General features: G+C 36.4%; 41 protein-coding genes and 1 pseudogene. 16 read left to right on the forward strand and 26 right to left on the reverse strand.

The window, feature by feature from the left end; genetic code table 11:
• The 3 genes and pseudogenes from CG11_RS02395 to gcvH all read right to left on the reverse strand — a co-directional run.
• Positions 1–405, reverse strand: a pseudogene (locus tag CG11_RS02395) (hypothetical protein); the annotation flags it as partial.
• Between the two features lie 152 nt (positions 406–557).
• Positions 558–950 (reverse strand): VanZ family protein, encoded by a 393-nt coding sequence (locus tag CG11_RS02400; protein ID WP_052592746.1) that lies wholly within the window; start codon positions 948–950, stop codon positions 558–560.
• Complete coding sequence (gene gcvH / locus CG11_RS02405) at positions 943–1,323, reverse strand: glycine cleavage system protein GcvH (RefSeq protein ID WP_052592748.1); 381 nt, start codon at positions 1,321–1,323, stop codon at positions 943–945. Before gcvH ends, CG11_RS02400 begins: the two co-directional genes overlap by 8 nt.
• A gap of 255 nt (positions 1,324–1,578) precedes the next feature.
• Between gcvH and CG11_RS02415 the strand changes: the two genes are divergently transcribed.
• The 3 genes from CG11_RS02415 to CG11_RS02425 all read left to right on the forward strand — a co-directional run bounded on the left by CG11_RS02415 (position 1,579) and on the right by CG11_RS02425 (position 6,850).
• On the forward strand, positions 1,579–1,974 hold the full coding sequence (locus CG11_RS02415; protein ID WP_052592752.1) for a hypothetical protein: 396 nt from the start codon (positions 1,579–1,581) through the stop codon (positions 1,972–1,974).
• Between the two features lie 935 nt (positions 1,975–2,909).
• Positions 2,910–5,243 carry a TonB-dependent receptor gene (locus CG11_RS02420; RefSeq protein ID WP_076784485.1) on the forward strand — a complete coding sequence of 778 codons (2,334 nt, stop codon included), beginning with the start codon at positions 2,910–2,912 and terminating at the stop codon, positions 5,241–5,243.
• A 194-nt stretch (positions 5,244–5,437) separates the two neighbouring features.
• Positions 5,438–6,850 (forward strand): PepSY domain-containing protein, encoded by a 1,413-nt coding sequence (locus tag CG11_RS02425; protein ID WP_052592754.1) that lies wholly within the window; start codon positions 5,438–5,440, stop codon positions 6,848–6,850.
• A gap of 245 nt (positions 6,851–7,095) precedes the next feature.
• On the opposite strand, the gene CG11_RS02430 is transcribed toward CG11_RS02425, so the two are convergent.
• Positions 7,096–10,872, reverse strand: a complete 3,777-nt coding sequence (locus CG11_RS02430; RefSeq protein ID WP_052592756.1) for a TonB-dependent receptor — start codon at positions 10,870–10,872, stop codon at positions 7,096–7,098.
• A gap of 451 nt (positions 10,873–11,323) precedes the next feature.
• Here CG11_RS02430 and CG11_RS02435 point away from each other — a divergent pair, with 451 nt between their 5' ends.
• The 5 genes from CG11_RS02435 to CG11_RS02455 all read left to right on the forward strand — a co-directional run bounded on the left by CG11_RS02435 (position 11,324) and on the right by CG11_RS02455 (position 19,810).
• Positions 11,324–13,732 (forward strand): TonB-dependent receptor, encoded by a 2,409-nt coding sequence (locus CG11_RS02435; RefSeq protein ID WP_052592758.1) that lies wholly within the window; start codon positions 11,324–11,326, stop codon positions 13,730–13,732.
• 385 nt (positions 13,733–14,117) lie between these two features.
• Positions 14,118–16,508, forward strand: coding sequence for a carboxypeptidase-like regulatory domain-containing protein (locus CG11_RS02440; protein WP_197043765.1), 2,391 nt, complete (start codon positions 14,118–14,120; stop codon positions 16,506–16,508).
• 326 nt (positions 16,509–16,834) lie between these two features.
• A complete protein-coding gene (gene elbB / locus CG11_RS02445) occupies positions 16,835–17,539 on the forward strand; it encodes an isoprenoid biosynthesis glyoxalase ElbB (RefSeq protein ID WP_052592761.1) in 705 nt (234 codons plus the stop codon).
• A 100-nt stretch (positions 17,540–17,639) separates the two neighbouring features.
• Positions 17,640–18,887 carry a DUF445 domain-containing protein gene (locus CG11_RS02450; RefSeq protein ID WP_052592763.1) on the forward strand — a complete coding sequence of 416 codons (1,248 nt, stop codon included), beginning with the start codon at positions 17,640–17,642 and terminating at the stop codon, positions 18,885–18,887.
• A 239-nt stretch (positions 18,888–19,126) separates the two neighbouring features.
• Positions 19,127–19,810, forward strand: a complete 684-nt coding sequence (locus CG11_RS02455; RefSeq protein ID WP_052592765.1) for a hypothetical protein — start codon at positions 19,127–19,129, stop codon at positions 19,808–19,810.
• Positions 19,811–20,013: 203 nt separating this feature from the next.
• Here CG11_RS02455 and CG11_RS02460 read toward each other — a convergent pair whose 3' ends face one another.
• The 9 genes from CG11_RS02460 to CG11_RS02500 all read right to left on the reverse strand — a co-directional run bounded on the left by CG11_RS02460 (position 20,014) and on the right by CG11_RS02500 (position 30,467).
• Positions 20,014–20,343, reverse strand: coding sequence for a low molecular weight protein tyrosine phosphatase family protein (locus CG11_RS02460; RefSeq protein ID WP_052592767.1), 330 nt, complete (start codon positions 20,341–20,343; stop codon positions 20,014–20,016).
• Positions 20,336–20,632 (reverse strand): hypothetical protein, encoded by a 297-nt coding sequence (locus CG11_RS02465; RefSeq protein WP_052592769.1) that lies wholly within the window; start codon positions 20,630–20,632, stop codon positions 20,336–20,338. Before CG11_RS02465 ends, CG11_RS02460 begins: the two co-directional genes overlap by 8 nt.
• Positions 20,633–20,816: 184 nt before the next feature.
• On the reverse strand, positions 20,817–21,779 hold the full coding sequence (locus CG11_RS02470; protein WP_052592771.1) for a hypothetical protein: 963 nt from the start codon (positions 21,777–21,779) through the stop codon (positions 20,817–20,819).
• A gap of 143 nt (positions 21,780–21,922) precedes the next feature.
• Entirely contained in the window at positions 21,923–22,774 is an 852-nt protein-coding gene (locus tag CG11_RS02475; protein WP_197043766.1) for an HTH domain-containing protein, read from the reverse strand.
• 368 nt (positions 22,775–23,142) lie between these two features.
• The gene (locus CG11_RS02480) at positions 23,143–24,996 is read right to left on the reverse strand and encodes a histidine kinase dimerization/phosphoacceptor domain -containing protein (protein ID WP_052592774.1); all 1,854 of its coding nucleotides are present in this window, start codon (positions 24,994–24,996) and stop codon (positions 23,143–23,145) included.
• 342 nt (positions 24,997–25,338) lie between these two features.
• Positions 25,339–25,785 carry a hypothetical protein gene (locus CG11_RS02485; protein ID WP_052592776.1) on the reverse strand — a complete coding sequence of 149 codons (447 nt, stop codon included), beginning with the start codon at positions 25,783–25,785 and terminating at the stop codon, positions 25,339–25,341.
• Positions 25,786–25,870: 85 nt separating this feature from the next.
• Positions 25,871–27,481: a M14 family metallopeptidase gene (locus tag CG11_RS02490; RefSeq protein WP_052592778.1), complete on the reverse strand. Its 1,611-nt coding sequence runs from the start codon at positions 27,479–27,481 to the stop codon at positions 25,871–25,873.
• Positions 27,482–27,484: 3 nt separating this feature from the next.
• Positions 27,485–28,237, reverse strand: a complete 753-nt coding sequence (gene murI / locus CG11_RS02495) for a glutamate racemase (protein ID WP_052592780.1) — start codon at positions 28,235–28,237, stop codon at positions 27,485–27,487.
• Between the two features lie 130 nt (positions 28,238–28,367).
• Positions 28,368–30,467, reverse strand: coding sequence for a T9SS type A sorting domain-containing protein (locus CG11_RS02500; RefSeq protein ID WP_052592782.1), 2,100 nt, complete (start codon positions 30,465–30,467; stop codon positions 28,368–28,370).
• Positions 30,468–30,702: 235 nt separating this feature from the next.
• On the opposite strand from CG11_RS02500, the gene CG11_RS02505 reads away from it, so the two are divergent.
• Both CG11_RS02505 and CG11_RS02510 read left to right on the forward strand, forming a co-directional pair.
• Positions 30,703–32,241, forward strand: a complete 1,539-nt coding sequence (locus CG11_RS02505; RefSeq protein ID WP_052592785.1) for a hypothetical protein — start codon at positions 30,703–30,705, stop codon at positions 32,239–32,241.
• Positions 32,242–32,554: 313 nt separating this feature from the next.
• The gene (locus tag CG11_RS02510) at positions 32,555–32,776 is read left to right on the forward strand and encodes an alkylphosphonate utilization protein (RefSeq protein ID WP_072010986.1); all 222 of its coding nucleotides are present in this window, start codon (positions 32,555–32,557) and stop codon (positions 32,774–32,776) included.
• Between the two features lie 78 nt (positions 32,777–32,854).
• Here the strand turns inward: CG11_RS02510 and CG11_RS02515 are convergent, their stop codons facing one another.
• Both CG11_RS02515 and CG11_RS02520 read right to left on the reverse strand, forming a co-directional pair.
• On the reverse strand, positions 32,855–33,658 hold the full coding sequence (locus CG11_RS02515) for an alpha/beta hydrolase (RefSeq protein ID WP_052593014.1): 804 nt from the start codon (positions 33,656–33,658) through the stop codon (positions 32,855–32,857).
• A 58-nt stretch (positions 33,659–33,716) separates the two neighbouring features.
• Positions 33,717–34,502 (reverse strand): hypothetical protein, encoded by a 786-nt coding sequence (locus tag CG11_RS02520; RefSeq protein ID WP_052592789.1) that lies wholly within the window; start codon positions 34,500–34,502, stop codon positions 33,717–33,719.
• A 174-nt stretch (positions 34,503–34,676) separates the two neighbouring features.
• On the opposite strand from CG11_RS02520, the gene CG11_RS02525 reads away from it, so the two are divergent.
• The 6 genes from CG11_RS02525 to CG11_RS02550 all read left to right on the forward strand — a co-directional run bounded on the left by CG11_RS02525 (position 34,677) and on the right by CG11_RS02550 (position 41,126).
• On the forward strand, positions 34,677–35,219 hold the full coding sequence (locus CG11_RS02525; protein WP_052592791.1) for a DUF4178 domain-containing protein: 543 nt from the start codon (positions 34,677–34,679) through the stop codon (positions 35,217–35,219).
• Positions 35,220–35,237: 18 nt separating this feature from the next.
• A complete protein-coding gene (locus CG11_RS02530; RefSeq protein ID WP_156039634.1) occupies positions 35,238–35,936 on the forward strand; it encodes a hypothetical protein in 699 nt (232 codons plus the stop codon).
• A 138-nt stretch (positions 35,937–36,074) separates the two neighbouring features.
• Positions 36,075–36,935 carry a DUF350 domain-containing protein gene (locus CG11_RS02535; protein WP_052592794.1) on the forward strand — a complete coding sequence of 287 codons (861 nt, stop codon included), beginning with the start codon at positions 36,075–36,077 and terminating at the stop codon, positions 36,933–36,935.
• Between the two features lie 21 nt (positions 36,936–36,956).
• Positions 36,957–38,513 (forward strand): polyamine aminopropyltransferase, encoded by a 1,557-nt coding sequence (locus tag CG11_RS02540; protein ID WP_052592796.1) that lies wholly within the window; start codon positions 36,957–36,959, stop codon positions 38,511–38,513.
• 2 nt (positions 38,514–38,515) lie between these two features.
• The gene (locus CG11_RS02545; RefSeq protein ID WP_052592798.1) at positions 38,516–39,601 is read left to right on the forward strand and encodes a hypothetical protein; all 1,086 of its coding nucleotides are present in this window, start codon (positions 38,516–38,518) and stop codon (positions 39,599–39,601) included.
• A complete protein-coding gene (locus CG11_RS02550) occupies positions 39,567–41,126 on the forward strand; it encodes an FAD-dependent oxidoreductase (RefSeq protein ID WP_197043767.1) in 1,560 nt (519 codons plus the stop codon). Before CG11_RS02545 ends, CG11_RS02550 begins: the two co-directional genes overlap by 35 nt.
• A 19-nt stretch (positions 41,127–41,145) precedes the next feature.
• Here CG11_RS02550 and CG11_RS02555 read toward each other — a convergent pair whose 3' ends face one another.
• The 11 genes from CG11_RS02555 to CG11_RS02605 form a co-directional block, all read right to left on the reverse strand.
• Positions 41,146–42,612 carry a hypothetical protein gene (locus CG11_RS02555; protein WP_052592803.1) on the reverse strand — a complete coding sequence of 489 codons (1,467 nt, stop codon included), beginning with the start codon at positions 42,610–42,612 and terminating at the stop codon, positions 41,146–41,148.
• A 157-nt stretch (positions 42,613–42,769) separates the two neighbouring features.
• Positions 42,770–46,801: a LamG-like jellyroll fold domain-containing protein gene (locus CG11_RS02560; RefSeq protein ID WP_052592804.1), complete on the reverse strand. Its 4,032-nt coding sequence runs from the start codon at positions 46,799–46,801 to the stop codon at positions 42,770–42,772.
• A gap of 160 nt (positions 46,802–46,961) precedes the next feature.
• Positions 46,962–47,867 carry a class A beta-lactamase, subclass A2 gene (gene bla, locus CG11_RS02565; protein ID WP_052592806.1) on the reverse strand — a complete coding sequence of 302 codons (906 nt, stop codon included), beginning with the start codon at positions 47,865–47,867 and terminating at the stop codon, positions 46,962–46,964.
• A gap of 137 nt (positions 47,868–48,004) precedes the next feature.
• Positions 48,005–48,466, reverse strand: a complete 462-nt coding sequence (locus CG11_RS02570; RefSeq protein ID WP_052592808.1) for an RNA methyltransferase — start codon at positions 48,464–48,466, stop codon at positions 48,005–48,007.
• Positions 48,467–48,482: 16 nt separating this feature from the next.
• Positions 48,483–49,394, reverse strand: coding sequence for a PASTA domain-containing protein (locus CG11_RS02575; protein ID WP_052592810.1), 912 nt, complete (start codon positions 49,392–49,394; stop codon positions 48,483–48,485).
• A 19-nt stretch (positions 49,395–49,413) separates the two neighbouring features.
• Entirely contained in the window at positions 49,414–52,110 is a 2,697-nt protein-coding gene (locus tag CG11_RS02580) for a D-alanine--D-alanine ligase (protein ID WP_052592813.1), read from the reverse strand.
• A 245-nt stretch (positions 52,111–52,355) separates the two neighbouring features.
• Positions 52,356–52,805, reverse strand: a complete 450-nt coding sequence (locus CG11_RS02585) for a hypothetical protein (RefSeq protein ID WP_052592815.1) — start codon at positions 52,803–52,805, stop codon at positions 52,356–52,358.
• Positions 52,806–53,077: 272 nt separating this feature from the next.
• A complete protein-coding gene (gene hscB / locus CG11_RS02590; protein WP_052592817.1) occupies positions 53,078–53,596 on the reverse strand; it encodes a Fe-S protein assembly co-chaperone HscB in 519 nt (172 codons plus the stop codon).
• A gap of 216 nt (positions 53,597–53,812) precedes the next feature.
• Complete coding sequence (locus CG11_RS02595; protein WP_052592818.1) at positions 53,813–54,823, reverse strand: NAD(P)/FAD-dependent oxidoreductase; 1,011 nt, start codon at positions 54,821–54,823, stop codon at positions 53,813–53,815.
• A 144-nt stretch (positions 54,824–54,967) separates the two neighbouring features.
• Complete coding sequence (locus CG11_RS02600; RefSeq protein WP_052592820.1) at positions 54,968–55,486, reverse strand: flavodoxin; 519 nt, start codon at positions 55,484–55,486, stop codon at positions 54,968–54,970.
• 269 nt (positions 55,487–55,755) lie between these two features.
• Entirely contained in the window at positions 55,756–57,492 is a 1,737-nt protein-coding gene (locus CG11_RS02605; protein ID WP_052592822.1) for a T9SS type A sorting domain-containing protein, read from the reverse strand.
• Positions 57,493–57,671: the final 179 nt, after the last annotated feature.

The raw sequence follows: 57,671 nt of genomic DNA on the forward strand, positions 1-57,671 counted from the left end.
TGGTGGTGGTGGTTGAGGTGGTGTATTTGGTGGTTCCGTCATAATCTCTTCGATGTCAGGAATATCATCAAAAGTCAACAACTGAGTAATGGTAACATTTGTCCAGTTGATGATTAGATAAATTGCCAACAAAGCAATAACACGGCTACCATAGGTAATCGTACGTGTTTGCTTGAAAACATCTACCTCTTGATATTTCCGAACCAAAGCAGATTTGCTTTCAGGGCTATCACTGTTTTTGCTTAAAAGTTCCTGAGATTTTTTATTCAGGTAGAATTTGTAGCCGAGAATCATACCATATACTAATACGGCAATACCTATCAAGCTCAAAGCCAATTGACCACCTGTTATCTCTGGACCTGCGTACAGCAAAACACCACCTAATTGCAGTCCGTTGATTAACATAAAATATGCGTTTTAATTAAAAAATAAATTTCTAAAAAATTTAGTGTATAAACCTTCAGACAAATATAACTAAAATCTTTGCCCGAACGAATGTTCTAAAAAATTAATTTCTGTTATCAAACCATTATTAGTAATAATAGTTGTACAGCAAGTTATATTTTAAAGTATTTATTGTATGCACTTTTATAATAAACAAAAGCACCTACCAATGTTCCAACAAAATTGGCAAGCATATCAGCATAGTCAAAAGAACGACCTGGAATAGTTGCTTGCACAAATTCTAAGCTAATCCCATATGTTCCTGCAAGGATCATGCAAAATACAATCCAAGATTTTGCTCCTTTTCGCTTCCAAGAAAGGCTGCGAGCTACTCCGAAAATTAATAGAAGCGTTAAGATGGCATAAAAGATCAAATGCCCCACTTTATCTGGAGACAAAAAATTCCAAGGAATGTGTGGTAGATTAGAAGTCGTTGACAACGACCATATCAAGACAGCCCAAGCAATTGCTGGTATAAAATACTTAATGTTTGTCCAATTAGGCACTAACACTATCTTTGTAAGCTGCAGCATCCATCAACTCATCCAATTGAGCAGGGTCTGAGAGCTTAATTTTTATCATCCAACCTTCACCATAAGGATCTGAATTGACTAATTCTGATTCATCTTCTAGTTGTGTATTGAACTCTAAGATGGTACCAGATACTGGCATGAATAAATCAGAAACAGTTTTTACAGCTTCTACACTACCAAAAACCTCTTCTTGATCTAGGGTTTCTCCCTCACTATCGATGTCAATGTAAACAATATCACCCAATTCACCTTGAGCAAAATCAGTAATACCAATATAAGCTTCATCTCCTTCTACACGAACCCATTCGTGGTCTTTTGTGTATTTTAAATTTTCTGGAAAGTTCATAGAACAAAATCTATTGATTGAATTAATAAAAATTGTAGAAATATTATTGGTTCCAAAGTTAATTTTTTTTTCGAACCTAATAGCATAAACTTCCTAAAAAACATTTTTGCATCAGAACTTTTTCTTTTGTACAGAACACCTCTTATTGTAGCAGATGTTGCAAATGTTATTTTTGGTGTGTTGAGCAATAAAAAAAGTTTAAGAAGGGCTCTAATCACAAATATTTTCTATATTTGCCTTATAATCATTTCTACCATGTTAAGAGCATTAGCCATATTGTGGGTTTTATTAATCAGTATTCAATCTTTCTATCAAGGATTGATTTATACTTATTATGTCCTTAACAAAGATTATATTGCTGTTCAGCTTTGTGAAAATCGGGCAAAACCAGAATTAGAGTGTGATGGTAAATGTCATCTTAAGAAAGTTTTGAGAATTTCTAAAGAGCGAAAAACACAAGAACCTCAGCCATTTTTACCTAGCTTAGAAGAGATTAAACCACCTGTGTTATTTTATGAGCAGGTTACCTTTCATTGTTTAAAACCAATCCTTAGCAGGCAATTCTTCTTTGATAAAAGAGCTCTTTTTGAGTATGCTTTTAACTACCATTATATGCCTGTATTTGCTGATTTTGAGCCTCCTAGGGCTTAACTACTATTGCTTTATGTGATGGTTGCTATTCAACTTATATTGATCTAGTTGATGAATAAAGGGCTCAATTGTTATATGTCCTAATGTCAATATTCAATGGATTGCGAATGTCTATACAGATCGTCTTTGAACTATTAATAGATTGTTATTAAGTGAGTTGTCATGCCGTATCGTAAGAATAGGTCTTTTGTACGGAAACTTTTGAGACAATTACGTAAGTCTATTTCTATTTTTGAATCTAATATTATTAGGTTAAGGGGACACCCTTGCCTAGTGTAAGTGGTTGCTTAATAGTTTGTTTAAGAGATTTGTATCGTTGTTAGTAAAACCAAGAGGTATAAGTATGAGGTGTCATTAGTTTGGGTGAACAATACCAATGAACTCATGATGTCTTCCTTTCCAATAGAATCAGCACTAAATTTAATATTAAAAATAAGATAGGTCTATGTACTAGATCTCTAGACTAAATGCTAATCAATTAATGGTAGCATTATATCCAGCTTAAATGTCATATTTTGATATGCATATAGGCTAAGGTTTTTATTGTCTAAGCTCAACCTAATGCAAATTAAGCAAGTCAAGCCATGGGCATGATGATAGGAGAGTACTAGAGCTTTTGGGTATACGAAATTCAGAATGTTTACTCAGTTGATCTAAACGACACAAAATGCACTTAGTCCTGTGTTCTTTGAGCGCTCAAAGGATACTTTATCACTAGAATAAGTAAAAGGTCAGAAAAAATAAGAACAAAAAATGGGATTATTTTTTTGTTAATCAAAGAAGAAAAAGGAAGGCTGTTTTAGCTACGCTGCTACTGCGTGGTGCTTGTTATTTTTTTTGAACGATTACTTAGCTACTTAGTATTTAACGAAATATCTAAGTACAGGATTCTTATGTCCTTTTATACCTAAAAATTTTTCTATAAAAATTGTATTATGAAAAAAGCAACTATTATTTGTCTAATGGCTTTTATGGCCATTATAACCCCTCAGTTAATTATCGCTCAAACTACAACTGTTACAGGAAAAGTTGTAGATGGACAAACCCAAGAACCTTTGGTTGGAGTGAATTTGTGGATTGAATCAAAAACGACAGGTTCTATAACCAATACAAATGGAGAATTTGCGCTAACGGCAACGGCTTCTGATATAGTAAAGATTTCCTTTATTGGTTACGAAATACAAGAATTAACAATAAGCGAATTGCCACCTATAATACGATTAGAACCAAGCATAGCCGAGTTAAGTAAGGTTGTTGTTTCTGCTAGTCGAAATCAACAAGATCGGGCAGAAGCCCCCGCAGCGATTGCGGCTGTAACGGCAACGACGATTGATGACACTAGAGCTACTTCTTTGGATCAACTACTCAACAAAACACCTGGTGTTTTTATGGTAGATTTGGGAAATGAGCAACACAGTATGTCCATTCGCCAACCGTTGTCTTACAAAAGCTTGTTTTTGTATTTAGAGGATGGCTTACCCATTCGCCCAACAGGTGTTTTTAATCATAATGCCTTGTTAGAAATGAACCAAGCCAACATCCGACAAATAGAAGTCATTAGGGGACCTTCTTCTTCTTTGTATGGAAGTGAGGCAATAGGAGGAGCCGTTAATTTTATTACTTTACGCCCAACTTCTATTCCTACAGCAAGTATCCGATTGCAAGGAAACACCTTAGGATACAAACGAGTAGACTTGAAGACCGCTACTACTATTGGTAAATTGGGGCTTGCTTTTTCTGGATATTACGCCAATCGAAGAAACGGATTTAGAGCGCACAGTGATTTAGATAAACTGGGAATGACTTTTAAAGGGACGTATAAGGTTTCTGAAAAAGATTTTTTATCGGCTGATGTCACTATGATTGACTATAAATCGGATATGACAGGCAGCTTGGATAGTGCACGTTTTTATAGTCGAGAATACAGTTCGCTTCATACTTTTACCAATCGTGCTGTTTGGGCATTGCGTTCCAAAGTTCAATACAAACGTTATTGGACAGATCAAGCCAAGACGAGTGCGACTATCTTTTTTAGAGACAATTCCATTCGACAAATCCCCTCGTATCGGGTTAAAGACGATTGGTCGCCTTGGGGAAATCCAACAGGAAATAAAAATTTGGCACATGGAGAAAGCAATAACAATAGCTATAAAAGTTTTGGAGCGTTGGTACAACATCGTCAAGAGTTTGATTTTTGGCAAACAGCACTGACCGTAGGTGCTTCTATAGATGTAAGTCCCAATACTTACCAAGCAAATTATATTTCTATTGTTAAAAATGATGAAGGGGTTTATACCGATTATGTTAATGAAGTAGATTCTATGCTGACCAATTATGAAGTGGGATTGGTAAATCCTGCAGGTTACGTTCAATTAGAAATGACACCTTTTAGAAATTTTAAATTAGTAGCTGCTGCTCGTTACGATGCTTTTATTTATAATTATAATAATCATCTTCCTACTACGGCATTTTCAGGTGCTCCAGATAATGTAGATCAATTCTGGGCATTAACCCCAAAAGTTGGCGTTACCTATAAAATTGCCAAAACATCTGGTGTATATGCTAATTTTAGTCAAGGTTTTGTACCGCCTCAAATTGGAGAGTTGTACAGAGGAGTAAGTGTTCCTGTTTTAAAACCTGCTACTTATAATAATTTTGAATTGGGAAGTTGGATCAATTTGCTAAAAGGAAAACTACATTTGGATTTGAGCCTCTATTTGATGGATGGATTTAATGAAATTATCTCTGTTCGTCAAGACAATGGTGCGTCTATTAATCAAAATGCAGGACAAACTAGGCATATGGGGGTAGAGTATGGAGTTTATTTTAGTCCTATCAAAGATCTTTCGATTCGAGTGACTGGATCTAATGCTGCTCATGTTTTTATAGATTATAAAGAAAGTGGAAACGACTATACTGGAAATAGAATGGCACAAGCGCCTACTTGGCTATTGAATGCAGAAATAACTTACAAACCACGATTTATCAAAGGGTTCCGTATTAGCCTCGAAATGATGCACATGAACCAATATTATATGGACGCTGCGAATACTAAAACTTACCCTGGATTTTTAGTTTTTAATGGTCGTGTAGGCTATACGATCAAAGGATTTGAACTATGGTGCAACGTAATGAATTTTACCAATCAACTGTATTCCCCCAATGCTAGTTTGTCTAGGTGGGGAGAAAGACTAACGGTAGGAAACCCTATCCATCTGAATGTGGGGGTTGGATATAACTTTGTTGCGGGTATGTATAAGAAGCAATAATTTGAAGTTGGGACTGTTCTGTTGTGTCTTTATGTTTGTTATTCAGGTTACTGTTTATACAAAATAACCTACAACAGGCAGTCCATTTTTTGTGAACTAGTGGCTTTTTGAAAGCCTATTTAAAAGCAATCGTCTGTCTTAGATTAGAATGTCTTAAAGGTTGAGGAAAGACGGATGATTATACGATCAAAATCATGTTTAAAAAAATATATCAATGGCATCATCGTATTGGGTTGCTTGTTTCTATACCTGTATTGGGATGGTGCATTAGTGGTTTGACGCATCCAATGATGGCGCATTTATTTAAAATAAAACCTGCTCAACGCTTTGTTGTGCCCCAACCAGTTGCTTTGGACACAACTAGCATTGCTTTGGGAGAAGCTTTGGAGCAACATGGTATCACATCATTTAGTAATTTTAGATTGGTGCACTTTGAGAAAGAAACCTATTATCAAATTATCAGAGAGGGAAAAGAAACAGAGTATATTAATGTTAAGAATAACACATTGTTAAACAATGGAGACCAACGTTATGCGGAATATCTAGCGCGTTACTTTTTAGGCGATGAGCAGCATCCAATTGCCAGCTTAACAAAGCTAAACCAGTTTACCTTCGAGTATAAATTTATCAATCGACTATTGCCAGTTTATAAGGTTTCTTTTGATCGTTCGGATGGTATGGATGTTTATGTAGAAACGAATAGTTCTAGGCTGGGAACAATGAACAACCGAACAAGAAAAATTTGCATTGCTATTTTTAGTTATCTCCACAATTGGAATTTTTTGCAAGGGATGCCAAAACTAAAGCTTTTCTTAATGCTTTTATTTATGATCATGGCTTTTGGGGTGGCTTTTAGTGGTTTGGTCATCTATGGTTTTTTATGGAAACGAGTATTTCCTACTCATGCTGTCGAAGCTAAGAACCGAAAATGGCACCGTCGCATTGGTTTAATGGTGGCTATTTCAACACTGGGGTTTGCTTTTAGTGGTGGTTATCACGCGTTGGCTAAAGCAAATACTGCACAAGTTATTTCTGAAAAAGCACCTGTTTTTTCTTCTACAGAGGTAAAGCAGCTGCCTGCTTTGGTTCGTAAAATAGGGGATCGTTTGGTAAAAAATATTTCTATTGTATCGATAGACCAAGTCAACTATTTTCAAGTAGATTGGATGGAAAAAGCAACAGAAACCAGTTATTTTAAAACGACTACTTTAGAACATTTAGGAAAAGGGGAGGAACGTTACGCTATTTACCTAGCGAATCAATACACACAATTGCCTGCTAAAAAAATTGTCTCTGTAACTCCTATTCAAGCATTTGGTGGAGAATATGGTTTTATCAACAAGCGTTTGCCTGTTACTAAAATTCAATACGATACCAAGCAGCAACATAGTGTGTATGTAGAAACTTCTTCTGGCAAATTGGCGGCAACTATTTCTGCTTCAAAACGCTTGGAAGCATTTAGTTTTTTAATGTTACACAAGTATCATTTTATTGACCCAATAGGAAAAACAGTTCGAGATATTATTATTGTAATTATAATGATAGGAATTATTTTGGTAAATGTTTTGGGAATTGTTTTGTGGTTGAATAGACCAATAGTTCGTTGAAACCACGCAGTAGCAAAGAAGTAATCAATAGCCAAGTAGCAGTGTATCTAATTACTAAAAGATAGCGAATAGCCATTTTTTATACTAAAAAAATGGAGTTTGCAGAAGTAGAATTACTTAGCAAACTCCATACCTTTATAACAATACAAATCTATGATAGATATAAGGCTTTAAGGTTTAGTTTTTTTGTCAATAGTTTGTTGGAACCACGCAGTAGTAGCGTAGCTAATAACTATTGTTTGTTATTAAAATGAAAAACTTACTCCCAAGAAAATTCTACGAGGACGAGAAATATTGAGAGGGTTGTTCATGCGCAAATTGTATAACATCTCGTAAGAATCTGGTTGAGAAGCAGCAAAACCAGGTCCAGAGCTATTGGCTGTTGTCAAAAATCCGTCGTCATAAGGAGAACCCGTAACTGGATAAACAGCGTGTACATTTTGGGTGTTCAGCAAGTTGGTAATACGTAGATAAACGTTTAAGTAAAGTGGATTTTTTGAATTTTTTCCAATAACAAAGCTGCGATCTAACTTCATGCCCAAGCGGAAATTCCAAGGAGTTCTTGCTCCATTGATACTACCTTCTGTAATTCTGTCAGAGAAACTATTTCCAACATCTCCAGGAATTCTTTTTCTAGTATAAGGACGTCCAGAGTTGGCATTAACACTAACACTCAAACCTGTGTTTCCAAATAATTCAAAGTTGCCAATTTTAGGACCAAAATATTTATCGCCACTTTCGAAGCGGTAATCAATATTGGCGTAAAAAGTATGACGTTGATCAAAATCCAAGGCAAATACATATTTTAATTCTTCGGCTGCTACTCCTGTAGAAGATACTGGATTAGAACCTGTTCCCTCCGAAAATTGCAAGGCATAGTTGGCAATAATTCTAAGGTTTTTGTGGCGTAGCGTTTCGTATTCTAACTTAAATGCTTTGGTGGTAGAAAAATCATCGTTTCCAAACGTAGAATAAGTATTAGGATAAGCATTGGTATATTGTTGTACTTGAATCAAATCACGCTCCTCTTTGTATACCATAGACACTTTTACTTTAGAAAACCTTGTTAATGCTTGTTGAAAACCGACTTCGTAGTTAATAGTGCGTTCTGGTTTCAAATTAGGGTTGCTGATAATGCCTCCTCCATTTGTTATTTCTCTAAAGTTGTAATAATCCAATGCAGAAGCATAAGCACCTACAGGCGGACGTTGAGATAAAATATCGTAATTAGCATAGAAATTAGATTCATTAGAAATTGGGAAAGAAATAGAAATACGAGGCATTACGATGACAGTAGGTTTATAATCTACAAATGCTTTGTTGGGATCATAGTTTTGACCTTGAGGATCTATCTCTGAAGTACCAAATCCTTTTAAAGCAGGAATAAAGTTAGCTCCTAACTCGCTTGCTGAATTAACAGGGAGACCTTGTGCATTGTACCATTGGTTGCCATCTCGATAACCAACAACATTAGCATCTTTAGTATTTTGATTGACATAAACGGCGAAGTTATCACCAATATTACTAGGTCTGTTGTACTCCGATGTTTTTCCCGCATCGTACAAAGAAGAGCTACTTTCAAATTCCGCTGCTGTTTCATAACCTGTGATACTGTAAGGGTCTTTCAAAACACTGGTATTGGCATCATAACTATCGAAGCGAACCCCAAAATTGCAGATGATGTCTTTGTAAACAAATTTATCTTGAATGTATCCTGCCAAATAAATCGGCTTGTGAGGAGCAACTGGACGTGTTTTGATGCCATTGGCATCCGTTGCCGTAAAGAAATCATTAAATTGAACATTGGCTCCCAGTGGGTTTCCTTTATAGTCATAACCATAATAATTGATAATTCCTTGACTACCTGTAATAAGCGTTGACGGTTCAAACCATTCCAATTGCATTTGATCTGGTGTTAATTCGTGGACAGATATCCAATCTCTTTTGTCATATCCCAGTGCTTCTCTCAAATTTTTTCCAAATTCAGTCATGGCAGTTTCATTCCCTTCGGCATCTTTTCTGATTAAACTTTCATACAATTGATAATTGCGTTGTGTAAAAGGGTCGTAATAACTTTCACCAGTAGGGCGAGAGCGATCGGTTGCATTAGAAATATGTGCATTGGTAGTTTGATAAGCAAAACGCCATAATGCAAATGGATTGATGTTGTAGCTACGCTCGATGCGTTGCTCAAACGTTCCCCCTAATTGCAATTGATGACGAATAGGGTTACCTGAACGTTGATTGGTAACCAAGTCAAAATTGACTTGAGCGTTTCCACGTATTTGCGATTGATTGCTTTTGCTAAATCCAGCGCCTGTTTGGTGAGGAGCATTATACAAACCGTAAATACTGTTGCGACTTCCTGTATTCAAACCATTGATAACCTCCATCTGATTGAGATTAGTTGGTACATCTGAATTCAGAGGGTCTGGTTGAGGAATCAAATTATTATAGGCAGCCAGACCTGGATTAATGTCCCAATTCGGTTCGTATTTATCAAACGCATTAAAGAAAGAAGCGTGCCCCGTTTGAGCTTTGTAAGCAATAATCTCTCCTTGAGAATTATAAATAGCCAGAGAGTCTACGACTCCAATAACAGGACGTCTACTTTCGTAGAATTTCCCAACATAACCATATTCCCAAAAGCGATTCCCATAACGAGCATCTTGCGATTCAAAGTTGGTTTGATTGTAACTCGCTGTTAATTCATAACTAAGGTTTTGAAAGGCAGGTTGCAAACTTTTTTCATCTTGTTCTTCATCTGAATAATCTGGAATCGTAGAGTTTACGACATGCCTAAAACGGGCATTAAAACCAAGGTTATTTGATTTTCTATCAGGATTAAATTCATAGTTTAGGAGTTGATTGCCAATGGAAGCTGTTTTTCCCCAATTAAAAATACCTTCTGAACCAATTGTAAGAAAGAATTCTTGAGAAGGCTTATATTCTATGGTTCCTGAATACTGTGCATAAGAAGAACGAGCATTGGAGCGAACATTTGTTTTTTCAAAATCATCTTCTGTCAAAAAATCAGTGGCATACACAGACCCAGCGCCATTAGGATTAGCAATCAAAGGATTGGCTAAGATTTCTTTTCGCTTTTCATCTTTGAGTTTTAAGGTACTCAAAGCCGATGGGCGAGGATCTTTTGTGGTAAAATAGGAACCAGAAAAACGATATCCCAAAATGGTAGATTTGACAACTTTTTCTCCTCGTTTGACAGTATCGCCTAATGCGGTTAAAATAGGCTTGGCAATAATTGGTCCAGAGAAAAAGCCATTGACTGTATTCTCGCCAAAATTGTCTAAAAACTGAGAACTTTCAAGTTGAACTCCTCCGCTAAAGCGATTAGATGGTCCTTTGGTTATAATATTCGTAATAGAACCTGTTGCATTTCCATATTGAGCGGGAATACCACTTGTCATAATCTGAATTTCCTCTACTTCTAGATCTGCAATGGGAGCACTACCGTTTAACACAGGAACACCATTGACTAGAACCAAATTACTAGTTGTTCGACTGCCACCCGAACTAACCGCTTCTCCTGGTTCCAAGGCATTGACCGTAGCAGTACTAAGAATAGCACTACCAATACCTCTATCAGGATTGTTTTGGATGAAACTGGCATCTCGTGTAGCACCGCCTATATTTTTTCCTGCATCAATGATTTTGGTATCATATATTGTTGTCTCTGGACCTTTAACAATAGAACTAATCAAAATGTCAAATTGCTTTGTCTCGTTGGTAGAAATCTTAATTCCTTTAATTGTTTTGGAAGGATAACCTGTAAAAGCAATAATGATATTGTAAGTGCCACCATCAATATTAGAAAAATTATAATTACCATCAAAATCAGTGGTTGTAACGGCAATTTGATTGTCGTCTTGCATGAGGGCAAGGGTAGCATAAGGAAGTGTTTCCTCTGTGTCTTCGTCAATCACTTTGCCAAGTAGGCTAGTTTGTGCCCATGATGTGCTACTGCCAATAAGGAGTAGACTTAGGAGTATTAGGTATCGCATAACCAAGTAAGCTTTTATTGTTAGTAAAAAAGCCTTTTCGGTTGAGTTATAACAAGATTGAGAGTGGCATTTTTTATTTTCTGATAATCAATGTGATGTAGCAATATGTATATCGCAAGAATTATATAAAAAATGCCTAGAGAGTAGTAGGAATTGATTCAATATGCCCGTATTGTCTCTTTTCCATATTACAAATATGAATAGAATAAAAAATTAAACAAAGCACAAAAAATAGCCTTTCTCTAAAAAGAAAATAATATATCAGAGCTCAATTCTTGACTTTGAATGCTTATTTCCCAAAAAAAAAGAATAAAGAAACCTCTAAAAAATTGTTAAAGAATGTAAAAAAAATCCTTAAAATTGAAATCGAGTCCTACTTAAAAGGTTTTATATTAATAATTTTGTATATTATATAGTACGTCATCCCTCTATCATCAAAATATCCCCACCAATGCATAGATACTTATTTTTGGGAGTGCTACTATTTTTTATAGTTTATTGTAGTACAAGCGCGAACAGCCAAGACAACAATAAAGGTCAACTAGTAAGAGGTTTTATATTAGATAAATTTTCTAATGTGCCTATAGAAGGAGCATTGGTTGAATTGCTAAACCACTCGCCACGAATAACAGCAATCTCAAATGCTGATGGCAGTTTTGAAATGCAAGACATTCCTGTCGGGCGTCAACGAATAAGAATAGAACACGAAGGTTTTTATGAGAATATTGTTTCTATTTTAGTTGACGCAGGAAAAGAAGTTGTCTTAGACATAGATTTGGAAGAAGAATACAAGGCAGTCGCTACCATTACCTCCAAAAGAAAAAACAAAAAAGAAGATAAACGAAGACTCCGAAATAGTCGCTTGGAACCAAGCAACAAAATGATTACTGTAAGTTATCGAAAGTTTGAAATAGAGGAAGTTACACGTTATCCTGGAGGTTTGGAAGATCCTGCTCGATTGATTGCCAATTTTCCAGGTATGTATAATATCGACGACCCTCAAAACTACATTGTGTCAAGAGGAAATAGCCCTTTTGGAATTCATTGGCAAGTAGAAGGAGTCCCTATGGACAACCCGCATCATCTAGGGCGCATAGGTAATTCGGGAGCAATTTTTCCTGTTTTGAATACGAATTTATTGGCAGACTCTGACTTTTTAAACGGTGCTTTTTCGGCAGAATACGGCAATGCTTTTTCGGGAGTTTTTGATATTAATATGCGAAAAGGGAACAACCAACGATTTGAGTTTACAGGAGAATTGAGTTTGTTGGGAGCGGAAGTTTTTGTGGAGGGACCTTTCAAGAAGGGAGGGGCATCTTTTATGATTAGTTGCCGCTATTCGGTTTTGCAATTGATCAAGTTATTGGGCTTTGATACTGGGAGTAGCTCTAGTCCTGGATATGGAGATTTAAACTTCAAAATTGATGTCCCAACTAAATCAGCAGGAAGTTTTTCTATCTTTGGAATCGGTGGTCTTGCAGATGTGGCATTTTTAGCTAATAAATATGATCCTAATGATATTTTTGCCAAAGAAAATGTTGATATTTATACCGAAACTCAATTGGGGTTGGTTGGCATTTCACATAAGAAATTTATCAAAGAAAAAAGTTATTTAAAGACAACAGCTTCTTATTTGTTTGAAAATTATACGTCTAATAAAGATTCATTAGATCAAGGGGGGGGAGGAGCAAAAATTCCTTATTATACTGCTAGAGTAATGCGACACAGAGGAGGTCTAAGTAGCACGTTTAATACAAAACTCAACACACAATTAACATTTAGGACAGGTGGCTATGGCTACTTATTTTTGTTTGATATTAAGGATAATGACTTGATAAAAGGGCGATTAGTATACGATTCGGAAGATATTTTGTTTCATTTAGGCGGTTTTGCGCAAGTCCAATATAAAGTTTCCCCAAGATTTGTTATTAATGCAGGAGTTCATGCTCAATATTTTAGTTTAAACAACCGTTCTTGGGCTGTAGAGCCTCGCATAGCGCTGAATTGGTATCTGGGAAAACGGCATCAATTGAGTTTAGGATATGGATGGCATAGTAAAATTCAACCTTTTTCGGTTTCCTTTTACGTTGAGCCAGAAGGAGTGGGACAAAATGCTTACAATACAAGCAATCGAGATTTAGGCTTTATTCGAAGTCATCATTTGGTACTGTCTTACAATTTATATTTGGCACAACAATGGGCCTTAAAAGCAAATGTGTATGGTCAGTATAATACTAACATTCCCATTAGTCAGACTTCAAGTAGCTTTTCCTTAATCAATCATGGTGTCTATGAAACACCACAAAGAGTAGATTTGATAGACGATGGAATAGCTTTTAACGCAGGAACAGAATTATCTATAGAGAAATTTTTTAGTAAAGGGTATCATGGGATAATTTCTGGGGCTTATTTTCGTTCCCGTTATAGGGGAAGTGATGGTGTTTGGCGAAATACTGCCTTTGATGTTCAATATGTATTGCAAGTTTTAGCAGGAAAGGAGTTTAAAATTGGGAAACAAAAAAGAAACGCAATCACTTTAGACCTTCGATTCAACCACAGAGGAGGTACACCCTATATCCCAATTTTATTAGAAGAATCAATTGCACAAGGAAAAGAAGTTCGAGACTACGAAAATTCATATGCTGTAAGAAATGAGTCTTATACTCGAATTGATATAAAAATAGGTGCTCGATTTAACCCCCGTAAAAAGAAAATTTCCCATTATTTCTTCATTGATTTTATCAATGTTGGTTTGTTTCAGAATGCACGGCAAGTTCGATACGATGCCGAGCAACAAAAAATAGTACAAGGCGAACAATTTGGATTGCTTCCTAACCTTTTTTACCGCATACAGTTTTAAATTAGCGAATTAAGGTGCATTTTTGTAAGGAACGGTCGTTATTGCTTATCGTTTTACCTATAATTAACAACAGTCAGCTGTGATGCTACTAAATTTTAAAAAAAATATTTCACCTACAATTGTCCCATTATAAAATAGGCTATGAATTTAGGGCTTAATTCTATTGAATAAAGTGCTATGAGAATATTCCCACTTACTTATAAATGAATAGTTTGATTCGTTGAATAATTGAAAAATTGAATGGATTTGCGCTATTGTTATTAATGATGTAGTAGTCTGCGACTTATTTCATAAACTAGTAAACTAAGTTGTGCCATCTAGTTTGGTTAAGCGGTCTACTGAATGATGAAACCTATATTATAATAATTAGATAATGAGAGATGAAATGAGAAACATTTACACTTTAGTTTTTATCGTTTGTTGGTGCTTTGGGGGACAAATTTATGCTCAAAACATTACCATAAAACAACAAGTTATTAGAGGTTATGTAGTTGATCGAACGACAGAAAATGGTATCAAAGGTGCTTTTGTCGAACTCTTAAATCATTCGCCTAGAATAACCGCAATTTCTGATGAAAATGGAGCATTCGACTTAGAAGGAATTCCAGTAGGACGGCAACGTATTCGGGTTGAGTATCAAGGTTATTACGAAACAATACAAGAAGAATTGGTCGTAAGTGGAAAACAAACGGTGGTTACTATTCTGATGGATGAAGAAGCCGAAAGTTTTATTACCATAGAAGCAGATCGAAGTACGATTAAGGATAAGGGGCGGTTTCGCAATGAAAAAATGGAAACTATAGACGAAATGAACCCGATTAGTGCTAGAGCTTTTAATGTTGAAGAGGTATCGAAGTATGTGGGAGGTTTTAATGACCCTGCTCGTATGATCACTAATTTTCCTGGTATGTTTAATATAGATGATTCGCAAAACTTCATTGTATCAAGAGGAAATAGCCCTTATGGGATGCAGTGGATGATAGAAGGAGTACCTGTCGAAAACCCGCATCATTTTGCTACGATGGGAAATACAGGGGGAATCTTTCCCTTAATCAATACGAACCTATTGGATAATTCAGATTTTGTAAATGGAGCTTTGGCGGCACAATATGCTAATGTCTATTCTGGGGTTTTTGATGTTAATTTGAGAAAAGGAAATAATACACAACATGAATTTCAACTGCAACTTAGTTCTTTTGGTTTTGATGTAATGGCGGAAGGACCTTTTAAGAAAGGGGGAGCTTCTTATGTGGTTGGTGCTCGAACGGGTATTTTTGATTTGATTCAATTAGCAGGTATAGATATAGGTACTAATGCTGCGCCACATTATTATGATTTGAATTTTAAAGTAGAAATTCCGACCAAAAAAATGGGGAAATTTTCATTTTTTGGAATCGGAGGGCTTTCAGATGTTGCTCTGTTAAATGAAGGAATAGATACTAGTGATATTTTTTCAGAGCAGGGAGTTGATCTTTATATTAATGCTAACTTTGGCTTGTTGGGGGTAAAACATCAAAAGTTTTTAGACAAACAAACGTACATAAAGACAACACTATCTTATTTGTTAGAAGATTATAGGTCTCAGAGAGATACAATTTATCCAGATAGTATCGTGCCTTATTTTTCGGTTAAGAATTTTCGCCAGCGAATTGGTTTGTCTAGTGTGCTTAATAAAAAAATTACACCCAAATTTACTTTTAGGACAGGAATTCACGCTTATCTGCACTTTATTTCTATTTGGGATCGCTGGTTGCAACGAGACGAAACGCATTCTCGTGCGAATGACATTCAATTGTTAGCCAGTGGCTTTTTTCAAGCAAGGTATAAGTTTTCGCCCCGCTTTGTCATCACATTAGGTGTACAAGGTATGTATTGGACACTCAATAAGAACTCTTGGGCCATAGAGCCTAGAGTAGCCCTCAATTGGTATATTGCTGCCCGTCACAAACTTAGCTTGGGATATGGTTGGCATAGTAAAATTCAGTCGTTTACGATGTCGTTTTTTGTTCAAAAACAGTCAGATGGTAGTTATGATGAAAGTAATCGGGAGTTGGGAGCCACAAGAAGCCATCATTTGGTATTATCTTATGATGCTTATTTAGCTAAATACTGGGGATTAAGAGCGAATATCTACGCTTTATACAATACCAATATCCCTGTATTAAAAACACCAAGTAGTATTTCTTTGGCTAACCATGGAGCATTCTCGTTGTATCCTGAATTGGTAGGATGGGAGAGTACAGGTGAAGGTTTTGGATATGGTGCAGAGTTGTCCATCGAGAAATTTTTTAGCCAAGGCTATTATGGTGTGCTCTCAGGAGCTTATCAACGAGCATTGTATAAAGGAAGTGACCAAATTTGGCGTAGCAGTGCGTTTGATGTGCAATACATTGCGAATATCGTTGTTGGAAAAGAATTTAAAATAGGGAAGAAAAAACGAAATGTGCTCTATACAGATGTTCGATTTAATGTTCATGGAGGTTTGCCCTATACGCCGATTGATTTGGAGGCATCTAGAGCAGCAGGAGAAGAGGTTTTATTAATGGATCAAGCCTATTCCGAACGCTTGGGGATCTACAAACGTTTAGATTTGAGACTTGGTGCTCGTTTTAACCATCGCAAAAAGCGTATTTCGCATCATATTTATATTGAGATTTTGAATGTGGCTAATTTTAAAAATGATTTGCAAGTCAAATACAATCCTTCAACAGAGATGATTGAGCGAGCAAAGCAATTTGGTTTTCTTCCGAATTTATACTATCAACTTCGTTTTTAAGAAATAACCTCTTTAGATAGATCATTTTTTCTGAACTATGCTTTAGAAACAATAAATTTTGTAACTTGTGTGTAGAAATTTTATATTGTTTTTTGATGAATTGTATAGGTTCTCATTCAATTGAATGGAGTGTTGTTAGAAATTTTTGACCAAGAAAAGAAGGACAGAAGTGTAAACTACTCCCTAGTGTTAAAAATCAACGAACTACTACTTTAATAATACTCCGTTGCTTTTTTAGTTTTCTACGAAAAACATAAAAAAACATCTTGCAATAAACTAATACGATTTTTCAACGGAGTAATGACTTTAATAGAAAATAAAAAAAAATGAAAATAGGTGTCTTATTAGCAGGAAGTGGCGTATATGATGGTTCTGAAATTCAAGAAGCCGTTTTTACATTACTTGCTATTGACGAATGTGGGGCAGAAGCAGTTTGTATTGCTCCTAATGAGGAACAACATCATGTCGTTAATCATTTGACAGGAGAAGAACTACCAGAAAAACGAAATGTTTTGATAGAATCAGCACGCATCGCTCGTGGCGCTGTTAGTGATTTGGCAAATGCGACGATTGATGACTTTGATGCGTTGGTAATTCCAGGAGGCTTTGGCGCTGCAAAAAATTTGAACCAATGGGCAATTGCTGGACCAGAAGGAGCTATTCATGCAGATGTAAAGCGTCTCATTTTGAATATGGTAAAAGCAGGAAAACCTGTAGCTGGATTGTGCATGGGACCTACTGTAATTGCTAAGGCATTGCAAGGAGAAGATATCAATGCTAGTCTAACAGTTGGAACAACCGAAGCTTCTTCTCCTTACGATATAGAGGGAATTAGCAATGGCTTAAATGAGATAGGAGCGTTGGCAACAATGGCAACGGTTGAAGAGGTGATTGTTGACCATACCAACAAAATAGTGACGGCTCCTTGTTATATGATGGATGCAAGTGTTCGAGAAGTTCGTGAGAATATTGCTATGGCAATTGTTGAACTGATTCATTTGGTACAAGGGGAACAACAAGAAACAACTTAAATAATGCAATAGGTGGTGATAGAGCTACCACGCAGTAGCAGCGCAGCTAACCAACGAATTACGAATAATAAATATCTACCCTTTTTAACATCAATAGCCAGTGTGGGAGTCCATTAGCAATAATTTAGATTGGAGTATCATAAGCTTACCTTTTATTTCTGCGATAATAGGATGGGGAACGAATGTCCTAGCCCTAAAAATGACCTTTTATCCTCTGGAGTTTATTGGTTTTAAAATACAAGGTATAAAAGCGATTGGTTGGTCTGGGTTTCCTCCAATTGGTTGGCAGGGAATTATTCCCTCCAAAGCAGAAAGTATGGCTAGTAAGGCAACAGACATGATTACGACAAAACTAATTGATGTAGAAGATCAATTTGCTCGAATCAGTCCTGCAATTGTTGCCAAAGAAATGGAGCCAAGCATTTTGCGACTTGCTAGAGAGGTTACCAATGAAGTCATGACGAAGCACGTACCGATGTGGAAGTTGTTGCCCAATGCCCAAAAAGAGAAAATCTATGCTCGTGCTGCCGAAGAAATACCAAGCGTTATTGAGGAGATTATGGAGGAGGTAAAGGTCAATATTACTGATGTTTTTGATCTCAAAGCAATGGCCGTTAATCATTTGACCAATAACAAAGACTTGCTCAATCGAATCTTTTTGGAAGTAGGCGACAAAGAATTTACTTTTATTGAGCGTTCTGGTTTTGTTTTCGGTTTTATATTTGGTGTATTTCAAGCTATTTTATGGCTTTATTGGAGAGCAAATTGGCAACTACCAGTCGGTGGCTTGTTGGTGGGCTACCTAACCAACGTATTAGCATTGAAAATGATTTTTTCGCCAACTAATCCCATCAAAATTTTAGGTTTCAAAATACAAGGCTTGTTTATCAAACGACAGAAAGAAGTTTCTAGAGGCTATGCTCGGTTGGTCTCAGAAAATGTCATGACTATGGACAATGTGTTTACACAAATGTTCAAAGGCAAAGGTGCTGATAAGCTGATTAAAATCATTGAAAAGCATTCTAAAGAAGGAATTGACAAAACAGCGGGATTTAACAGCTCTTTGATCAAGTTTACATCTGGAACAGACACCTATGATGAAATAAAAATGATTGCTGTAAATCGTTTTATAGAGGCAGCTCCAGAACAAATTCATGTGGTGTTTGATTATGCCAAACAAGCATTAGATATTGAAGAAACAATGTATACTCGTATGACAAACCTTCCGCCAGATGAGTTTGTTGATTTCTTGCGCCCCGTTTTTCAGGAAGATGAGTGGAAGCTAATCTTAACAGGGGCTATATTGGGAATGATCGCAGGATTTTTGCAACTCTTGTTGGTTTTATAAAGCATACACAGCCTCGTCCGTGCTGCTAAAGGAACCTTACCCGTCACATCAATACTAAACAACTGCTAAATTGTGTTAATAGAATAATAAGGTAGCTGCATTTTATGTCATTTGTCCCAAGACCTACGTTATTAAAAATATGTTGTCTATTATGTTTTATAGCAATGTTATAACTACTGATAATTAGAAATGTTAGTAGTTGTTATGTAAGGCTTGTTATTCTATCTTATCACTTCTCTATGTCTGCTAAAACACTATACTACGGATCTATTTTGGTCTTGGGGGTAGGTTATTTTATTTTTCTACAAAATAAGCTCCAAGCTAAGAAATTGCAAGAAAAGAATCTATATGAAGTGTCTCAGCAGGAACCATTGTGGGACGAAAGTGTCGAATTAGAGTATACCTCAAGAAAGGAGGAGCTATCGGACTGGGCGAATCAAATGTCTTGGAACGAGCGCATGAAGCAAAAACATACTTCTTTTATCTGTGCAACTTGTGGGGCAGAGGACGAGAGGGTACAGATTGTGTTGCTATCCAATGCAGAATTTATGATTTTGTTGAGAACCAAAGACTCAGAAGAAATTTATGCACATGGTGAAATTATAAAAAGCTACAGCGACAGTACCATTCGCTATGTTTTGGAAGCGCCTGTTTATTCCAAAGAAGAAGGGATTAGTTTACAACAATACAATTTTTCGGGGCGATTTTATCAAAATGATGGAAAACGAATAGAAGATTGGAACACATTTGAGGAGGATTCTAGAACTGTAGAGCAAGTTATGGACGTTTCTTGGAATTCTAATTTTGATACACCTAGTTCCTATCTTGAGCGATGGGTTTTTGAAGAACACAAAAAAGGTTGGAAGAATGCATGGACTGGAGAATTGTATCAAAAAATAGTAAGTGGGCATAAAAAATTATAGTCAAAAAATAGTCTTATTTTTAGTGCTAGTCGAAGAGGAAAAGTGCGGCTTTACCTGCGGTGCTACTGCGTGGTAGCGAGCTAAAGCAAATTTTTCCGATGAAGAGTAGTGCAAAAAGAAGGTTGTTTAGCTGCGCTGCTACTTCGTGGTTTATAGAATTTTTTCTGAACGATTACTTACCTCAACTTATAACACAGTAAACCTCAAACATCCTCAAAGTAATAATTTATAGAATCTTCGAGCAACTGAATCAATTCTTCATCCATATAAGGATAAAGATCAGGAATATCTAAAACGACAATATCTTGATTCTGCAAAGCTGCTCGAAAGCGTTGTTGGATCTTAGATTTGTGTTTGTTTTCCATGACAAATATCACCTCCGCCCATTCAATCATTTTTTGAGTTAGACGCACCTGCGCAGAGCGTTCCGTGCCCGCAGAACGAACATGGAGACCATTTCTATTTTTAAAAATAGTCTCAGCCGTTCGACTTCGCCACTTATTTTTACTACAAACAAAAAGGACTTTAATCATTAGAAGCTCGTCTAGGTGATAAATAACGTTTGTATGCCTTCAGAGCTTCAAGTAGTGCCATTTTTCTCAATGGATATTGAGCATGCAAATCACCTGATGCTTGCTGAAAGTAGTTGTAGAAAGGATCGTTGTACATTTGATTTCCAGCAGCACTATCCTTGGCTGTTGCATATTCTTTGGCTACTGCCATTGCTTGAAGTGCAATACCAACATGTCCTGTCGAGGTTGTTGTTTCATCCAATAATTTGATTAGGATATCCATTTCCTCGATTACTTCCATTGTAGTCATTTGCTATTATTTTAAAGCGTTTAAAATCATTTTATTTATTTAGCAGCAGCAACCTAGCCAACTGTCATTATTAGAATACTTGTAAGCTATAAAAAAACTTACGTTTGATTGATTATCAGTTTTTATTTTCTAGAGAGTAGTGTGAATAATTAACTGTGTAGCAATTGGAAGTAGCAAGTTGATGTTATTCTTTTATAATTTGAATGGACTCACTAGTATCCATATCCGATTCTAGAACAATCAATTTATGCCCCTCTTTCCGTTCTACTTCTATCGCTGCGGTATTGGGAGGAATTTCTCCTAAGTTGTGAGCAATCAAAGTTAGTGTATTGACACCAGGCAATAATGGCACTCGAAATCCTTTTTTATTACGTGTTAGTGTATGCTCTTTGAGGAGAATTTGACCATTAAATTCTAGAGAAATAATATCACCATCTTCTCGATTAGAGTCCCAAACTTGAACCCATATAGAATCTTTAGGAACATGAATGGTTTCTTTCACAATCTGCTTTCTATTACTATAAGCAGGTTTAGCGACTAAAGGTTCCTTGGGAGAAGTACTAGTTGTTGTCTTGGTAGCAACAATATTCATTTCTACCACCGTATCTATTTTTTCTACGGTAGCAAGAACGGGTACAGGAGGACTACTAAATCTTTTCTTTCGGCGTACCCAAATATGTGCAGGGGCACATGTTTTCTTTTTATCATCCCAACTTGTCCAAACTCCTTGTAAGTATTCGTATTTTTTATCTTCCGACCAAGTTAACTGAGCCTCACTAAAACAAAATCCACGATTTCGACTGTTTTTAGTTTCAAATATTTTAGCATCAGCTTTGTAATTAATTCCTTTGTTGCTTGCTGTTGCACGAACTGCAAAACGAGCAAAATGTGTTTTTTTAGAAGCTTCTTCTATGTAGTATTCGCCTGTATAACGGTTTTTTTTCTTGTCGAAAACCAATGTTAATTGCACATTATGCGTATTGGTACCTTCTTTCCATACGCCTCGTTCCCAATATTCCTTATAACCATCCTTAGAAGAAGCCCCTTCACTATGATCCAAATAACCTTCCCATCGTCCAGCCATATTTTGAGCACATAAGATTTGAAAGCTAAACAGGTGCATTAAAAAGACAAATTTTATTTTCATTGATTGAAATTTTGCTGAATAATGTTATTTTTCCCTTTCCTAAAATTAACAGGATTTTATGTTTTTGCAAAGGAAGAGAGTAAAAGTAATTGCAGGATAAAAATAATGTCTATCTAATTGTAAGCATTCAGGGAAAGCCAGCCTTATTTTTCTTGATAGGGGATATTTTGAATGGCGCAAATTTCTTGTAAAAATACTCTTAAAGTAGCAAAGCTTTCAAAATTTCGAATGACAATAGAAAAAGGATCGTAAGACGCACTAGGATTGATGTAACCATGGCATCGAATCTTTTTGACATAGGTTGTTCCATTATTTTGATAGGTAAATACCAAACTTTTAAAATCACTATTAATTTGGCTTTCGGTTCCCAATCCCCATGCCTCAATCTTGACCAAGTCTTTTATTAAAATTGAAACAACTTTATTTTTTGGAAAAAAAGTTCTGTAAATTTCAATTTTATCTGGATGAATATAAAAATCACAGTTGGTTAATTGCAAATACACCAAAACAATTATGGCAAAACAAATCATTAAAGCAACTGTTCCGCCAATAAAAATAGGATCTAAATAGGAACCATCATAAAAGCTAGTACTAATATACAGACTAACAGGAAAGCCAACGGCTAGAAGAAAGAACAAAACCATGCCATCAAACCCTCGAGTAGATGGACTAAAATGCTTTACTTTTTTGTGAGTGAGAATTTCTTGATAACTACTAATGCTGGAGCCATATAAAGCCGTTTCAATTTGAGCAGCTAAGTTATTGACGTCAACTAAGTAATACAGCCCTTTTTCTTCTAAAAGTCGCAGTTTGTTTTGACCAACTTTTTTATACAAAACATTATCCAAAAAATTGATATTATCTTCTTCGTTTTCATAATGTTGCTCTAGTTCTTTAATGTAACCCTTTTCTTTAGCAATACGCCATATATCATCTACCCATAACAAACGTTGGGTCTCCTCTAGTACTCTATAAGCTAGTTCTAAATACGTCATAAGAAGAAGATAGGTCGATATAATAAGTAAGTGTCCTAAAGGAACCATGCCATCAAAACAGCTCTTTTTAGCGTAGGAACTTTGGGAATATTACTTGAATAAATAGTTATAATATTTGATGATTAGTTAAATCATTACTCCATTGAGACCAAGTGGTAGCAGCGCAGCAAGTGACAAAGCGAACGAACTAACGGAGTATTATTAAATATAACGTTTATGTTTTGTTTTTTTGATAAAATCAGCTATTTTTCAAGCATTTAAGACTTAATAAGGTGGTTTTTGCCTAATGATACAAGCGTTGACAGATCAATTCAAGCATTTAGAAAATGGTCTTCTTGGAGTTGCGGAACTCGTTGTTTGGAAAGATTTTAAGAGATGGTATCAATTTCTTGAAATCGAAGAATGTAGTATGTTCCAGACTTTTCCATATCTTTTTGAATGCTTCCATTTAATTGTATCGCTAATTGCTGAATTAGACGAAGCCCCAAAGATTTTTGCTTTTGAGAATTAAAATCCCCTGTATAACCTGGACCATTATCACCAATTTCCAATAGAAAGTTAGGAGCATCTAAAATTTGCATTTTTAGAGTTAATTGACCTGTTTGAGCATCTGGCATTCCGTATTTAAGAGCATTGGTAATGATTTCTGTAATTAACAATCCTAAGGGAATAGCCGTGTCTATGTTTAGAAACAATTCAGGAACATCAAGATCTATTTTTACTTGATGGTTGATGCCTTTAAAGGAGGATACCAGTTTTTCTACCAATTGATCTAAGTAACTTTTATAATTAATTTTAGACAAATCGTTAGATTGATACAGCATTTCATGAATCATTGCCATAGAATTAATTCTATGTTGACTTTGACTAAAAAGCTCTTTGGTGGTAGGGTCAACAATACTATGGCTTTGAAGACTGAGTAGGCTCGTAATTACTTGAAGGTTATTCTTAACACGGTGATGGATTTCTTTGAGTAATAAATCCTTTTCTTTGTTTTTCTCATTGATTTGGGCTAAACTATCAGCAAGCACTTTATTTTTCTTATTCCTCAATCTGAGAATCATCAAGGTGAAAATTAACACACTAAATAAGCTAAGAATAGAAGCCCATTGAAAATAATCTTTGAGCTGATTGTTTTGCTGTTCTACTCGACTCTTATCTTTGAGGTAAGCCAATTCATTTTCTTTCTCATTGATCAAAAACTCTGCTTCAATCTCCAAAGCAAGTTTTTCATTTTGCTGTTGATTAATAACTTTACTTAGGGTAATCCATTTTTTTTGGAACAACAAACAGGAATCTAAAATATTCTGGTGCTCATATATTTCTGTTAATTGCTTATAGGTGGCTAGTAAGGTATTTAAATCCCCTAAATCTTGAGCGATAGTTATGTTTTTTTTGCTCCATAGAGCAGCTTCATGTACCTTATTTTTTGATTTGTTATAACTAGCATAGTTGGTGTAGCACAACATAAGCATTTTAGGATTGTTTGTTATTTGCGCTATGTGATAACTTTGATCGTAAAATAATTTAGCAGAATCATTCTGATTTAATAGAGTATAGATTGCTCCAATATTAGATAGATTGATAATCATTCCCAACGAATCTTGGATAGACATTTTTATGTCAAGTGCTTTTTTGTAAAAAGGCAAGGCATTTTGCCAATCTCCTTGAAGCCGCTTTATCTCTCCCAAATTGTTTAGAATACTAGAAAGAGGCTTAATTTGTTGATTGTTTTCTGCAATTTCACGAGCAATCTCCCAGTATTTTTCGGCTTTGATATACGCTTCTTGATTAAAATAAACACCACCAATTCTATTGTATAAGTTGGCAATTATTTCAGCTTCTTGTGGAGGATAGGAGTGTTTTTTTTCGTTAGAGTCAATGCCCGAAATAATAATATTGGATCGAGTTCGATTCAATTTATTTTTAATAATATTAGTCCCCTTAAATAAACAATCTAATGACTTATTGTGATTTTTTTTGTTGTCGTAAAAGACTCCTAACTTGTAATAAATCTTTGTAAGTAAATGATTGTTCTTTTGTGCGACACCTTTATCAATTAACTGATTAAATGTTTCTGTGGCCTCTGCATACTTTTGTTGTTCATACAACAATTTGCCTTTGTCAAACAGCAAGTCTAATGATTTGGACAAAGTTTGTGCTGTACCAATAACATTGTATAGGCAACAAAAAAGAATGATACAGACTTTATAGTGATTCATTTATAGGGAGTTATAAGATGGTAACATAGGACAAGTTATTCCAGTAAATTTACAAAAAAAAGAATGTATAGAAGTAATTATTCCCCCAAAAAACAAGCAGCATCCATCTAGTCGCAGTGGAGATGACTGTTGTTATTAGGTTTTTTACTAAAATAGTCTATTTATAATGAGGATATACCGCTTAATTAGGTACAAGTATCTTGCCTAAAAAAGAAGTAATCGTGTTGTAACGTTAAATAGATCAACTTTTTTAACAGTAGTAGTTAGCTGCGCTGCTACTTCGTGGTTTCAACGAACTATTGTAACAGAGAATAGCAATTTGTGTTTACAACGCAAGAACTATTAGACTATATGTTTGGTTAGCTTTGCGGATAGTTTGAAAGATTGATTAGGTGAAAACTTTAAAAGTTGTAGCATTGGACAAGCTTTGTTTTGAAGAGGACAATGAAAGTGAGCTGGAATTATTCCCTTTTGACCTACTGTTATAGCTTGTTGATGCGCAGAACAAACTCCTCCAACATGAATGGAAAAGTCTTTTAAATAAATCTCATGATTAACCAAGTATTGGTACAAACCACCAATCGTCCAAAACTCATTTTCAAAATCATCCTCTTCGTCTATAAATTCCCCACAAAGCTCTATTGAAACACCTTCTTCCAAGTCTGTTTCATTATATAGAACGGATATAATTTGCTGTTCTTCCAAACTTAATTCATCCCACCAATTGGTAATATTAGGAATTTGATTGGGCAATAAATTCTCTTGGATTTTTTGTGGTAAGTTAATCATGTGTTATATTTTAGTTTTTAGGTGGAAAACAATTACTAAAGTTTTTGTGCAAGGCAAAGGGGGACACTTCTTGGAGGATTGTAGATTACCAATATTTGAAAACAGGATACTCTATCGGTTGATTATTTACGCCAAGTTGGTAAAGCACTTTGTCAAAGAAATTCCAAGTAACCAAACCATCGTCAGATTGAGGCTCTAATAAGTAAAAAATTAAGTTGGCCAAAGGTTGAGCAAGGTCAACTTTATAAGAACCTTTTGGGAACGATTTATTCGCAGGCGCAAAGTTTCCTTTTAAAGTGACCATATTATGTCGTTCAAAAGGTTTTTTATTTACATCTAATTGTTCAATCGTAAAAACTTCACCAGAAAAGCTAGTTTTTTGTGTCAGTTCTTCTACTACGATACCATGTGCTCGCAAATGCTCTACAATGTTTTTTAATTCGGCAGGGAGAATATAACCTCTAGGAACAGTAGAAGTAACAGTGGCTTCAAAAGCGCTATAATTGGTAACATTAGGAACATCAATTCTATTAGCAGTACGTGCGTATTTTGTTTTTCCTGTACTATCGGTATAAGGAAGGTATTCATAAGTTCTCAACTGAAACGGCTTTGTTGTTGGTACCATCTTAAAACGAACGCCATTTTTGTAAGTACCTGCTTGGGTTTTTATTTTATGGATGGTTTCAGTGGCGCTTTTTTTATTAATGGTCATAATTTGTCGTCCATGCAAACTAGTATATTCAAGTATTTCTAAGGCAAACTTATGAGCAGAATTAATACGATGATAAAATTTGTCATGTGCAAATGTTTCACTAAGAATGGCCATTTTGTTACGCAAACCGAACTGATTGACCAGATAACGAGGGTGGTGATTATAGGTGTAGAATTTTTTAGGAGGCCAACCTTCCGCCAATGAATAACCGCCATAGATATCAAAATGCAAATCGTATTTATCTAGGACATTTTTTTTGATTTTAGGCAACATGACATCCTTAGTATAATCAGAGGTAGCAGGATGACCTGCGTAATGATAACTATGCGCATAGGTTAGTTCATTGCCATGCCAAACCCCATTGGTTGTGTGCATATCGACAAAAACATCAGGGTCCCATTTTAGAATTAAATTTTTCATCAATCCTTTGGTTTCTACCGCGTCCATTTTTATTCCATCTCGATTCAAATCCCAATCCCCACCACTACGCCGGCTTCCCGCTAGATGAGGACAATGCTCTTGAGATTTTCGATGTTCAGAAGAAAGTTTGTTATTGCCATCTGGATTATAATTAGGAACAAAAATAACAATTTGATTATTGAGCAAATAGGCTTTGTCACCGAATAAGATTTCTCTCATTAAAATCATCAATGCTTCCTTGCCTTCTACCTCTCCACCATGAATATTACCTTGAAAATAGATAATTGGTTTTCCAGAGGCTTTTGCTTCTTCTGGTGTCCTAACAGCAGGATTAGCCATGACGACCAATGGAACTGACCGACCGCTATCGCTTATCAGCAAAACTTCTGTATGGACTTGATCGCTTCTTTTTTGAATGGCTTCAACAAAGGCAACCACTTCCTCAGAGGTAGATGTTTTCTCAAAAGCTGTTTTTTCAGGTGTCGTGAGCAATTCAAAAGGTAATTGAGCTGCTATTTCTAGGCTAAAAAAAAGAAATAGGAGAGTTGTTAAAAAAACTTTCATAAGTTATTGATTGAGTAAGTCAAAACAAGGAGCAAAATGTGAAGCTGGCATTGCTTTTTTGGATGTAAAAAACTCTATAGGAAAAGTAGTCATCGTGGTGGCTAAAGAAATTTTACTGCGCAAATGGTTGATGGTGCCTTCATTGCCATCCAATATACGAATGTGCGAAGGAATAAGCGTTTGGATGATTGGTTTGAAATAGATAAAATGAGTGCAACCTAATACAATGGAGTCAAACTCTTCCCAGTTGATGTTTTGAAAAGAATGGTTGAGGTAGTGAACAACCTCAATGCCATTAAAATTAAAGTTTTCGGCAAAAGTGACCAAACCTTGAAGTGAAAGACGTTTGACCTTGTCGGTAGCATTTAGATTTTCGATGAGCAACTGAAGTTTGTTTTCTGCCAAGGTTTTTTTTGTTGCACAAATCAGTGTTTTTTTATGTTTGGCCAATTCGATGGCAGGTTTGACAGCTGGTTCCATGCCTATGATTGGAATGGTATATTGTTGGCGCAAATCCTTGACAACAACACTAGTGGCCGTATTGCAGGCCAAAACTAAAGCTTTAAGATCTTGTTGCATTAAAAATTCAACGGCATCAAATACCAAGGTTTTGATCGCAGCAGTAGACTGAATGCCATAAGGCGCATTATCAGAATCTGCAAAATAGATATACTGCTCGTTTGGCATTTGCTTTAAAGCTTCGTGCAATACCGTTAAGCCACCCAACCCAGAATCAAAAAATGCCAATTTCTTCATGTATTACTTTGCCTATTTAAAAATATTTAATGTTCTATTTTGTATTAGTAAAAGTACAAAAAAGCCCCAAGTAGCGAAAGCTACTTGGGGCAAATTCCACATTTCATGAGTTTTTGTTCTTGGAGAGGAATTATTCTTTGATAATTTTTTCTGTCAATTGAGTACTTCCGTTAACAATGTGAAGGATATACATACCACTGATTTCTTTACTCAAGTCAATTTCGATGGTATTCGTATCTTGAACTTGTTTTTCTATTACAATTTGCCCCAATGTATTGAGAACTTGAATGCTCGTTTCCGAAGTTTCAGCATTTTTTAGCTGAACATTAACCAAGCCTGTTGTTGGATTGGGGAAGGTTTCAACACTTGTTGGTTCAAAATTCAAGCTGTTGTTATCGTTAGAAACCTGCTCACGTCTTACTTTTCTAAAGTTGTCCAACCAAGTAAATTGATTAACAAACACTTGACAGTGACTAGGAGACTCTCTTCTTAATGTAACTGTATATTCAACCCCAGTTGTATAAGAGAAGCGAATACCAGAACCATAAGGAGCCGTAGAAATGGTAGTTCCAAATTCATCAACAACTGTCCATATATCATTGACTCCAGACATGCTAACATTGGGTTGGCAAGAAACCTGATTTCCAAACAAAGGCGTAAAGCTAAAGGCTGCATTACCGTGGTTGTTGTAAACTTGCAATAAGTCAGTTACGGTGATGCTAATGGTTTCTGTACATCCATTGGCATTCACAACAGCTGTGTAGGTACCTGGTCCAAGGTAAGGAACTTGATAGCCTGGACCTGAGTTGGCAATAGAAACGGTTGTTCCGTTTTCGTCCGTATAAGTCCAGTCGAAGCTATAGCGAATTGGTCCAAATGGATCGCTATGCCAACCAACGTAACTAGGGCCACGCTCTGTTAAAGAACAGTAGGTAATATTAGCAGGGTGCTTGATGCCAACTCCTGGATCGTATACTGTAAACGTGTGTCTAACTTCACAGCCAAACTCATCATAAGCTCTTACTGTGTAGGTCCCATAAGATGAAGGCGTAAAGTAAGGTCCTGTTCCTACAGAAAATGGAACGCCAAATTGTGTCCAGATGTAGGTAATGCCAGGTTGTCCTACAATACCACCAGAGGTAGCAAAGATGGGTTGGAAATTGCTATTACAGAATGCATAAGCACTTTGCATATTTAGGACAATTTCTGGATGAATAATCATCTCATAAGTCTTGGTACAGGTAAGACCATTTTTAGAGTAGGTATATTCAAATGTGTAGGTTCCTGCACCTGTTGTAGGACCATCTAGAAGATAAGGGAAATTAAACACATTAGCATTGGCATCAAATATAACAGCACCGTTGACTGTCAGTGATAAAGGAGTTGTAGAATTGCCATACAGTGCATCGTAATCATTTTGCGTGAACTGAGTACTTTGGTTGTAACACAATTGGTTGGGCATAGATAACTCTACATCAGGATTACTAACTCTAATCGTGAAAGCATCTGTTGTTGTACAACCTGTTGTATGTGTGATGTCTACAGTATAGTTTGTGGTTACTGTTGGAGCAGTTATATTGGGATTGCTAGGACTCCAATTGCTATAGGTAAAACCACTAGCCGTAGGAATTGTAACGGCATCGCCAGGGCAAATAGTTTGATCAGCTACAGATGTACTTGGTGCTAAATTAAGTGGAACAAAAGCCGTACGAATTCCACAGTTGTATGGGTGAACACTATTTCCGATAATACTAGAAGAAAATACCAAATAAGGAGTGGTGTAGTTTACAGGAGGAACTGTTATAGTAATGGATGATCCCCAAGACCATGTAGGAAAGTGTACTGGTGAGGTAGAGCAACCTGATCCGCCACCAGAAGGGCAGATATCTGCAATTAGTGTTACAGAAGCCCCAAATGTATTGCTGCCGCCAATAGAAATTTGCCCTTTTGAACCAGGAACACTACCATCGAAATTATGTTGACTGCCATTTTTGTAACAAAATTGTTGTATAATTAATTGGTCTCCAGGACAAACTTGTTGAGTGATTGGACTGGTAGTAATAATTTGAGTAGCATTATCTGTTGAGCCGTTAAATGTACCTAGGTAGTTAGCAGGAGTGACAGAGTTTCTCCAAATCTTAAAAGAAAAATCGATTTCAACTTGAGCAGATACACTACCAATTGTCAAAAAGCAAGCACTAAAGAATGCAATTAAAAAATTAAATTTCATATTTATCAGGTTTTAATTAAAAAATAAAATAATGGAATTTTTAGACAAAAAAAGAGTTCGTTACGTTATTATAATAGAGAAAGTACTATTATATGTATATTGTTGATAACCCCATTTCTTATCTACAAAAATATAATTGATTTGATATTTTATATAACCAATATTTATTGTTTCTTTACATCCCTAATTGAATTAGAATTGAAATAAATAATTGATTTTTAAAAGATTAGTTGCCATGTCAATTACACCCAAAAGCAATTTATTAGAACTCATAAACTCTCTAAGTACCAGCGAAAAAAGATATTTAAAACAATTCATAAACAAATCAGGAGAAACAAAAAGCAACCATGCTAAACTGTTGAATGCAATCGAAAAACAGGAAGTATATGACGAAGAAAAATTAAAGAAAAAACTAAAAAACACGACAATTGTCAAACAGTGGAGTCGCGTCAAAAATTACTTGTACAACTACATCCTCCGAGTCCTACAAAATTACTATCAACAAGATGCTGAGTTTGAAATTTTAAATAACCTACAACAGATTTTTTTGCTTTATAAAAAAGGAATTTATGAAGATGCCTATAAACTGTTGATGAAAACAAAATATTTGGTCTACGAGGGAAGTTATCCAACACTGCTTCCTTTTATTGCGGATTGGGAAATGAGGATGGGGCATATTGTACATCATCGTGTCTTGGAAAGTGAGCCGATTAATTATGAAGAAAATAATCAATGGGCAATAGATGTCGCTAGCAATCTACTGTTTTACAATAAGATTCGCGTAGATGTTATGAGCAACAAAATGAATAAAGGGCGTTATCTTAGAATGAAGGATGGCAATGAAGTCATTTTAAATAAAGATATCTTTTGTTCTTTGGATTTGGCTAAAAGTCCAATGGCAAAGTGGTCTTTCTTGTCTTTAAAAAATCTATTATACGGACAACAAGGAGCTTATCTAAAGGGATTTTATGAAATGAAAAAATGCATGGAATTGCATGAGGAATACCCTTTGCTAGAAAAGCAAACACCATTTTCATACATTACTACTATTAATAATTTTATTATAGATGCCATAGAGACAGAGAATTGGGAAGATATACCATTTGTTATTGAAAAAATAGATGCGTGTATTAAAGAAAACAAAGCGTCTACGGTTCATGTTTTGTTGACGAGCATTAAATACAATGCCTTGCTAAAGACTAGTATTGGACAGTTAAATTATGAAAAAGGGTTGGAGTATGCAGAACTAGCAGAAGAGTTTGTTGCTCAGAATGAACATGTAACTAATATGTATGTACAAGCACATTTGTTGTTGCACTATTCTGCTCATATTTACGTTGTAAAAGGGGCTTATGATAAGGCGTTGGTTGCTATTGAAAAATTGGAGAAAATCCAGAGAATTCCTATTTTTAGAACGGCTATTTTGCTACTAAAACTTATCTGTTTGTATGAACAGGATGAAGTATTGTTGCTACCATATACCTTGCGTTCTGTGTACCGAAATTTGTTGGGCAAGAAAGATTTGTATGGTGTAGAGCGTATTATCTTAAATTTGCTAAAAGCTGGGATGAAAGTTGTTTCAAAAGAAGAACTGGCAAAAGTATTTCAAAAGTATTTGGTTAAGTTAGAAGAGTATATTGCTAGTGCACCTAAAGAAGAATTAGAATTGCTGCAACACTTTAATTATGTCGCTTGGGTGGAAAGCAAAGCCAAGCAGCTTCCATTAGAAGAGGTCTTAGAAAGAAGCTTAGGAGAGAAAGCAGCGCAAAAATAAAGTGAAGAAAAGATAATTCTATGCTAGAATAAGAGTATCTTTAGCAGTCCAAGAATGATTCCAATTATTAGACAAAACAATTGATAATAGGTAATAATATTGCTAGGTTGAAACAACGTAGTAGCACAAAGGAGCTGCTTACGGAGTATTATAATAAGTAATCGTTCAAAAAATACTTAGACTAAAAAAGAATAGAAGCAAAATGGGAAAAAATAAGAACGAAGAAGAGTTTGATTATGACTACGATTATGATTACAACTACGATTATGATTATAAAAATCAAGGTAAAAAACAGCAAGAATCGGCTGATGAACTGGATGATGAGGCAAATGTAAGAGATAGCAATGGAAATGTTTTGAGAGATGGAGATGCTGTGATGCCTATTAAAGATTTGAAGGTTAAAGGGGCTTCGCTAAACTTAAAACGTGGAACGGTTATTAAGGGAATCCGTCTAACAGGAGATGATAATGCTGTAGAGTGTCGAATAGGGAAAAAGACAATTGTCTTGAAAACGGAGTTTTTGAAAAAGAAATAATTGTTTGTATCAAGACTAAGTATCTCTAAAATGCAATAGGTCGCAAATGATCTTTTAACACAGCCAAAGGGGCAATTATTAGAGCAATGTTTTTAGGAAATTGATGTATTGAGGATGATAATTCATACCATTGTGCCCCGCTTTTGGGAGGGCAATAAACTGGTCGGTAGGTTTTAAAAGTTTTTGGAGACGTACGGATGAGTTAAAGGGAATTACTTGGTCTTGGTCTCCATGAAAAATGCTAATCGGAACAGTTATTTGTGGCAAATAGCGGTATGTTTCAAAGCGATATTTCAGCAAAAAGGTAGGGATAAAGGCATAGTATGTTTGCATCATGTCTACTAAACTGTAGTAAGGTGCTTTTAAAATTAATTGTTGTGCTTCGTTGTTAGCTGCCAAGTAGGCAGCAACTCCTGTACCAATGGAATAGCCTATGATGGTAATTTTTTCTGAAGGATATTGTTGCTTCGCCCAATCATAGGCTTTTTGGGCATCTCCAAAAAATTGTGCCTCACTGTAAATGCTTCCTGTACTCTTACCAAAACCCCGATAATCTAATAGAAAAATATCATAGCCTAAATTCAAATAAATTGGAGCGATTCGCCCCCAGCCATTTAAGGCACCTGCATTGCCATGCAAATAAAAGATGAGTCCTTTAGAAGAGTCTTGTTTGAACCAAAGCCCGTTTAATTGCTCAGGTGGATCAACTGGAATTTGAACTTCTTCAAAAGGACGTTGAAAAGAAAATTCAAAATTTGAAGGCAACTGGCGAGGAAAGAAAATTAATTTTTCTTGAAAAAAATACAACCCAATACAAATCACTAGGTATAAAAATAGAAGGGTTTTTAAAGTAGCTTTGATAAACTTTTTGAGTGATTTCATAGAAGCGTTATTATTTTTGTCGTTTTGTAGCGCTTTAGATGTCTTTGGCAGAAGTGTTTTAAATAGGTTCACCAATTAGATACATTTTATTCCCTGCTTTTCCTTTTATAATGCCCTTTTTCCATGTATAATTATCAGAAGGTAATTGTGCCAAAATTTCATCCCAATCGGCTAGGGTGTAGGTTCTAGCGTTAGAAACGGCGCCATCCCAAGCAATAAAAATGGGAAGTAAAGGAATTAAATAAGTAAAAATGATTTGTCGAAAACTGAGAGGTCGAACAAATGGCGTAAGAAAAAAGACCATTAAGAAACTTGTAGGGATGGCTAACCACCAAAGAATAAACGGCAGGCTATTGTCACTAATCTCATAAATACAAATTGGCTGTCGATCCTGTTGTGCAGCACGAAGAATGTTTTGTGCTGTTTCGGGACGCATATGATGCATACTACAAACCATGGTGCGAAGACCTTCTTTCCCTTTTGAAACATTGGTTGCATCTACAGGCTCGGTTAGGTAACTAAGGTTCGGGTCTTTTTGCGCATTAATTTGGGCTGCAACTTCTGTATTGGGGTAGAGGTCTGTCAAAGTTAAGGACAAGTTAGAAAAATCATATTGAGTTTCTAAAACTTGTTTAACCTCTTCCATTGGTCCTCCAGCACCTGAACATAGGTCTATAATTTGATGCGTATTCGTTCTTTTTAAAACAGGAGCAAGTAGTTGCGCTACATCATCTGCCGATCCCAACAATCGATGCATGGTGAGGATGTAACGAGTCATGCTCATTCTCAAAAAATTAGGAAACCAGTGAAAGTCTTCAAACTCAAATAGGTGGATGCGTTTCATAGTGGTATGATATTTCAATTTAGCGAATAGAGATGCCAATAGTAAATTTATAATTTTTATAAAATCAAAGGAACAAAAATTCTATTAAAATGATTGTATTGTTGTATTTTACATCATACAATTTACGAGTATCAATTCTTAAGAACGATTATTTACTATAAATCTTTAAAAACTATGTTCGATTGGTTTTTTAATTTATTTAAAACAAAAAAAGAGGAAGAAGAGCCTATAAAAGTTGACTACAGTGTGCATGATTTGGGAACAGGGTTTCTTCTGGATTACAATATGGAAAGTTGGGAGGTTTTGGCTTCTTATACTTACCGCTACAAAGGGTATTCATCCAAAGAATATAAAATTAGATCAAGCTCAGAAACAAGATTCTTGAACGTGTCGGATAGCAATAGTTTGTTATTAGGACTTAGTAGAGAAGCGAATATTAATAACATAGATAGCGGTTTGCGTTCTAGTGTTGCTATGGGGCAACCTTTAACACGGATTACTTGGAATGGAGAAACGTATTCGTTGAAAGAGTCTGCCAAAGGACAGTTTGCTGATGATGCGATACAAGATTGGGCTAATTTTTCTAGTTGGGAGTATGTTAATGCAGCCAATACGAAGTTTATTTATGTTTCCAAATGGGAAGATAATTCGATAGAGTGTTATGTTGGAGAGTACCTTAAAGAACATGAAATTTCAAATATCTTAGCGAGTACTTGAAGGTCACGTAAGAGTGGTATGAGAAAAGGATGTGGAATCTTGTTCTTATTTATGTTGGTTTCTCTGTTTTTAAACCTCTTGCCCTTTAGTTGTAATAATGCTGATATAACCGAAGACCCCGTTCGATTATTGATCGAACAAGAGTCGATGGAGCCAATGTTCACCATATTGCTCTTTGATATGGATCAAGAGGGTGTTTTTTCTAAGACGTACAAACATCGTTATCGGGTTATTAAAGAAGAAAATGGTAAGGTGGTTGGCAAGGATACCAAATGGTACAATGTGCCTTCTAGTTATTTTCAGCAGAATGAAAATAATTTAGGTATGGAAATGGCGGCTAAAGATAGTACTGGAAAAATTGCTCGAACAATAGGACCACCTGGTTATACCAACTACATCGGAAATCCTAGATACGGTTATTGGGGAGATGGTACAAGCCAGCCTGATTCGTTGTCTAACAATGGTGCCAATGTGGCGACTAATTTTTGGTATTTTTATCCTAAATACACCAATATTCGAGAATTGCTACAACTTCCAGCAGGTAAGATTTATCAAAAAGACCACAAAGAGGCTAGAAATTATTACAATCGAGGATTTATTTACTACGGAATTATTACCTCTGGAGGACGGCGTAGGTATGGAACGTATAGCAACCACTATCGTACGAATACTTATAACAAACGATGGTCTAGAGGGGGAGGAGGATATGGAAAGTAGTTGCTCGTTGTCTTGGGAAGCGTACTTTTATCTTATCAAAGGTGTTTAAATGGAATGTCAATAAACATTATTGTGTGGTTCCCACGAAGTGATTTTATGTAATTTTTGCCAAAGTACTAAGGTTAAATTGAATTAAAAATGAAAGAATATCTAGAAGTCAGTTATTGGGGAGAACCTTTTATTTATATGTTGGTAGGGTTTCTCTTATTTTTGAGTGGAAAGTTGTTGTATCAATTGCTACACAAAGGAGTAGATGTTGATGCAGAAATGGTGGATAAAGATAATCTAGCATTTGCAGTCACTCATGTGGGGTATTTTGTAGGATTGTTGTTGGCAATATGTGGCTCTATGTCTGGTATCAAACACGATTCGTTAATACATGATATAGGAATTACAATGGGATTTGGTTTGGGAGCCATTGTCCTGTTGAATATAGCGATTATTATCAACGACAGAATTATTTTTGGTGGCTTAGAATTGAAAAAAAGCATTGTCGAAAAGGGAACAGTTGCTGTTGGAATTGTAGAATCTGCTAATTCTATTGCCAATGGTTTAATTATTTATGGAGTACTAACAGTAGAGTCGGAACATATTTTTGTTGCCTTAGTTTTTTGGTTGGTGGCACAAATTTTAGTGATTTTTATGGCAATGGTTTACAATAAAATCATGCCCTATGATGTGTTTTCAAAAATCTATGCAGGCAATGCGGCTGTTGCTGTTGCTTTAGCAGGTTTTTTGGTTGGAATGGCTAATATTATACGCTATGCAATAGAATCGGAGCACAGCGATTGGGCAGAATCTGCTGTTGCAATAGGCATCCAACTCGTAGTCGCAATGATTGCGTTTCCTGTTTTTCGTTTTTTGACAGACAAACTTTTATTGCCTAAGAGAAGTATTACAGATGAATTGGTTCATCAAGAAAAACCTAATTTTGGTGTCGGCTTGGTAGAAGCATTCGCTTATGTTAGTGCTTCTGTATTAATTATTATTTCATTGTAGGGTATCGCTGATAGAAGTAAAATGGAGGATCGGAAAAAGGGACATTCTTTGATATTAATGACCGCACTTTTTGCAACAGGTCTGTCTGGAATTGTAGCAGAGTATGTATTAGCAACGTTGGCAACTTACTTTTTGGGCGACTCGGTTTTTCAGTGGACGATCGTACTTTCTCTAATGTTGTTTTCAATGGGACTGGGCAGTCGTTTTAGCCAAAATTTTAAGAAAAATCTATTAGAGACATTTATAGTTATAGAGTTAATTCTTTCTATCTTAATCTCTCTTTGTGCCCTTATTACATACCTAATTATGCCTTATACTACTAGTATTTGGTTGGTCATGTATTTAATGGCAATTGTGATTGGTCTGTTGATTGGGATGGAAATTCCCTTGGTAACTCGAATCAATCAAGATTACAAACCATTGCGTACCAATATTTCTGGTGTAATGGAAAAAGACTATTATGGCAGCTTATTTGGAGGCTTGTTTTTTGCGTTTATTGGTATTCGTTACTTGGGTTTAACGTACACGCCCTTTGTTGTTGGAGGAGTCAACTTCTTTGTTGCTTTGTTGTTGTTTTATTATCTAAGAAGAGTCATTATTATCGAAAAAAAAGGGCGGTTGCAATTCGGCTTTGCGATTACTGGTGCCATCTTAGCCATTGGACTATTTCTAGCCGAGCCAATTGTCTTGTTTGGAGAACAGAGTCGTTATCGAGAAAAAGTAGTCTTTACCCAACAAACGCCTTATCAAAAAATTACTGTTACCCAGTGGCAAGGAGATTATTGGTTGTACCTCAATACAGGCAAACAACTAAGTACCTTTGATGAATGGATGTACCACGAACCATTGGTGCACCCAGCGATGCAATTGGCAAAGTCGCACAAAAATATCTTAATTATGGGAGCAGGGGATGGCTGTGCCATACGAGAGGTATTAAAATACAAAGATGTTGAACGTATTGTGTTGGTTGATTTGGATCCAGAAATGACGGAGATTGGAAAGAATCACCCTATCTTCAAGCAGCTGAATCAATCGGCTTATTTTTCACCTAAGTTGGAAGTGATCAATGCGGATGCCTTTAATTATGTAGAGTCTACCAAGGCTTTCTATGATGTTATTATTGCCGATTTTCCTGATCCCAAAAGTGTAGAAGTCAATCGACTATATACCCGAGAGTTTTATCAAATTTGCAAAAAAAGATTACGCCCCAACGGTGTATTTATTACTCAAGCTGCCAGCCCTTATTATACCACCAAAGCATTTAGAACCATCGAAAAAACAATCAAAGCAGCTGGTATGAATGTTGTCCCTATCCACAACCATATTTATACGTTTGGAGAATGGGGTTGGGTGATTGCCATGAAAGAACCGCCTTCGGAAGCTATAAAAAAAGAACTACAAACGCTGACGTTTGAGGGAATTGATGTTCGATGGATTAACCAAGAAAGTATGTTAATGATGACTTCTTTTGGAAGGGATTTGGTAAAGGTAGATACGGCAGATTTGGAAGTAAATACCATTCATAATCCTGTTTTGTATCGTACCTATGCAGAAGGGAACTGGTCGTATTATTTTTAATTATGTGGTTGTTCTCCAAACATATAGATTTAGCAGCCTTATACCTCCCTATATGGTTGTGTTGGATGGTGTTATTTAATTTGCCTTCAGAATATTTGCAAGCAGATATTCCACTTTGGGTTTGGGTGCTATTTGTTTTGTGTATTGATGTGGGACATGTGTGGAGCACCATTTTTAGAACCTATTTAGACAAAGAAGAATTTAGAGAACACAAAACGTTGTTGATGGTGGCTCCCTTAATTAGTTTTGTTGTTGTTGCAACGATTGCTTTTATTTCCACCTTTTGGTTTTGGCGATTATTGGCTTACTTGGCTTTGTTTCATTTTGTAAAGCAACAATACGGATTTTTGGCATTGTATAAGATGAAGGCACAAGATTTTGGAATCAAAAAAATCTTTCAAGATAAATGGGTGTTGTACTTAGCAACACTGTACCCTGTTGTTTATTGGCATTTTGCCGAAGGACTTTATTTTAGTTGGTTTGTAACAAATGATTTTATTAACCTTCGGTCTTTATTTGATATTTCTTCTCGATTTTGGGTGCTTTTTTTTCAACCTTTAAACATTTTGTATTGGTTGATTATCATAGCTTGGACGGTCGAAGAATGGCAACGTTCTCACAAAGTCAATACAGGAAAAATTCTATGGATGTTGACAACGGCTATTAATTGGTATGTGGGAATTGTCTATTTTAATTCAGATTTGGCATTTACCGTTACCAATGTGGTTGCACATGGCATACCTTATTTGACCTTGATAATTTATTATCAATACCAAAAAAAAGGAATAAAAGGAGATGGATTAACAACAGCATATCGAGTGGCTGCGGCTATTTTGCCTGTCGTTTTTTTCTTGGGCTGGCTAGAAGAGTATTTTTGGGATATGCTTATTTATGGAGATCGAGGATACTTTTTTGGTGCTGTCATTGCTTACCCATTTGACTTGTTGCAAAGTCCTTTAGCCCAAGCTATTGGTATTGGTTGTTTAGCATTGCCACAATTGACCCACTATATCATTGATGGGTTTATTTGGAAATCAAACGAGTCAAACCCCTATGTCAGACAGATATTTAAAAATGGATCAAAATAGCAGTATGAATCGACGTGAGTTTGTAAAATTTGGAGCTTTGGCATTAAGCCCTATCTTGGTTAAGTTTTTGAATGATTGGACGCAAGGAACGACTGAAAATGATTTTGATATTGAAATTTTATCCGATGCAGGAGTCGGACATTTGCTTTGGGAAAGCAAGGATTATCCTCAAGGAGAAACCTTAGAAACTTCTTATTTGATAGTTGGAGGAGGTATTGCAGGGTTGAGTGCCGCTTATGAATTAAAGAACGAAGACTTTTTACTCTGTGAATTATCGGATTATTTGGGAGGAAGCTCTTCCGCCAATACGCACCAAGATCAATACTTTTCTCAAGGTGCACATTATGACTTGGCTTATCCAAAGTATTATGGAAAAGACTTGTTGGAGGCTTTATTTGACTTGGATATTATTGATTATAATTACCAAAAAGAAGAATGGGTTTTTGTAGACAAACAATTCCTGATTCAACCCAAGAAAGCAAGTCAAAGCTTTGATCAAGGTATTTTTAGGGCAGATGTATTGCCAGAAGGAAAGCTCAAAGAAAGTTTTGAAGCCTTATTGCGTCCTTTTGTTGGTCAGATGCCCATGCCTACCACTTCCATATCAAGAGAGTTTCATTATTTAAACCAACTTACTTTCAAGGAGTTTTTGGAACAGCATCTTACCTTAGATGATGCTTTTGTGCAAGCCATAGATTATGCTATGTTAGATGATTGGGGAGCTACTTCTGAGGTTGTTTCTGCGTTGGCTGGAGTACATTATTATACCTGTCGATCGTATTTTGATGGGAATCCAGAACTTTTTTCCCCACCGCAAGGCAATGCTTATTTTGCTCAACAATTTATTCGAAAAATTCCACAAGAACGCTTATTAACCAATCGCTTGGTAAAGCAAATAGAGCGTTCCTCAACAGGCTTTAGTGTGAACGTTATAGATGTCAAACAAAAAAAGATTGTCACCATCAAAACTTCAAAGATTGTCTATGCAGCACACAAACACGCTTTAAAATACATCTACCCAGAAGCTTATCCTTTGTTTCAACAGACAACATATGCCCCTTGGATTGTTGTCAATATTGTGCTGAATAAAGCCGTTACAACGCCTGTTTATTGGCAGAATGAATACCTTTCAGGAGAACAAGCTTTTATGGGCTTTGTCGATTCGGGGGCACAGTACCAACCCTTGACGACTAGAAGAACTTTAACAGCTTATTATTGTTTGCCAACGGAACAACGAAAGGAGTTATTAAACATAGAACAAATAGCTCCCTCGTTGGTAGAACAAAGTATTGTTGCTATAGAAGAGGTGCTGCAACAGTCGATTCGACAGGATATTGAAAAAGTTTACATAAAAGCAATGGGACATGCCATGCCGATTCCAAAACCTCACTTTTTGCTTCAAAACCATAATGCCAATGCTAGGGATACAGGAATTGCCTATGCTGGAGTCGATGCTGGGCACTTGCCTTTGTTTTTTGAAGCCGCTAATTCTGGCTTGCAAGCTGCTCGTTTGTTAAAAGGGTAGTGTAAGGTGCTCAAATTCTTTAATTTGGATGGTAATAAATCAAAGGCTTTTGAGTAATGTTCCAACGATGCAACATTTTGGACTGTGGAGATATGTATTGATGAGGAGGAATTGGTTCCCAAGATAAGATGCTGCAATCAGGAATTAAAACAGGTTCCTCGGTAGCCTCTGATAGTTGAAATAAGGTGCTTCGTTCACAACTATTACGAACAGGATAAAGGGACAAGGAATCGATTATAGTAACCAATGTAACAACGGCTAGAATGGCTGTTTTAAGTTTTTGAGCAGAAGATTTGGAAAGTGATTGGAGCAATAAATTAGCAGTAGCTCCTAATAGAATAAAAAGTCCAAATGTAATCGGAAGCATCGTGTCAAATCGGATGATTAAATTGCGGTAGCCTCGATAACCGCCAAAAGGAAGCAATACGGTGTAAATGAGAATGAAGATTATAATGTATTTTGCAATCGTTAGCAGCTTTTTTAAGGCATCCGATGGGTGATAACGGTGTAAAAAATAGAGGGCAATGGTTGTCAATATTACAATGGTCAGAGGTGTTGTTTTTACTAAAAATAAAATCTTAAAGATGCCCGCAGCTAACAAATCAAATCGCTCTAAGACACTAGGAAGTGCTGTTGGATTCTCAGTGTTAAATGTTCCTAAGTAAAACGAGTATAGCCCCAGTAAGATGATCCATCCAAAATGAAATAAAATAGGGCGTGGAATTAATGAGATAGCTTTGACAAATTGAGTGACACCGTACCCAGGTTGTTGCTTAAAATTATGCCACCACAAACCCAATAAGGCTAAAGAACTAATTAAGATAGCGGTAGGAGCGTTGATTGGACCATTAAAAATAACAACAAAAGATAACGTTATTAAAAGGAGGTGTTCCCACCATTTGAATTCAAGGGGACGCGTTTGACAATACATTTTAACAAAGGGGTGCATATAGGCTAGCAAGGCTAACAAAGAAAAAGCATAGGCAAAGGTATAGATAATGGATTGGTCTATGACTCTCATTGGAAATAGGAAGCCATAAGGAGAAGCCAAAGACAGGGAGCCAAGTAAAGCAAAAATAAATAAAAATCTTTCGTGGAAAAAAGGTATTCTGGGAGTCACCCAACTAGTTAAAATATACGTAATCCCAATGTGAGTGAATAATTTGTGGATAGCACAAGAGACATAAACACTATCAACTGGATGAATGAAATTTTGTAAAAATAAAGGAAAATGATTAAAGTAAAGGTATGAAAACCAATGCAAAAAGAAACGATTGGGACCAGTATGTGTTTCTCCACTAGATAGCATTTTGAAGCCTAAAGGGTCAGACAAAACAGGGGCATATTCTTCTGATGGAAGAACCATATTGGCTAAGTCTCCTAATAGTGGTGTTTGGAGAAAACAAAAATAACTGGCTATTAAATCAATTATAATAACTAGTATAATGAAGTATCGTAGTGTTTGGTTAGAATTGTTTTGATGCATTGCTCTCCTTTGTTAAACATTTTTAATGCACGATAATGCCTATGAATAAGATTATTTTCTACGTTTTTGTGTTGATTTGGTGCGATTAGGTTGTCAATAAAAAATAAATAGATAGAACAATCCTTCGACGAAGTAGAAAACAAATAAACACATTAGATTACTGATATCGAAACAAACCATTGTAAATTATCTCAGAAGAAGCAATTCGGTAGGCATATATTCCTTGTGTCAATGCTGGCAATTGTACTTGAGTAGAATTACCTTCAAAAGAGTAAGTTGCTATTTTTTGACCTTCTAAATTATAGATACTAACTTGATAGGTTGCTGAAGCCTGTGTTTGGATATGCAATAGTTGTTCCTTGCCAATGGGATTTGGAAAGACAGTAACAGGATTGGGCAAATACTCTTTTTCAACCCTAGGTGCAGTGACTATTGTCGCACTGTCTACTGTGATGACCAATTGTCCCCAAGTTGTTAACGCCAAATGATTTGAGAAACTGAATTCTTGTTGTTGGATGGCATCACAAGTATCTAGCACAACTCCCCAGGTTGCACCATCTGCTCTAGCCGAACGTTGGTATAAGGTATAATCATTAGGAGCGAAAGGAATAGGTGTAAGTGTTTTAAATAGAATACTGTCTAATGCCGTAAATTGGGTATTATGACCATAATTATTAATAATCCAATAACCACCTGTGACCAAGCTGTTGGCAGGGATTTGGTCAGGAGCAACATTGAGACGATTTAAAACCAATGTTCCATCTGAATAAATGCCAGAAGAAGGGGTAGCAAAACACAACTGTGTGGCAGCGCTAACAAAAAGACCACTGTTGTTGACCTCTATTTTTTCACTACGTCCCCCACCAACAGGAGCAGTAGATAGCACTCGGCTAGCTGTACCCAAAAATGTTCCGTGCAGTAAACCACTTCTATCTTGTACCAAGGGTGCTAAAGCATTGAACTGATAATAATGAATTAGATTGGGCTGATCGACAGTATATTTGGTTAGGTGTTGACTTGCTCGAATGGCATCTTGGCTCAAGGCAATGTCCCAAATACAGACTTCATCAATTTTGCCTTTGAAGGTACGGCTAATCCAATTGGCATAGCGCCCAATAGTGATGCCCCCTTTCCAATGAAGAAGCCCCATGTTGGCGGCATAAGTACTGGGAACTCCATTTAAGTAGACCCTTGCTGAATCAGGACTAATCACCAAAGCAACATGTGCCCATTCGTTCGTAGGAACAAACAAACCACTGTTCCACGTCCATTGAGCCCCTGGCCATTGAAAGATGAGTTCATTGTTGTTGCCAAATAGTAGTCCAGCAGGAAAACTATCATTGCTATGGGCAATAATACCCGTATATTGATTTTGAATGTTGTCGGCTTTAATCCATGCCGATAGAGTCATTTGGTTGGTCGTCAACTGAAGTGCCTCTGTTTGAACATAATCATTAGGAGTACTGAGTTGCAGCGCATAGCCAGGGATGGTATCTTTTTCACAAGCACTAGCAATGTGAATAAAATCTGTTAAAACCTGTGTATCGCTTCCCCAAGCATCGCTAACGGTAAGGGTTACATTGTAGCTACCAGAGTTACCAAAAACGACCTTGGGGTTTTCATCTGTAGAACTACTGGGTTGTCCGTTTTCAAATTGCCAAGTATAGCTAGCATTACTTCGAGCGGTAGAATGACTAGCAAAATAGAAGGTATCTCGATGGCAAGCACTGTTCTTTTTATGGACACTAATTTGGGCTACAGGAGGTGTGTTTTCGTAAAAATCAACTTCATAAACCGAACGATTGGTGCCGTTGCGTAATTTACCCGCTTTATAATAAGGAACCAATTGCACAGAATGTGTTCTTAAAGGCAAATTGTTGTTAAACAAAACCCAATTAGACAAGTTGTCGTTTTTGTAATAAACAGCGTTCCGTGTGCCTAAATACAGCCCTCCTTGACTGCCCTTTTGATGCTCAATGTTGGTGCTATACACGCCGTCTAAGTCTGGAGTTGTCTTATTTTGCCAAGTAAGTCCACCATCGGTAGTTTGATAAACCTGTTCTCCATCTAAAATAGGTGTTCCTTCATATTTAGAAATTCTAGCTGCCCAGAGTGTATTGGCATCTGTAGCGCTAATAGTCAAGTCATAAGTTACCCAGCGATGGTTAGGGATAAGGCTTGGGGGGGGAGTGATGTCTGTCCAACTATAACCACCATCCGTACTTTTATAAATGAGGCGATCAGCATTAGGCTGGCTAGGGTGATAATTTAAATACATGATGTCAGGATTGCTCCAAGAAATTTCAAAAGAAGTAATTAAGCCATCTCCAAAATCATAAATTTTTTCCCATGTCAGACCATTATTTTCTGATTTCCAAAGGTTGTAAAATTCTGTACTATAAATAGTATTATAAATCTGTGGATGAGTGGTAATACTCCCCGAAAAACCTACTGTAATTCCTGCATGAGGAAGATGTGGCATTGGAGTCGTGGTATTGGGAATTAATCGGTTGCCAGATAAGCTCTTCTTGCCATAATCCGAAAAGGTTAAACGAGTATGAATAGGGTGTACAAAGCCACGATAATTATCCCCTCCATCTGTAGAAAGCCAATCGTTTATATAAACATGGTTGTCCTTCAAAAGGGTGCCATTGTGATACGTGCCTCCTAGCATGACTTCGCCATCTTGAAAACCTGTCCCAAAGCCCCAAAAATCAGTTCCTTCAATTCCCTTCATTCGACGTTGAAAATGAGCACCATTATCATCCGAATAAAAAATGCCCCCATCACAAGCTATCCAAATTTCGTGATCGTATATGCGAATATCATGGATGTCAGCATGAACGTAATTATCTTTGTAAGAATGATCCCACTGAGCAGGACAAGAAAACGTATTGGCACCATCGCTGGAGAACCACAAATTGACACCACCGACTAATACTGAATCAGCATCGTTAGGAGCGGCAGCTAGTGCCAAATCATAGTAATATTGCCCCCCATTTCCAAGACCATCATCCGACCAGTGCATTAGATTAGGGTTGGAGGCACTCGGAAAATTCAAGAGCGCAGCCCCACAGCAGATACTAGACCAACTTTCACCCGCATCATTACTCACCAACATGGAGTGCAATCCACTAGCAAAACCTACTTGACCAGTCAAAACCGCATAGACTTTATTCGAATCGTTGGGCGATACTGCTATTTCTGTACGGCGTTGATCACCTAGTACAGCGGGAACAGGCCAACCTGTCGGCTTTTGAGTAAAAGTGAGCCCATTGTCAATAGATTTGTAAAACTCTGTTCGGTTGCTAACTTGTTTGACAGCATAAACAATATGTGGCAAGTGTGGATGAAATTCTATTTCTTGAAAGTTACCTGCTTGTATCAACGTCCAAGTAGCACCACTATTATTGGTACGGTACAAGCCCTGATTGGAGGCTAAAAGAAGTACATTGCTAAACGTAGGGTGCATGACCATATCGGTACAAGCATGCTGTAGGCTATTAAAAGCGGTCCCGCCTGTTATACTCCAAGAAAGACCACCATTGTTGGTTTTGTATACTTTCCCATCCAAGTCAGACGCAAAGTAGACAATTTGTGGGTCATTAAAGCTAATCTCTAAAGCCCTTACACTGCTAACGGGCAAATTGGGGGTTGTTAAAGACCAGTTTTTGCCATTGTCTGTACTTTTCCAAACGCCTGCTGTCGCTGTGCCTGCATAAAGCACGTTGCTGTTACTCTTTGATTTTTCTACAGTATAAACATGAGCTGCCCCACAAGCATAAGACGTACTAGCAGCGGTTTTATCAAAATCAAAGGGTCCCAAACATTGCCAGCTAGAAGTAGGACTGCGTTGTTGTTTTAATTGCAACGATTTTTGATAATACTCGGCTTGTTTTTGTTGATAATGCCGTTGTTCTGTAGGATTCATTCCTCCCCAATGCGGGTAGCGCGCAAAGTGACGTTGCCAGCGTTTGTAATATTGTGTATGGCTGTTCTTTTGGAAAGGATGATTTTGATAATAACGTTCAAAAGCTACTTGTACGGCACTAAGGTTGGGATTAGGAGCGTACATCATGGTAACCCAACTGGGTACTGTAGTATCCATCAAAGGATAGGGAGTTTGTAAATTTTGAGCAACAGCTCCAATCGAAAAGAATAAACAATATATAAGCAGCCATTTTTGCATAATTCTAACCTTTGATTATCAATAGAAAAACAAAATAAGAATAAATCATTATAGAAGTATGCTTATTGTGTCATCTTTGGTCGTGGCTTATTGAGCTAATAAAGGGTATGGATCTATAACAAATAGTGTCTTGGATAGCTTATATTATGAGCAGTAATCGTTATGGTTGATTAAAATAGTCCCAAGTAAGCTTAGCTATTTCTGCGATAATTTGTTGGTTAACACTATCCTCTTCCATAGAATCACTTACCAAAATGCTTATATAAAAATAAGAATTGTCTGATAAAAAGACAATGCCAATATCATTCAATGCTCCTGTTAAACCATCCTTGTTTTTGCCAGAGTGCCCTGTTTTGTGTGCCACGATAGTAGCTTGGGGCAGCAACCCACGAATACTCTTTTTCCCTGTTTTAGTACCTTTTAGGGTTTCCAACAAAAAACGGTGGCTTTGAGCACTCAATAAGTTGTTTTTATTTTCAAAAAATAATTCTAAAACTTGATTGGCCGCCTTGGCTGTTGTCCAATTGTCGTATTGTTTTTCCCATTCTGATTGCATGACCATTTCATTGTGATGAATGGCAATATCTTTGATACCAATTTTATGCAAAAAGGATTGTACAACCGATGTGCCTCCTATCAATTTGAACAATATGTCACAGCCTAGATTATCACTTAAAGCAACCGTATATTGGAGTAATTCGGCTATACTGACTCTAGCACCATTGGGATACTTTTTACGCAATGGACTCCATAAGTGGCTGTACGCTTGAATGTCTTTTTTTCTAATAACAATCTTTTTATTTAGGCGAAGTTTCCCTTGATCAACTTGGTGAAGAACAGCTAAAGCTAAATGATATTTAAAGACACTTTGCATGGGTAAATGTTGATGACCATTGATCGACATACTATCGTTGGAATTACTTCCTTGTATGGCAACGCCAACCGTAGCCGACTTGTTTTCGATCACCGTTGTTATCTTCTCTCGTAACGTTTCAATAGATTGCGCTTTTGTGACACTTAAGGTTAGTAGAAGGATAAAACAGGAGGTTATTATTTTGACCATCATAAATAAAGTTTTTCAACGACCACGTAGTAGCAGCGCAGCTAACTATTGTAAAAGTAGTTATTGGGTTTTATAATCGAACCTAAAGGAACAGACAACTTCAGACACTAGTAGATTGGTTTCATAGCGTTAAGTTATGATCACTCTAGTTTGTTGATTCTATCAAAAATTGTAATGCTACCAGCAACGGCAACATTTAGAGAATGATCGCCAGGGAGTTGTACTAAATCATGACATCTTTGTTTTAGTTGGTGCGGAAGCCCGTTGTCTTCAGAACCTAAAATGTAGATGGCTCTTGGAGGATGTTGGTATGATTTAATTGCTTGTGCCTTGGCATCCATTTCAACCCCAACTAGCTTACAACTATAGGGGATGCTATCCAAAAATGCATCTAATGTCTTATACTGAAAGAGTGGAATTTTAGACCAAACTTTTAGGACATCGGAACTTTGTTTTTTGTACTTTTCTTCAATAATAAAAATGAAACTAGCGTTAAAAATATGCGCCGTTCTCCATAGAGAACCAATATTTTCTGCTGTTTTGGGTTGGTAGATACCAATACCAAAATAACGTTCCTCGCTAGTATCCCATTTTCGTTTCATTGTTATGTGTCTTTATTTAATCATTGCCTTCTTCTTCATAAAGAGCATCATCTCCCAAGTCATCTTCGTCTATAGGAAGGGGATCTTCTTCTTTGCACCCCTCTGGAAATTCACTCATTAACCAAAGATCAATACCTGAACCCATGGTTGCATTCTCTCCTGCCGACGGACTTTGTTTCCAAACCCAAGCAGCTAAAGTATCGTTAACAACACCTTGAATGTGAACCGTTCCTAAGTTGAATTGACTTCCTTTGATCGTAAACTCAGCAACCCCATAAGTATCACAAATTAAATTAGGAATATATTGAGGCAAAGCATCAACACCTTCTAATAAGACTAAATCTACAACAGCATTTTGAGGTATTTTTTTAGGTTCTGTAGGTGGTTTTTCTCCTGCATTGGGATCGGCTTCGATAAACAAAGGAACACCATCTACGTAGGCTTCCACAACTGTGTTTTCTGCTTTTCCACCAGGTTTATAAGTTAGTTTGCCTACTTTTAGATTGCTTCGTTGTAGTTGGCGGACAACATATTCTCTAGGTCGACCGATTAATTGGTTGTAGTACAAATTAACTGTACAGTCCGAATGTCTGGTAATTGTCAAGTAAATTTTTCTACTTTCTTTTACACGGAAAGAAGGACGTGGATTTTGCTCTTTAATAATGCCGCCACTACTATTTCCTTTACAGATAGAGTCTGTTATTACAAAATCTAATTTTCTTGTAGCTAATAATTTTTCAGCTTCGTTCAACTTCATATTAACCAAGTCGGGAACTTCAATAGATTCACCGTGCAAAGTATAGAAACTCAGCGACCACATTAACACCTGAACCAATACAAATGTTAATACTATGACACCAAGGATGTTGATTAGCAAGGTTTTGCGGAGATACCACAAGTCACTAAAAAAGGTACGTATTTTACTCATAATTTATGTTTCTTTTCTACTATTTACTGTAAGTATTAACTAGCTGTTGGTTGCGTTGAATACCAAAATTTAGAATTTGATGAATAAAGTCATATGGTTTGTAACCATTAATAGCGCATTGATGGAAAATACACGTAGCAGGAGTCATACCTGGTAGTGAATTAACCTCAATAACAATTGTTTCAGCCGTTCCATCTTCAAAAATGCGAACAAAAGCATCAATGCGGGCATAACCAGTCACATTTAGTATTTCCGCTGCTTTTTGTAAGGTAGCACGAACTTGTTTAGAAATGTACTCGTGTTTATAAGGCAAATGAGCAGGAACAAATCGGGCAGGAGTGATATTTTGACCTTCACCAGCTAAAAATTTCTCTTCCAAAGACAGCACTTCGCCTGTTGCCAAAGCTTCGGAAGGTTCAAAAATTTCATAAACCAAATTGCCTTTAGCGTCGTACTTAGTTAGTAATCCACCTGTAATTTCCAGAAAATGAACCGCATCTTTTTTCTCAATAAAAGCTTCCAACAAAGCAACTTCTTTTTGGGGAAACTCTTCCTTGGGTTTTAAACCCAAAATTTTAGCAGGGTGAGGATTGATGAATTCTTTGTCACGGAAGAGGGCTTTTAAAAAAGCATCCAACTCTGTGGCGGACTTAATCAATTTAACAGCCGAACTACAGCCATCATCTACTGGTTTACCAATAATAGGATAGGTTAGTACTTTCTCAATATTACTAATTATAGCTAGGGGATTTTCTAAGAATTCTTTTTTGTTGATTAGTAATTGATCTGTTACCGACAAACCATGCTTTTTTAGCAATTGCAGGGTATCGTATTTGTTAATGGTAACTTGTGCCGAACTAGCCAACGAACCATTAAAAGGAATGTGCTGCTCTTGCAAGTATTGTTGAACTTCTCCATCTTCTCCTGGGCGACCATGCAAGGCGATAAAAACGCCATCTACCTCTTTTCCTAATTGTTCATATTGAACCAAACGAGGTGAAAAAATAGGAGGTTCTTGAGTATATCGTTTTATAATCGCATGACAAGCTTGCTGTATGTTGAGAATAATGGGGTGTGTTGTATAGGCTGCAATTTTATCTCGAATATCGTCGGCATTATCCTTTAGCAATAAATTGATAGGAATATGGTATAATTGATGTGCTTGGCGATTTCCTGTAACAAAAATTGGAATGGGTTCATAGCGGTCAGAGCTAGCTAGTTTTTCGTAAATATTGCGCCCACTTTCAACCGAAATGTGTCTTTCGGAAGAATAACCACCTAGAAAAACGCCTATTTTTTCTCGCTTAGATAGGTTTTGCTGTTGTTCTTTAAGTTGAGCGTCCAATTGGTCCAACATATCTTCATACAGTCCCAATTGTGTGCTTGTTTGTATGCGTTCGACTAAAGAAGTACGAATGATATAAGTTAAAAATTGAGATGGATTTAGACCAATTTCTGCTGCTTGATGAAAGAAAAAAGAGGAAGGCAACATCCCTGAAGTTGTGTTGGGATCATTTAGAAAAATGCGGCCATCTTCTTGAATAAAACCATCAATACGGGCATAGGTGTTAAACTCCAAATAATCAAACAATCGTTCGCATTCTTGGCGAATGGATTGAATCATGGCTTCTGGTAAATCAATAGGCGTTAGCTTTCTAGATAATCCAGCTAAATACTTAGAACGGTAATCAAAAATTTCTTTACCTTTTAAAATTTCGGTAGGAGGCAAGGCAATAGCTTCGTTCTCTTCGCCTCGAATAACAACACAAGAAAATTCTCTACCGTGAATAAATTCTTCCAATACCACCGTATGTTCTGAATTATCACCTTGCAAATGAACAACAGAATGTTGTGTGAAATAGGATTCTAAGAAGGCTAGTAGAGCCTCAGGGTGATATAGGATCGTTTGGGTCTCCATAATTTGTAAAGGAAAACCTATTCCTGTCCGTATATCTGTTAGCGTTTTAAGAAAATCAACTTTTGAGGCAGCAGCCCATGCATTCCATTGCTCAGCAGTAATCGTTTCTACAAAAAAAGCAGCATTGACAGCAGGCTCAATATCCTCGATTTGGTTAATAATGCGTACTCCAATAGAGGAACCTTGATTGGCTGGACGAACAACCATTGGCAATCCAATTTGTTGGACAACGCTTGCTTTCCAATCTTTTGAGCAGCCTTTGAGCCATTGATTGCGTTTGACAATTTCCATTTTTGGCATGTTAAATCCACTGGCATCCATCAATTTCTTTTGGTAGGATTTGTCCATGCCAATGCTGCTAGCTCGAATACCTGAACCAGAATAGGGTAGGCGAAGGCATTCTAATAGCCCTTGGATCTGACCATCTTCACCTAGATTTCCATGTAAAGCCAAGAAGGCAAAGTCAATTAAATCAGGAAGCTGATCTACCGCAATAGGTGTCCCAACTTGTTCGATTAATTCTTGCAGTTGTACTTCTTCTAAATCTTGTAAACTCTCAATATATACTTGAAAAGAATGTTTGGTTTCGGGAAGATAGGCGGCAGGAGGGTAGAAATCTCTAATGGTGCCTTTGTACAAAAATTGCCAATTGAGTAAAATAAAATTTCCCAGACTATCAACAAAAATAGGAACGGGAGTGAACAAACTTTTATTCAAATTGTCATAAACTGTTCTACCTCCTGCAAAGGAAATTTCTCGCTCTCTGGATGTCCCTCCAAAAAAAATACCGATACGCATTGTTTGTATGCTTAAATTTTTGAGATAAGTAAATCTAAAAAAATAATTGATTGATTTTTTCCCTTAATCGTGCGTTCATAAAGTAATAATCAATGCCCACGCAGTAGCAGCGTAGCTAAATACTATCACGAAATAGATAGTAGGTTAGGCTGTAAAATTACAGTTTATTTTTGTACTTACATAAAAAAGGCTTAGACAACGAGTAAATGGTTGCATAAGCCTTTTAATTGGTCAAAGGAGTTACCTTATATTTTGATGAATTGATATTCTAAGTCGTTGAGTGTTAGGTAGAACGTGCGTTCATCTGTAAATTCAATAGCAATATTATCATCAAAAGGCCCTGTATTTGATTTTATGGTAAGTGTTTCACCTACGTTGTTAAGAACTTTTCGACTAGATTGAGTAACCGACCAAGTTGCTTCTTCTACAATCCAAGTAGTTGAATTACTGCTACTTTGCATTTTTGTTTGCAAGGTACCGTTGGAGTTGAATGTCATGCTAGCATTTTTGAGCAAGAAAGGTCTATTCTGATAAAACATTTGCAAGTCTCCAACATTTTTCAATTCCCATTCTCCAATTAACTTTTCTTTATAATTCGTCAAATCCAAATCATTGCCACAACTAGAAAAAAAAGAACAGGTTGCCAAAGAAAGAAATACTAATAGTAAGTTTTTTGAAATGTTAAAAAAGTTCATAATAAAGTAGTTGGTCTAATGGTGATAATACTTTGCGGAGAAATTATATTCATTTATTTCATTTATTCTATGAATGCTTCGTAATTGATTATCAATAAGATGGTTTTAGTTTTTAATTTTGATAATCAAGTGTTTATGAAGGCTTTTTTTGTTTTTGTGATCGCAAGCATAGAATCCACAACTACGCAGTAATAACGCAGTTAAGTACTAATTTTGAAAACATATCATAAATATAACATTTCAAAAGATAAAACGACGCTTTGGAGACAATATTAAACCAATTTTTGCATATTTTCCTTAAGTCTTTTAAGGTAACGATTTTGCAAGTAATAATCTCTGATTTGCTCTAGTTGTTGTGGTGTTGCAGTTGCATCATTATAAGTATCAAAAATCGGCTGTACCTGCTCAAGGAGTTCTTTTTCTTTTTCCTCTACCTCCGTTTGTATCGCTTGATGTATGGACGCATCGTAATCGAATTGCAAATCCATAACACGTTCGTTAATATCCATCATTTCCAACAAAAAAGATTGCGGTAAGTTTGTTTTTATCTCTTTGCCTAACAAGCCTTTAAGTTCAAGAACATATTTGATTCGTTTTTCCTGATCTTTTAATAATTTATAAGCCTCGTTGTTGAGGGTGGATAAGGCTAAGATTTCTTCTTGTTTTTCTTCTGATTCTAAAGTATAAAAATCAGGATGATATTTTTTGCTTAATTTTAAAAATTGACGACGCAAAGCTTCTGCATCTAATTGAAAAGAAATAGGGAGGTTATAAAATTCAAAATAGTTCATAATTAGTGTGTAATACTCCGTTAATTATTTCGTGAGCAGCTCCTTTAAAGCTTACTCGTACTTCCTGTTATTATATATAAGTGCTTCGCAGTTGATTTTCAGGTTTAAACGATTTTGGAACGGAGTGATGAGTTTACTTAGTAAATCTAAAAAATAATGCTCAATCCGTTTGCATTTTAGAAACCGGATTGAGCATAAAAAAGAGCCTAGAATGGTTTATGATTCAAATCCATTGACTCCGTTAACAGTAGTATATTTGAACTGTACTTTTTTATCTGGATAAATATGCTTAAAAGCAGATTGCACCATTAAGGTTCCTTCATGGAAACCACAAAGAATTAACTTTAGTTTTCCTGGATAGGTATTGACATCGCCAATTGCATAAATCCCAGGAATGTTGGTACTGTAATCAAATGTATTTACCTCAATAGCTGAACGGCTAATATTTAAACCCCAGTCGGCAATAGGACCTAGCTTAGGGCTCAACCCAAATAGAGGGATAAAGTGATCTACGTTTTGAGTAAATTCCCCATCTACTTTGTGCTTGATTGTCACTTCGTTCAATCGACCATTACCATTAAGACCAACTACCTGAGCTTCTGTGAGTAGCTTGATTTTGCCAGCTGCGGCCAATTGTTCTACTTTTTCTACAGAATCCAACGCTCCTCTAAATGCTTTGCGACGATGCACAATAGTCACTTCTGATGCCACTTCTGACAAGAAAATAGTCCAATCTAAGGCAGAGTCACCACCACCTGCAATAACAATCTTTTTGTCACGGTATAGTTCAGGTTCTTTGATGATATATTCTACACCTTTATCTTCAAAATCTGTAATATTTCCAATAGGAGGTTTGCGAGGTTCAAAACAGCCCAATCCCCCAGCAATAGCAATAACAGGAGCAATCAATTTTGTTCCTTTGCTAGATGTCATACAGAATCGCCCATCTTCTAACTTTTCAATAGTTTCTGCTCGTTCCCCTAAGGTAAAACCAGGCTTGAATGGTTCAATTTGCTTCATCAGGTTATCTACTAAGTCACCAGCTAATATGTCTGGAAAACCTGGAATATCGTAGATTGGTTTTTTTGGGTAAATCTCTGTTAATTGTCCTCCTGGCTGAGGCAAAGAGTCAATTAAATGGCATTTTAGTTTGAGCAAACCTGCTTCAAATACAGTGAACAAACCACAAGGCCCGGCGCCAACGATAATGATGTCTGTTTCTATCATTTTTATACATTTTTGATTTGGCAAAAAGCTTTTACTCAAAGCTAAATTTTAAATTTTATATACTTTTTTGAAGGATTCTTTTGGTCACAATAGTTGTTAGACAACCCAAAAATAGTAAACTCTTGAATTTTAAGAAATCGATTGTTAAGAATCTAACAAACCTTCTTCTTTTAATTGTGCAATCCACTGCTCTAAGCGTTCATCTGTCTGTTGAGGTTGATTGTCCTCATCAATAGCTAATCCCATAAAGAAGCCTTCTTCTACAACAGCTTTGGACGCTTCGTAATCATATCCTTTGGTACTCCATTTCCCAACAATTGTTCCACCATTTTGTTGGACAACCTTACCGATAATACCTACACCATCAATAAAAAACTCAGCATATCCCTCTTGATCTCCTAACCCAAATAGGGCAACGGTTTTTCCACTAAAATCAACTTGTTGGAACTGTTCAAAAAACTCATCCCAATCGCTTTGTAGTTCCCCGTCATACCAAGTAGATAAACCTAATATTAAGGTGTCGTAAGCAGCAAACTGCTCTATCGAAGCATTAAAAACATTGATGCTGTCAACTTGATCTTGTCCTATAGAGTCAACCAATATATTTACAATTTCTTCTGTCATTCCTGTATCAGAACCCCAAAAAAGACCTATTTTCTTCATAAGTAAATGATTCCTTGTCCTGTAACATTACTAGGGCTTATCGCAAATTAATATTTTCATAAGGATAAGCTCTATTAAATTAGAGAGCAAATGTCGGTAAAAAAATATAAAAAAAAGCATCTCTATGCATTTAATTGGATTTAATCTAAATAGAGGGCTAAAGAAATGTAATAGAAGATTATAAATCATAAAAAAAAGCCACTTCATTTGATTGAAGTAGCTTTTTAGAATTGCTAAAAAGTAGCAATGAGTCATATTTTACTTTTATCTTATTCTGTTTTGATTAATTCCTTGACAGTAGAAGATTGTGCGCTGTTGATGTGTACATAGTAAATGCCACTTGGCCAGTCATTTGTTTTGATAGAATAGGTATTCAAACCTTGTTGTACATTAATTTCTTTGGATAAAATTAATTGTCCAATTGCATCATAAACAGTAATAGAAGACTCTTTATCAATTGTAGAAACAATTTCTAGTGTGGCATCACCGTCAGAAATTGGATTAGGGAATAGATTAACGGTTTGAACATTACCATCTTTGGTTAATGCTGCAACTACAGAATGTGTATATTCGGAAGTACCATCAACATTGACAGTTTTTACTCGATAATAATAATTGATATTCGGTAGTACCGCAATGTCATTAATAGAATAATTTTGAGTGATTTGGCTATTGCCGACAGCTGTATGCGTAGTAATTGGAATAAAGTTGGCATCATCCGTACTTCTTTCGATGACAAAATGATCAACATTAACCTCTTTGCTTGTTGCCCAATCTACTTTTATAAATCTATTATTAATAGGAGTAGCGATTAAATCTGTAATCTGAGACTCGAGAATAACAATTCCAGAAAGTACACCAAAAGCAGAAAAGTCTTCAAATCCTGTTCTTTTTAAGTTGGTAGGAGCAGGACCACAGTCATTGTGTAATGGATTTGGAGCAGGATAAGCAAAAACATCATCTTTCGATATTGTCCAAACGGTACCCGTCCAAGGCGTTGTTGGATCTTGTGGCCAAACACGGATTTCATATTCTCCACCATTAGTTACATTATTAATATCATCAAACATCCATTCTCCATGACGGTCGCCCCAAAAATCATTCATATCGTAACCACTACATTCTGTAGCGGCTCCCATAGTATTGTTAGGGCTACCTGCTTCAAAATAGCCAGATAGAACGTCATAGTTATTAGCACCAAATACAAAGTGCACATACTGAAAACCTCTGTTCGTACCATTGTTAGCAACAGGTGCTCCTGGCTCTAAACCAATAAAGTAACCATAGGTTCCACCAGCAGGGTTAATTGCACGACGGTGTTTGCCAATGATATAACCATTGTCTTGAACAGACATGTTGTCCCCTCCAGCTTGATGCCATGTATCGTTGATGTAATTTCCTTGACCAGCTGCAAGGTTCATCATACCAAACTCAGCAGTATAAGCAGACCCATTAGCTGGATATGTGATGGCGCCAACCATTCCAATATCGCTAGTGACAATGCTCGTTGCATTTGTAGGACCTAAGCCTTGAGGATCAAAGTTGACAGAACCTCTAACATCTGCAACATATTGAGGAGTAGCCCCTGCACCACTATTGACCAAATAAACAATACCTTGGTCATTGTTGAGTTCTAAATTATAAAAAGAACCATCGTTGACCCCAATTTGAGCTGTTCCACCACGTACGGCATAACTCCCCGAAATAAATTGGCGCTCGCCAACGTTAACATCACTATTTTCAATCAATGTAGTTCCTGTTCCTCTTTGTTGGAAGAGTTCATCGGAGTACATATTTCCTTGTGTTTTCAACAAACCATTATTTTCTAATACACCAGAGGATTGACGCATATGAACGTCTCCCCAAACATGTACCTCAGCACCAGCTTCGATGTGCACCAAAGCACCATTGTTGTAGAACTCGTTGGAATGTTGAGCCTGTAGAGGGAATGCAAGCAAAGCACTTGCTGCGAACAGGCTACTAAGTGTAAATTTTTTTAAATTCATATATTATATTGTTTAATTTAGGAGGACATTTTATTTGCTGAGAACATCAAAAAAGACATTCGATATTAAATATACGTAGAATTTTGTAAATGGACTACTAATTTTTGAGAATTGTTCAATGAATTCTGATTTTTTTATTGAATAACTCTGTGACTTTCAGTTAACTAATTGGTTGCAAG

Origin of the sequence: Aureispira sp. CCB-QB1 (assembly GCF_000724545.1) — a bacterium.
Classification (GTDB): domain Bacteria; phylum Bacteroidota; class Bacteroidia; order Chitinophagales; family Saprospiraceae; genus Aureispira.

Excerpts from the sequence above, each read along its gene's own strand:
- CG11_RS02505 (WP_052592785.1), top strand. The coding sequence starts at position 30,703 with ATGTCAATTACACCCAAAAGCAATTTATTAGAACTCATAAACTCTCTA.
- CG11_RS02430 (WP_052592756.1), bottom strand. The coding sequence starts at position 10,872 with ATGCGATACCTAATACTCCTAAGTCTACTCCTTATTGGCAGTAGCACA.
- elbB (WP_052592761.1), top strand. The coding sequence starts at position 16,835 with ATGAAAATAGGTGTCTTATTAGCAGGAAGTGGCGTATATGATGGTTCT.
- CG11_RS02520 (WP_052592789.1), bottom strand. The coding sequence starts at position 34,502 with ATGAAACGCATCCACCTATTTGAGTTTGAAGACTTTCACTGGTTTCCT.
- CG11_RS02555 (WP_052592803.1), bottom strand. The coding sequence starts at position 42,612 with ATGCATCAAAACAATTCTAACCAAACACTACGATACTTCATTATACTA.
- CG11_RS02420 (WP_076784485.1), top strand. The coding sequence starts at position 2,910 with ATGAAAAAAGCAACTATTATTTGTCTAATGGCTTTTATGGCCATTATA.
- CG11_RS02560 (WP_052592804.1), bottom strand. The coding sequence starts at position 46,801 with ATGCAAAAATGGCTGCTTATATATTGTTTATTCTTTTCGATTGGAGCT.
- CG11_RS02460 (WP_052592767.1), bottom strand. The coding sequence starts at position 20,343 with ATGATTAAAGTCCTTTTTGTTTGTAGTAAAAATAAGTGGCGAAGTCGA.
- gcvH (WP_052592748.1), bottom strand. The coding sequence starts at position 1,323 with ATGAACTTTCCAGAAAATTTAAAATACACAAAAGACCACGAATGGGTT.
- CG11_RS02535 (WP_052592794.1), top strand. The coding sequence starts at position 36,075 with ATGAAAGAATATCTAGAAGTCAGTTATTGGGGAGAACCTTTTATTTAT.
- CG11_RS02540 (WP_052592796.1), top strand. The coding sequence starts at position 36,957 with ATGGAGGATCGGAAAAAGGGACATTCTTTGATATTAATGACCGCACTT.
- CG11_RS02470 (WP_052592771.1), bottom strand. The coding sequence starts at position 21,779 with ATGAAAATAAAATTTGTCTTTTTAATGCACCTGTTTAGCTTTCAAATC.
- CG11_RS02425 (WP_052592754.1), top strand. The coding sequence starts at position 5,438 with ATGTTTAAAAAAATATATCAATGGCATCATCGTATTGGGTTGCTTGTT.
- CG11_RS02475 (WP_197043766.1), bottom strand. The coding sequence starts at position 22,774 with ATGACGTATTTAGAACTAGCTTATAGAGTACTAGAGGAGACCCAACGT.
- CG11_RS02525 (WP_052592791.1), top strand. The coding sequence starts at position 34,677 with ATGTTCGATTGGTTTTTTAATTTATTTAAAACAAAAAAAGAGGAAGAA.
- murI (WP_052592780.1), bottom strand. The coding sequence starts at position 28,237 with ATGAAGAAATTGGCATTTTTTGATTCTGGGTTGGGTGGCTTAACGGTA.
- CG11_RS02455 (WP_052592765.1), top strand. The coding sequence starts at position 19,127 with ATGTCTGCTAAAACACTATACTACGGATCTATTTTGGTCTTGGGGGTA.
- CG11_RS02465 (WP_052592769.1), bottom strand. The coding sequence starts at position 20,632 with ATGACTACAATGGAAGTAATCGAGGAAATGGATATCCTAATCAAATTA.
- CG11_RS02545 (WP_052592798.1), top strand. The coding sequence starts at position 38,516 with ATGTGGTTGTTCTCCAAACATATAGATTTAGCAGCCTTATACCTCCCT.
- CG11_RS02515 (WP_052593014.1), bottom strand. The coding sequence starts at position 33,658 with ATGAAATCACTCAAAAAGTTTATCAAAGCTACTTTAAAAACCCTTCTA.
- CG11_RS02490 (WP_052592778.1), bottom strand. The coding sequence starts at position 27,481 with ATGAAAGTTTTTTTAACAACTCTCCTATTTCTTTTTTTTAGCCTAGAA.
- CG11_RS02575 (WP_052592810.1), bottom strand. The coding sequence starts at position 49,394 with ATGAGTAAAATACGTACCTTTTTTAGTGACTTGTGGTATCTCCGCAAA.
- CG11_RS02605 (WP_052592822.1), bottom strand. The coding sequence starts at position 57,492 with ATGAATTTAAAAAAATTTACACTTAGTAGCCTGTTCGCAGCAAGTGCT.
- CG11_RS02480 (WP_052592774.1), bottom strand. The coding sequence starts at position 24,996 with ATGAATCACTATAAAGTCTGTATCATTCTTTTTTGTTGCCTATACAAT.
- CG11_RS02530 (WP_156039634.1), top strand. The coding sequence starts at position 35,238 with ATGAGAAAAGGATGTGGAATCTTGTTCTTATTTATGTTGGTTTCTCTG.
- CG11_RS02580 (WP_052592813.1), bottom strand. The coding sequence starts at position 52,110 with ATGCGTATCGGTATTTTTTTTGGAGGGACATCCAGAGAGCGAGAAATT.
- CG11_RS02595 (WP_052592818.1), bottom strand. The coding sequence starts at position 54,823 with ATGATAGAAACAGACATCATTATCGTTGGCGCCGGGCCTTGTGGTTTG.
- CG11_RS02570 (WP_052592808.1), bottom strand. The coding sequence starts at position 48,466 with ATGAAACGAAAATGGGATACTAGCGAGGAACGTTATTTTGGTATTGGT.
- CG11_RS02485 (WP_052592776.1), bottom strand. The coding sequence starts at position 25,785 with ATGATTAACTTACCACAAAAAATCCAAGAGAATTTATTGCCCAATCAA.
- CG11_RS02435 (WP_052592758.1), top strand. The coding sequence starts at position 11,324 with ATGCATAGATACTTATTTTTGGGAGTGCTACTATTTTTTATAGTTTAT.
- CG11_RS02500 (WP_052592782.1), bottom strand. The coding sequence starts at position 30,467 with ATGAAATTTAATTTTTTAATTGCATTCTTTAGTGCTTGCTTTTTGACA.
- CG11_RS02600 (WP_052592820.1), bottom strand. The coding sequence starts at position 55,486 with ATGAAGAAAATAGGTCTTTTTTGGGGTTCTGATACAGGAATGACAGAA.
- CG11_RS02585 (WP_052592815.1), bottom strand. The coding sequence starts at position 52,805 with ATGAACTTTTTTAACATTTCAAAAAACTTACTATTAGTATTTCTTTCT.
- CG11_RS02550 (WP_197043767.1), top strand. The coding sequence starts at position 39,567 with ATGTCAGACAGATATTTAAAAATGGATCAAAATAGCAGTATGAATCGA.
- hscB (WP_052592817.1), bottom strand. The coding sequence starts at position 53,596 with ATGAACTATTTTGAATTTTATAACCTCCCTATTTCTTTTCAATTAGAT.
- CG11_RS02415 (WP_052592752.1), top strand. The coding sequence starts at position 1,579 with ATGTTAAGAGCATTAGCCATATTGTGGGTTTTATTAATCAGTATTCAA.
- CG11_RS02440 (WP_197043765.1), top strand. The coding sequence starts at position 14,118 with ATGAGAAACATTTACACTTTAGTTTTTATCGTTTGTTGGTGCTTTGGG.
- bla (WP_052592806.1), bottom strand. The coding sequence starts at position 47,867 with ATGATGGTCAAAATAATAACCTCCTGTTTTATCCTTCTACTAACCTTA.